Raw genomic sequence first — 56,395 nt, 5'->3', positions numbered from 1 at the left:
GCCGGCTTCCCGAACCTGTTCACCATCCAGGGGCCGGGCAGCCCGAGCGCGGCCACGAACTTCGTCGCGGCGCTCGAGCAGCATGTGGAGTGGATCGGTGATTGCATCGCATACCTGCGCGACAACGGAATCCGCACGATCGAGGCGTCCGGCACGGCGCAACAGGAATGGATCGACCACGCCACCGCGCTCGTCGCCCCGACGGTGCTGGTTCATCCGTCCTGCAACTCCTGGTACAACGGCGGCAACGTGCCCGGCAAGAAGCGGATGTACATGGGCTACACCGGCGGCATCCCCGAATATCGGCGCCGCTGCGACGAAATCGCCTCCGGTGGATATGCCGGTTTCAAGTTGGCGTAGCTGGTTTAAGGTGAGCGGCATGGCTGGATCTTCGCTGGCGAAACGTTCCTTGGACCTGGGCCGCGAACTGGGCATGGTGCTCCCGCGCACGGTGGCCGGCCTGAACGAATCCACCGGCTGGGATCCCTTTACCCCGCGGGGGGCACGCCAGTTCGGCGAGGTCATGCTGGACGAACTTGTCCTGAGTGGCTTTTCGCTACTGGGCGGAAAGCTGACCACCGACATCCGGCCGCTGAGCGCGTGCGAACCGGCGGCCGAAGAGTTGTCGACGCTGGGTATCGACGGCGCGCATGCCGCACCAAAACCCTTGCAGGTGAAGTCGATACGGCGGCACCGTATCGGTGGGCTGGCGTTCGAACGGATGACCTTCGAGCACGATCCACAGCTGCCCGCGACGCTGGCGGCCGAGGGCCTGGGTGGTCCGGCGCGGGCGGTGGTGCACCTGTGCCGCCACCGCGACCGGCCCCGGCCGTGGCTGGTCTGGGTACACGGAGCCGGTCAGGGTGGCACCGAGGATTTGGTGCTGTCGCGCATCGGTCGCATCCACCACACGCTGGGGTTCAACGTCGCGATGCCGGTGCAGCCCGGCCACGGGTGCCGGCGCCGCGAATGGCCGGCCTATCCGGACATGGATCCACTCGGCAATGTCGCGGGCATGATGCGGTCGGTGTCGGAGGTGCGCGCCGTGGTGCGGTGGGTGCAATCGCAAGCCAGTGCCGTTGTGGTGTCCGGTATTTCGATGGGAACCCCGGTCGCCGCACTGGTGTCGCACCTAGAGCGCGAGATCGACGCGGTGGCGTTGTACACCCCGATTCTGGGGCTCAACGCGATGATCGCCCGGCACCTGTCCCGCTGGGGATCGGCGCGCGACGGGTTCCGGGATCTGCTGGGATCTCCGGTGGTCGCGCAGCTGACATCGGTGATCGACCCGCTGGCGGTCGATCCGGCGCCGCCGCCGCAGCGTCGGCTCATCGTCGGGGCCTGGCACGACCGCATGGCGATGCGCGAGCCCACCGACGCGTTGCAGGAACGCTGGGGCGGCCAGTTGTATTGGTATGACGGCGGCCACGTGGGCCACATATTCTCCCGTCGCGTGCAAAAGGTGTCGGAGCGTTTCCTGCGCGAGGTGGTCTCGCAAAACGGGCCAGAAGCGGTGTCGCAGCGATGACGGCCGCCCGGACCGCACGCGAGGTCGTCGAACTCTACAACCTGGTGGTCTGGAACGAACGCAACATCGAACTGGCCGAAGAGTTGTTGGGCGACACCGTCATCCGGCACGAGGTCGGTGCGGCGCGAACGCTCACCCACGCCGAGGCCGTGGCCCGTGTGTCGGACATGTGGGAGCAGGTCGAGTCACTGCACTTCGACCTCAACATCGTCATCGCCAATGACGACGGCGAACACGTCGCCATCGTCTACGACTCGACCATCATCACCGAAGACGGCGGTGAAACCCACATCGCCAGTATCGAAGTGTTCCGGGTCGTTGCCGGCCGGATCACCGAAGTCTGGAATTGTGGCTACCACCAAGGAGTTTGGAATTGACTGAACGTGCACTCGACGAATTGGGCTACTACCTGCTGGCCGGGGCCGGAGGTGAGGGCCCGGCCACGTTGATGGACGAGGCCCGCCGCGGTGAGCAGCTGGGCTTCGGCACCGGGTTCATCTCCGAGCGCTGGAACGTCAAGGAAGCGTCGTCTCTGGTCGGTGCGGCCTGCGCGGTGACCAACCGGATGCAGATCGCTACCGCCGCAACCAATCACAACACGCGGCACCCGCTGATCACCGGATCCTGGGCGACCACGATGCACCGGCTCTCCCGCGGACGGTTCACGCTGGGCATCGGCCGCGGCATCGCCGCGATCTACGGCGCCTTCGGCATCCCCGCCGTCACGACCGCGCAGATGGAGGATTGGGCCCAGGTCATGCGCCGCCTCTTCCACGGCGAGCTGATCTTCAATCACGAAGGCCCGATGGGCAAGTACCCGATCCTGTTTCTCGACCCGGACTTCGACGAGGACATCCGGCTGGCGCTGGTTGCGTTCGGGCCCAACACCTTAGCGCTCGGCGGCCGCGCCTTCGACGACGTCATCCTGCACACCTACTTCACGCCGGAGACGTTGCAGCGCTGCGTCAAAACCGTCAAGACCGCGGCGGAGAAGTCGGGCCGCGACCCCGACAGCGTGCGAGTATGGTCGTGCTTCGCCACGGTGGGCGACCACCTTCCCGAGGAGCTGCGCCTGAAGAAGACCGTCGCACGGCTGGCCACCTACCTGCAGGGCTACGGCGACCTGATGGTGCGGTCCAATGACTGGGATCCGGCTGTACTGGAACGCTTCCGGGCGGACGCGGTGGTGACCTCGATCGCCGGCGGGATCGACCACAAGGCCACCGCCGAGCAGATCGAGCACATCGCGACGCTGATTCCCGATGAGTGGCTGGAACCCTCGGCCACCGGGTCGGCTCAGCAATGTGCGGATCGGATCCGCAAGGAATTCGAATACGGGGCCGACGCGCTGATCATGCACGGCGCGACGCCCGACGAACTCGAACCCGTGGTCACGGCCTACCGAGCGGGAGACTAGGGCAGGATCAGGGTCCGGCTCACGGGCTCGGCGGCGGCCTGCCGGGCCGACAGGCCCCGCAGCAGGGAAGCCAGCAGGGCGTCGCGGGTCTCGCGGGGATCGATGAGTTCGTCGAATCCCATGCTTTCCGCCGAGCGGAAGGACGCCTGCAACTCCGCGTCACGCAACTTCGCGGTGACGTCCTCGCCGGCGTGCGTCGCGCGGCCCAGCGCTGCCGCGCTCATGGCGCCCATCGTCGCGCCGGGGTAGGCGAAGGTCGCCGATTGGCTGTCGAAACCCAACAGCGACATGACCATCGAGCCGAACCCGTACGCCTTGCGCAGCGTCACATGCAGCTTCACCGTGGTGGCCGCGGTTTGGGCGGCGAACATCCGGGCGCCGGCGCGCAGCACTCCGCTGCGTTCGGATCGGCTGCCGGGCAGCATGCCGGGATTGTCGGCAAAGAAGATGAGCGGCAGGTGGAATGAGTCGGCCACCATGATGAAATGCGCTGCTTTGTCGGCGGCGTCGGCGTCGATGGAGCCGGCCAGCACGTTGGGCTGGTTCGCGACGACCGCGACCGGATGGCCGCCGAGATGGGCCAGCGCGCAGATGATCGCCTTGCCGTACTGCGGCTGGACTTCGAACCAGTCCGGCCGGTCGAAGACCGCATCGAGCACGGCGCGCATGTCGTAGACGCGGCGGTTGTCGCGCGACACGATCTCGAGCAGTTCCGGTGTCGGCCGTGGTTCGCTGTCTTCGTCGCGGGGCAGCGGGGTGGGGTACGACCATGCGCTGGGCGGGAAGTACGACAGGTAACGCCGAATATCGGCAATGACGGCTTCGTCGTCGTCGGCGACGTTGTGGATCACCCCGCTGGGCAGGGCGGTGACGGGTCCGCCGAGGTCTTCCTTCGAAATATCTTCTCCGGTTGACTCTTTCACGACCGGGGGCCCGGCAGTGAAGATCGCGCCCTGCTGGCTCATGATCCGGAAGTCGCACACCGGTGCCACCAGCGCGCCGTGGCCGGCCGAGGGCCCGAGCACCGCGGCGACCGTCGGCACCTTGCCCGAGCACTGCGCCTGGGCGAGCAGGTCGGTGGGGGCACGTCCGTAATGCCCACCGCCGGGACGGAAGCCGGCGCCTTCCAGCAGCATCACCAGCGGAGTCTTGTCGCGCAGCGCCAACTCGGCGATGCGATAGCGCTTCGAGTTGCCGCCGGGCCCGATGCTGCCGGCCATCGTGGTGAAGTCCTCGGCGCCCAGCATCACCGGTGAGCCGTTGATCTCACCCGAGCCCACGATCAGCGCGTCGGAGGCGACCTCGCCACCGACGAGCGTGCCGATTTCGCGGAACGTACCCGGATCGAGGAGGTGCTCGATGCGCGCACGGGCGTCGAGCTTGCCCTTGCCGCGGTGCTTGTCGAGCCGCTCCGGCCCGCCCATGCCCCGGGCGTGCTGGCGCCGACGGGCAAGGTCGGAGAGCGTGTCCTCCCAATCCGGGGGTTTTGTCATGCGTCAGTCCTACCTCTTACGGACGCGATCGCGCGCGCCTGGTCCGATGGTGACGACCCGCTGCGCTCGGCTACGCCGCGCTTGCGATCGTCCCTAGGTCTTGCAGGGTCACATACTGGATTGCTTACTGTAAAGTTACCCGCATGCCTGACGGCCCCCGCTTGAAGATCGACGGCGGCATCCCCAATCGACTCGATCGCGTGGTGGAAGCGGTTGGCAACCTGGAACAGCAGGGGTACGACGGGGGCTGGACCGCCGAAACCAGTCACGACCCGTTCCTGCCGCTGCTGTTGGCCGCCGAGCACACGTCGCGGCTCGAACTGGGCACCAACATCGCGGTGGCTTTCGCGCGCAACCCGATGACCGTCGCCAACGTCGCCTGGGACTTGCAGGCGTACTCGCAGGGCCGCTTCATCCTCGGTCTGGGCACCCAGATTCAGCCCCACATCGAGAAGCGATTCAGCATGCCGTGGAGTCATCCGGCCCGCCGGATGCGCGAATTCGTCTCCGCGTTGCACGCCATCTGGTCGGCCTGGAACGGCGAAGCCAAGCTGAGTTTCGAGGGCGACTTCTATACCCACAAGATCATGACGCCGATGTTCACCCCGGAGCAGCACCCGTACCCGGCGCCGAAGGTGTTCATCGCGGCGGTCGGTGAAGTGATGACCGAGTTGTGCGGCGAGGTCGCCGACGGCCATCTCGGCCACCCGATGGTTTCGAAGCGCTACCTCGACGAGGTGACGGTGCCGGCGCTGCTGCGTGGGGCGCAGCGCGCGGGCCGTGGTCGTTCGGATATCCAGGTCTGCGCCGAGGTGATGGTCGCGACCGGCGAAAACGACGCCGAATTGCGAGCGGCGATGACGGCCGCCCGCAAGCAGATCGCCTTCTACGGCTCCACGCCCGCGTATCGCAAGGTGCTGGAGGTGCACGGCTGGGGCGAGTTGCACGCCGAGCTGAATCGCCTGTCCAAGCAAGGCGAATGGGACGCGATGGGGTCGCTGATCGACGACGACATGCTTGCGGCCTTCGCGGTCGTCGGCACCGTCAAGGAGGTCGGCGCTGCCCTGCGTACCCGGTGTGAGGGAGTCGATCGCGTGCTGCCGATCTTCTATAACGCTTCCCAGTCCTGTATTACCGCCGCAATGAAGGAGTTTCGCCAGTGAGCACCACGACGATGGACGACGCCGGAAAGTCGTTGGCAAATCCGTTGGCGTACACCGACGAAAAGCGGTTGCACGCGGAGCTGGCCCACCTGCGCGCCACCGCGCCGGTGTCCTGGGTTGAGGTGCCGGACTACAAGCCGTTCTGGGCGATCACCAAACACGCCGACATCATGGACATCGAGCGCGAGAACATGAAGTTCACCAACTGGCCGCGCCCGGTCCTGACCACCACCGTGGGCGACGAGCTGCAGGCCAACGCCGGCGTGCGCACGCTGATTCACATGGACGATCCGCAGCACCGGGTGGTCCGCGCGATCGGCTCGGACTGGTTTAGGCCAAAGGCCATGCGCGCCATGAAGATGCGCGTCGACGAACTCGCCAAGATCTACGTCGACAAGATGCTGGCCGTCGGGCCCGAATGCGACTTCGTCCAGCAGGTCGCGGTGAACTACCCGCTCTACGTGATCATGTCCTTGCTCGGCATTCCGGAGGCCGACTTCGCTCGCATGCTCAAGCTCACCCAGGAGCTGTTCGGAAGCGAGGACAGCGAATTCAAGCGCGGCACCTCGAACGAGGATCAGATCCCCGCGCTGCTCGACATGTTCGGTTACTTCAACGATGTGACGGCGTCGCGCCGCGCGAACCCGACCGAGGACCTCGCGTCGGCGATCGCCAACGCCCGCGTCGACGGCGAACCGCTGTCCGACATCGACACCGTGTCCTACTACCTGATCGTGGCCACCGCGGGTCACGACACCACCAGCGCGACGATCTCCGGTGGCATGCAGGCACTGATCGAAAACCCGGACCAGCTCGATCGTTTGCGCGGCAATCCCGAGCTGATGCCGTTGGCCATCGAGGAGATGATCCGCTGGGTCACCCCGGTCAAGGAGTTCATGCGGACCGCCAACGAGGACACCACCGTGCGCGGGGTGCCGATCGCCGCGGGGGATTCGCTACTGCTGTCCTATGTGTCGGGCAACCGTGACGAGGACATCTTCGACGACCCGTTCCGCTTCGATATAGCGCGGGACCCCAACAAGCATCTGGCCTTCGGCTACGGCGTGCACTTCTGCATGGGCGCGGCGCTGGCCCGCATGGAAGTCAACAGCTTCTTCTCCGAGCTACTGCCGAGGCTGAAATCCATTGAGCTGAACGGTGATCCGGAGCTGGTCGCCACCACGTTCGTGGGCGGCCTCAAGCACCTGCCGGTGCGTTATACGCTGGCCTGAGTGAGGACTTAGCCCGCCACTCCTGCCAGATCGGCCGCCGCGACGTCCACACCCGAGAGGCCTTGGGCCCATTGCAGCAGCGCCGGCGCGTCGAGCTGGGGCTGAATTCCCGCGGTCCCCGCCAGGCCTGGGGAGGCTGCTAGCGGTGCCGCGGCGGCTCCCAGCCCGCCGGATGCGGCGGGGGCGGCAGCTGGTGTGGCTGTCACGATACCGACTGTCGCGCTCAAGTTAGTTATGGAGGCGCCGGCGGAGCCGACGGTGGCAGTGGCGCTGATGCCAAAGGATTGGATGCCAGTTCCCGTTCCTGCGCCGGCAGGGGCACCGATGAGGGTCGCGGTGCCGCTGACGGGAGTGACAACGACCGATGCTGTGCCGTAGGGGGTCAGGGTGATCGGGCTCGAGCCGGCAGTGATGGTGGTACCGGCAGGCAGCAATGTGGTGCCTTCGTAGGCGGAGTTGTACATAAGGGTAACGGTGCTGCCGGCATTGACGATAATGGAGTCGGCGCTCCAGAGGTAGGTGCCGACTGTCCCGCTGGTCAAAGAGCCGCTGTTCACTGCCACAACTCCGTTACTGATGTCGATAGTGCTGCCGGCCGGAGCGGTGACGGTGTCGCCGACGTTCACTGGCTGTGTGACGCCGATGGCCTGTTGGGCGTTGGCGCTAACTTGCTGCACTGCCGATTGCGCACGGCTGCCGGTGTTTTGGGCGGTGCTGCGGGCGACTGCGTTGGCCTGGTCCGCCTGCCCGTTCTGGTTGGTGGTTTGCTGCGGCTCGTCGAAGGACTCCAGCGTGCTGGCGACTTCGGAGTCGGCGGCGTAGGCGTACATAGCGGTGGCGTCCTGGACCCACATCTGCATGTACTGGGCTTCGGTGGCCGCGATCGCCGGGGTGTTCTGCCCGAAGAAGTTGGTCGCGACCAAGACCATCAGCTGCATCCGGTTGGCGGCGATCACCGGCGGGGGCACCGTCATCGCGTAGGCGACGTCGTAGGCAGCCGCGGCGGTGTAGGCCTGCGCTGCGGTCTGCGCCGCCTGGGCGGCGCTGGCTTGCAGCCACACCACCTGGTGCGTGCCCGCGGCCGCCATCCGCATCGAGGACGGCCCCAACCAGCGACCGGTCAATCCCGAGATCTCCGACGAGCACCCGGCAGCGGCGGATTCCAATTGCGCCGCAACCGCGTCCCAGCTCGCCGCGGCGGCCAGCATCGGCCCGGACCCCGGGCCGGCATACATGAGACCCGAATTGATCTCGGGCGGCAGCAATCCAAAATCCATGTCTTAAACCTTTTCTCGAGTCGACCCGGTAATCCTGGCCAAGAGTACAAACAAACCCTCCGAACTAAACCCGACCGCGCTGAACTCTTGATGACGCCGCTCTGAACTTCAATTCGTTGGGAAGTCAAGCGGGACAGTACTTTTCAAGATCATTTCGCGCGCTGCGTCAGGGGCGTTGCTATCGGAACGCGCATGACCTCGTCGTTATATTGACCGAACGGTAAATTCCTCGTACCGGCTCGTGAACAGTTGCGGTACAGGTGTCCCAGAACGGCCTCGAGCGAATGTCTGCGTCTACTGTCAGTGCAGCATTGGGATCGCGGAGGAGGAACACCATGTCGTTCGTGACGACGCAGCCGGAGGCGTTGGCCGCGGCAGCCGGAGCATTGCAGGGCATCGGGTCAGCGCTTAGCGCCCAAAACGCGGCCGCGGCAGCCCCGACCACCGGGGTGATCCCGGCGGCGGCCGACGAGGTCTCGGCGCTCGCCGCGGCCCGGTTCGCCGCACACGGGGAGTTCTACCAGGCGGTCAGCGCCCAGGCGGCCGAGATTCACGAGCAGTTCGTGAACACGCTGTCGACCAGCTCCGGCTCGTACGCGGCCACCGAGGCCGCCAACGCCGCCGCCACTGCCTGACCCGTAGCACCCGCGCTCTCAGCGGCCAACCCCGAGAAACTGTGGGCAGTAAGCACTCTCGGCGGCACTGATGAAAAAGCCGGCCTGAAAGACCGAGAGTCCCAGGTCGCCCATCACCGGGCCGAACGCCGGTGTCCTGGTCCATCGGGGCAAGCTGGTGGCCAGGTGGGCATTCGAGATGTCGTCGCAGGCGGTGTGCCCTTCGGTGACAAGCTGATTCGGATCGCCGGTAATCCCTTGGTCGGCTAGCACTTTCACGAAATTATCGTCATTGCTGTCGGCCCGTGCCACACCAGTGGGTATGAGCAGGACCGCCAGAACGCAGAATATGAGCGCAGTCAACTTCATGTTGGTGTCCACATCCACTATTTCCGAATGAGTTGAGGTCCGCGCGGTCTCGTACTTTTCACCGTACTCGCGCCGACTTCCACGGGCACCCAAAGCGCGGGTCTCCCAGTGACAACGCCGGTTGCCCGCTCCCGCGTCGTTGAGCAGATCGGTTACTTCCGGCTCGCTACACTCCGAGCGGAGGACTACGCAATGACGTATAGGACGATCCTCATCACCGGTGGCAGCGACGGCATCGGTGCTGCCGCGGCTCGGCGGTTGCGCCATAGCGGTGATGACATCGTGGTGGTGGGGCGCTCGGAAAGCAAGACGGCGGCGGTGGCGGCCGAGTTGGACGCCGACTATTTCGTGGCCGACTTCGGTGACCTGGCTCAGGTGCGAGCCCTGGCCGACAAGATTCGGGCCAACTATCCGCGCATCGACGTGCTACTCAACAATGCCGGCGGCATGGGCACCAAGATCCAGCTGACCGCCGACGGCTACGAACACACCTATCAGGTCAACTATCTGTCGCCGTTTCTGCTGACCACGCAGCTTATGCCGGTGCTGCTGGCCTCACGCGCCACGATCGTCAACACCACCAGCTCGTCGCACAAGCTGGTCCGCCGCGCCACCATCGACGACCTGGAGAACACCGCCCGGCGCCGGGCCAGCACCGCTTACGCGTTCTCGAAACTGGCCATCGTCTTGTTCACGAAGGAGTTGCACCGGCGCCATCAGGGCGGTGGATTGTCCGTTGCGACAGTTCATCCCGGCTACGTCAATTCCAACTTCGGCCGCGCCTCGGGGTCGCGGTTCCTGGTGTTCATGCAGCAGTACACGCCGCAGGCGCGGTTCACCGCGAGCGTCGACGAGGGGGCCGACCAGTTGGTGTGGCTCGCGTCGAGTGCTCCCGGCGTCGCGTGGGCGCCCGGTGAGTACTACGCGAAGCGTGCGGTCGCCAAAGCCAGCCGCTTGGCCAACGACCCCGCGCTTGCGCGCGAGCTGTGGGATCGCACGCTGGCCAGGCTCGGCTGAGGCTCCACCTTTCGATACCGACTAGTATCCAATCGATACTAGCGAGTATGCTGCTGGACATGTCGCCGGTGAAACCACATCGAACCCGCCCCACTCGTGGCGAGGTGCGCGACCGGATCCTGGACGCGGCCGCCAGGGTGTTCGCCGGTGAAGGGTTCGCCGGTGCCACCATCGATGCGGTCGGTCAGGCCGCGGGCTTTACGAAGGGTGCGGTCTACTCGAACTTCGAGTCCAAGGACGAACTGTTCCTGGCCCTACTCGATCGCGAATTCGAATTGCGGGGTGAGCAAATCGCGACAGTCCTAGACAGCAGTGGCGGTGACAACGTTTTGGCGGCAAGCGAATTGAGTCGTTCGGTGCTCGACTCGGTTCGCGACCATTCCGACTATTACGTCCTGTTGGTCGAGTACTGGCTGCGGGCACAGCGCGATCCGCAGCTTCGTGAGCGACTGATCGAACGCCGTCGTGCCGCCGCCGACCAAGCGCTACAGATCGTCAAATCGGCCGACACGGTGCCGTCGGATCGGCGGTTGGCCGACCTCGCCCAGCTCGTCATCACCCTCAATTTGGGTGTCGCGATGGAAGAGGTCTTGCGCCCCGGAAGCATAAACCCGGACCTGCTCACACAATTGATGGCCGCGCTGCTGGAATCCGGCGATTAGGGGAGGGGTCCACATGGATGCGACGGAAGACGTGAGTCCGCCGGTAATTGCCGCCACCGGATTAGGGGTGAACGGCGAGCACGGGCCCCTGTTCTCGGGTGTCGATCTTGCCCTCGCGCAGGGTTTTCACGCCATTCAGATGCCCGGCGGACCGGGGCAGACCACGTTGCTGTTGACCCTCGCCGGGCGCTTCAAGGCCACCCACGGCTCGCTGACCGTGCTCGGCGCGACGACACCGCACGCGATCCGTCGGCACTGCTCGATCGCGGCCTTCGACGACATCGATGACCTGGAGGAGTCGGTGACCGTGGAGACCGTGCTCGCCGAGCAACGGCGGTGGTTGGCGCCTTGGTACTCACTGGTGCCGCTGCGAGGCGGTCAGGCCGAGCTGGCAGAGGTGTTCGGCGAAACGGACCCGCCGCCCGGCGATGCCTACATCGTCGAATTGTCCGACCTGGAACTGTTTTTGCTGCGCATCACGTTGGCCCTGTTGTCGAAGCGACCGATCCTGGTGGTCGGCGACCTCGAGCAGGTTCGAGACAATGCCCGGCGCGCGATCGCGGTGGAGCGCCTCGGCGCGATCGCCGAGCAGCGCACGGTCGTCGTCGGTGTCACCAATCCGCTCGGCACGGACGCGCCCGACCACGAACTTCACGATCACCGCATCCTGACCGAAGGGGATTGACGATGCTGGCTGGACTCGCATTCGGCTCGGAGATAAAGCGTTTCGGTCGCAACCGGTTGACGCGTGTGGCCGTCGTGGTGCTGATGCTGCTGCCGCTGGTGTATGGCGCACTGTACCTCTGGGCCTTCTGGGATCCCTTCGGCCACACCAACAAAATGCCGGTGGCACTGGTCAATTCGGATCGTGGCGCCATGGTGTCGGGCGAGCAGTTCAACGCCGGCGCGGAGATCGCCAAGAGCCTGACCGCGGACGGCGGCCTGGACTGGCACGTCGTGGACTTGGCGGAAGCACGCAACGGGGTCGACCACGGCAAGTATTACTTCATGGTCGAATTGCCGCCCGACTTCAGCGCGGCGATCGCGTCGCCGGTGACCGGGCAGCCCAAGAAGGCCAACCTGATCGCCGTTTACAACGACGCCAACAACTACATCTCGACCAGCATCGGTCGCACCGCGATCAGCCAGGTGCTCAACGCCGTGTCCGACCGGATCTCGGGGCAGGCGGTCAATCACATGCTTTCGGTGGTGGTTTCGTCCGGAGCGGGGATCAAGCAGGCCGCCGACGGGGCGGCTCGGCTCGATGACGGCGCCGGACAACTGGTAGCGGGTCTCGACAGCGCCCGGGCCGGTTCGGCGAAGCTCGCCGCCGGAGCCCAGCAACTGTCCGACGGAATCAACCAGGCCACCGACCCGCTGATCGCGATCACCAAAGCGGTATCCCAGATCGGCGGTAATACGCAGCAACTGCAACAGGGTGCGAGCGCGCTACAACAGGCCAACGATCAGATCGGCGCCATTGCCACGGCACAGGATGGCGCCGCGAACTCGCTTCAGTTGGTCATCGATCAGCTCTCCGCGCGACAGGATCCGCTGGCGAATAACCTGCGCGGCATCCAGGATCAGCTGCGCGGTCATCAGTTCACGCCGCAGATCCGCCAGCAGCTCACCGACGCGCAGAACGCCGCGATCGCGATGACCACTTCGCTGCGCGCTCCCGGCAGCCCGCTGGGCTCAGCCCTCGATCAAGTCGGCAACAGGGGCCAGGAGCTGACGAACAAGCTCACCCAACTGCGCGACGGCGCCCAGCAGCTCGCCGCAGGTAACGTTGAATTGGCCGGCGGCATAGTGAAACTCGACGACGGAGCACACCAACTCAAGGCGGGATCGGCCGAATTGGCGACCAAACTCGCCGACGGTGCCAAGCAATTGCCCAACTGGACGACCCAGCAAAAGGATGCGGTCGCGGACACCATCGGCGGCCCGGTGCAACTCGAAGCCTCGCACGAGAACGCCGCGCCCAACTTCGGCACCGGCATGGCGCCGTTCTTCCTGACGCTGGCCCTGTTCTTCGGCGCGTTGGTGCTGTGGATGGTGCTGCGGCCCCTGCAGAGTCGCGCGATCGCCGCGGAGGTGCTCGCGCTGCGCGTGGTGCTGGCCAGCTATCTGCCGGCAGCCGCGATCGCGTTATTCCAGGCGGTCATTCTCTACTGCGTGGTCCGATTTGGTCTCGGTATGCACGCGGTGCACCCGGTGGCGATGCTGGGATTCATGATCCTGATCTCCGGCGCGTTCGTGGCCGCGACGCAGGCGATCAACGCGCTCGTCGGCCCGGCGGTGGGCCGCGTATTGATCATGGCCCTGCTCATGCTCCAGCTCGTCAGCGCCGGCGGCATGTACCCCGTGGAGACCACGTCACGGCCCTTCCAGATCTTGCATCGCTTCGACCCGATGACCTACGGCGTCAACGGGCTCCGACAGCTCATCCTCGGCGGCATCGACACCCGGCTGTGGCAGGCGATCGTGGTGCTGGTCGTGATAACGGCTGTCGCGCTGGCGATCTCATCGGTGTCGGCGCGACGAGACCGAACCTGGAATGTCGACAGGCTGATCCCGGCGATCAAGATGTAGAGGAGAGCCCATGTTAGGTGTGCACCACTCGGCGATCTGCACCTCCGATGTCGAACGGTCCCTTCGGTTCTGGCGCGACGGCCTGGGCCTGACCCAGGTGATGGACTACGAGTTCACCGGCGATTGGCCAGAACTGTTCGGCGCCAAGTCCGACCGGCTGCGGTCGATCTTTCTCGGCGATCCGCAGCAGCCGGGCAGCGGCAGCGTCGAACTAGTGCAGCTCGAAGGCGCCGACGCGGAACTGCCGGACTCCACCGCACTACGGCACGGTTTCATGTTGCTCTCGCTGCAGCGCGAGGTCGACGAGACGCTGGCCGCGCTGGCGGCGCTGGGTTTCACCGACGGCGTCCGTCGTATCGACGTGGTGGCCCCGGACGGCAAGACCGTCGCGATGGCGGTCATCACCGCACCCGACGGCGTGCTCGTCGAGCTGATCGGACGGGCGAAATGAGCACCGCGCTGGTGACCGGGGGCGCGTCCGGCATCGGGCATGACGTCGTAACGCGGTTGCGCGACGCGGGTCACGACGTCGTGGTGTGGGACCTATCGGGCGGCGACATCGATTGCGACATCAGCGATCCCGAGGCGGTATCGGTCGCGATGGAGGCAACCGTGCGGGAATATGGTGTGCCCACCCGGGTGGTCACCTGCGCCGCGGTCGGCGCGGCGGGCGTGCTGCTCAAGCAGTCACCCGCGCAGTGGGAGCGGGTGCTGGCGGTGAACCTGACCGGCACCTGGCTGACGATCCGCGCGGCGGCGCGGGCGATGATCGACGCCGGTCTGGGGGGCTCGATCGTCGCGGTGTCCAGCATCAGCGGTTCGATCGCCGATCGCGACATGGGCGCCTATTGCGTGTCGAAGGCCGGGGTCGACATGCTGGTCAAAGTCGCCGCGGTGGAGTGGGGGACGCACGGCATCCGGGTGAACGCCGTCGGGCCCGGAGTCACCCGAACGCCGATGCTGCCCAACCCCGAAGCGCTGCCCGGCTGGGTGGAAGGCCTGACCGAGCGGACGCCGCTCGGCGGCCTGGGGCAACCCGACGACGTGGCCGAGGCGATCGTGGGCGTGCTCGAATTGCCTTGGGTGACAGGACAGATCGTGCACGCTGACGGGGGTCTGGCGCTGCACAGCCCGATCGACTCCTACGGCCAGGTGCAGCGGTTGAAGAATCGCGGAAAGTGACGTCACTCGATCCCGAAGTCGATGATGCCCCGGACGATCTTGCCGCTGAGCAGGTCGTCGTAAGCCTCGTTGATGTCGTCGAGCCGGTAGCGCCGAGTGATCATCTCGTCGAGCTGTAGCTGGCCGGTCTGGTAGAGGCGGGCCAACCGGAAGACATCGGCCTTGGGGTTGCACGAACCGAACACGGTGCCGGCCAGCGTCTTGTTCGACAGGATGAAGTCCTGCAGCTCGATCTTGACCGAGCTGGTCAACTGCGAGGTCATGCCGGTCAGCACACAGGTCCCGCCCTTGCGGGTGAGCCGCACCGCGTCGCGGACATCGTCGGGGGTGATCAGCGACGGTGCGACCACGACGGCGTCGGCCATCACGCCGTAGGTCAGCTCGCGCACCAAATCCATTGCCTCGGCGGCGGTTGCGGCGGTGTGGGTGGCACCGAACTGGAGCGCCGACTTCTGCTTGAACTCCACCGGATCGACCGCGACGATCTGCGCGGCGCCACCGATGCGGGCCCCCTGAATCGCACCGGTACCGATGCCGCCGACGCCGACCACGACGACGCTGTCACCCGGTCGCATATTGGAGCGGTTGGCCACCGAGCCGAACCCGGTCGGTATCGCACACGAAAGCAGCGCGCTGGGCGCCAGCGGCAGGTGCGGCTCGATCTTCACCAGTGAATTCGTCGACACCACAGTGTGTTTGGAGAACGCGCCCACCTTCGCTAGATGTCCCAGTGGCTTGCCATCGGCGGTGTGGTGGCGGTAGGTGCCGTCGGTCGGCATGCCCGGTGTCAGCACGCTGGCACCCATGTCGCAGATGTACTCCATGCCGCTGGCGCACCAGCGACACTGCCCGCACACCGCGACGAACGACATCACGACATGATCACCCGGGACGAATTCCGTTACCCCGTCCCCGACTTCACGCACGACGCCCGAACCCTCATGGCCGCCGATCATCGGGAACATGGTGGGCAGCCCCAGCGAACGCAGCATTTCGTTGGGCGCCGACATGTCGCCCTTGAGGATGTGGTCGTCGGAGTGGCACATCCCGGCGGCGGCCATCTCGACCAGCACCTCGCCGGCGCGCGGTGCGTCCAACTCGAATTCCTCGACAGACCACGGCCCGCCGACGTCGTGCAGGATCGCCGCGCGGCTTTTCATGCGGCCGGGGTGAACGTGACGGGAAGTTTGTTCGGCGACCGGAAAATCAGGCCGACGATCCTGGACTCCTCGCCGGTGCCGTCGTCGGGAACGAACGCGAGGTTCTCGACCCGGTCGAGCAGGCTGTTCAGCATCACCCGGGTTTCCAGCCGGGCCAGATGCATACCGAGGCACATGTGGATGCCGCCGGCGAACGCGATGTGGGAGCTGCGCGGGCGGTGGATGTCGAAGCGATTGGCGTCGGGCCAACGGCTTTCGTCGCGGTTGGCCGAGCCCATGCACATGTCGACCTGGGCGCCGGCCGGGATTGTCTTGCCGCCGATTTCGACTTCCTCGGTGGTGGTGCGCATGACCATCGTCAGTGGTGTCTCGACGCGCAGGCCCTCTTCGATGGCGGCCGGGATCAGGGCCCGGTCCTGGCGGACCATCTCCAGTTGGTCGGGGTGGTTCAGCAGCAGATACAGCAGGTTGCCCGACGAGCGGTAGGTGGTTTCCAGCCCGGCGGGCAGCAGCAAGCGCAGGAACGCGATGATCGCGTCGTCGGTGAGCTTCTCGCCGTCGATCTCGGCGGCGACCAGGTCGCCGATGATGTCGTTGGTGCGTTTGCGGCGCCGCTGCTCGACCTGCTCGAGGAAGTAACCCTGCAACTCAGTGGCGGCATTGAGCCCCGCCACGATGTCGGTCGGAATCGAGATGAGGTCGAGCGACAGCCGCCGGAACATGTCGAGATCCTCGGGCGGAAGTCCGAGCAGCACCGAGATGATCCGGGTCGGGAACTCGAACGTCAGCGCCTGCACCAGGTCGGCGTGGCAGTCGTTCTTGATCTCGTCGATGAGCTGATCGCATACCGGGCCGATGACCGAGGGCTCCCAGCGTTCCAGCGCGGTGGCCCGAAACGCCTTGGCCACCAAGCTGCGGTGGTCGTGGTGTTCCTTGCCGCCCATCGCCAAGATGGTGTGGCCCATCACCAAACCGATCGTCTTGTCGTAGGCGGCCGACGTGAAGACCCGGTCGTCGCGGAATGCCTGAAATACGCCGTCATATCCGAACAGCACCCACTCGTCGCTCGGCCGCAGTTCTTCCGGCATCTGCGAGTGGTCACCGAGCGCGCCGTGCCAGACCGGATCGGTGCGCCTCATGTATTCGAAAAACGGATACGGGCTGGTTTCACCGGTGAAATCGAGTGTGACGGGCTGGCCGACGGGGTCGGTGCTTAGCGGCATAAGCGCTCCTCCTGGGCAACCGGAAAGGCGGGGATCTATCCGAGCGGATTTTCGCTATCATAATATAAATAGCAACGAAGCCCAACGGCTTGTGGTGGTTACCGTAACGAGCACAGTATTGATCTGCATAGGTCCTGGATAGGTCCTGGATAGGTCCCGGAGGCGGTGATTCTCGAGTGGCCCAGCGGCGTTTCGTGTGCTCCCTCGATGAGCTGCCGCCCGGCGGGATGAAACTCGTCGACGTCGGCAAGTTCGGGGTCGGCGTCTACAACGTGCACGGCGCGCTGTACGCGATCGTGAACTACTGCTCGCACGAAGGCGCCCCGCTGTGTCTGGGTTTGCTCGGGGGTACCACCGAAGCGGCGCCGGAGGAACCCGGCGGGATACGCCGGGTGCGTGACGGCCAGATCGTCCGATGCCCTTGGCACAATTGGGAATTCGACGTGACGACGGGTCAGAACCTCGCCGATCCGAAGCGTCGGATCCGGACGTACCACGTCGACGTCACCGACGGGGAGGTGTACCTGACCGCATGAGCACGCCCGTCATCGACACCAATGTGCAGCCGCACTTCCGCTACAACGCCGAGATTCGGCGCTACCTGTCCGACGCGCATCAGCTGCGGGCGATCCCCGACGTCGAGCAGCAGTGGTATCAGGCCCCGGGTGGCGACTATCGCCAGGATCTCTACGGCGAGCAGTACCCGGGCTCCGATCCCGAGACCGTCGGCCGCCATCTCTTCGAAGACACCGGAGTGGATTACGCCATCCTGAACCCGCTGACCCGCGGCAATATCGCCGATTACCTGCTCAACAGCCGAATCTGCGCCGCGGTCAACGACTGGCTGCTGGACCGATGGCTCGAGCCCGACACCACCCACCGATACGCGGACCGGTTTCGAGGCACCATCCGGGTCAACCCCGAGGACCCGCGCGGCGCGGTCGCCGAGATCGAACGCCTCGCCGATCACCCCAAACTGGTGCAGGTCGGCATTCCGATGCAGTCGCGCGAGCCCTACGGCAAGCCGATGTTCGAGCCGATCTGGGAGGCGGCGGCCGCCCACGGCCTACCCGTCGCGGTGCACATCAACGGCGGCAACGGCGTCGACCATGCGCCGACATTCGCCGGCCACGCCCACACCTACCCGGGGTACGCGGCGTTCATGCCGCTGAACTATTTCGTGCATCTGGCCACGCTGATCATCGAGGGCGTGTTCGGCCGGCTGCCCAATCTCAAATTCGTGTTCGCCGACGGCGGCTACGACATCCTCACCCCGCTGATGTGGCGGCTGGACACCTTCTGGCTGTCGATGCGCGACCAGACGCCCTGGGTCGACCGCTATCCCAGCGAATACCTGCCTGGCCATGTGCGGTTCTGCTCGTCGGCCTTCGACGGGCCGCTCGAGACGGCCCAGACGCCGCGCTGGATGGAGTTTTCCGGCAAGACCGACCTGCTGATGTACGGGTCGAGCTACCCGCACTGGTCGACCTCGTCGCCGGACGTGGCGGCCCAGGGGCTCGACGCCGAGCAGCGCGACAAGGTGTTGTGGCGAAACGCGCACGAGCTATACGGACTCAAGGAGCGTGTCTGATGACCACCATCGAACGAGTCGAGGACTCGACGGACCAGAACGACGAAATCGCGGTCAGCATCGTCGACACCGACGTGCATCCGCTGCCCGTCTCGACCGACGTGCTCAAGTCCTACGCGCCCGCCGAATGGGTGGACAAGATCTGGCCCACCGGAAATGCGGTCGGCCCGATGTCGTATTTCTACGACACCCCGGATTCCTTCAAGACGTCGTCGCTGCGGATGGACTCGTGGCCCCCTGGCGGCGGGGTCGCGGGCAGCGACCCGGACTACGCCGCCAAGCAACTGCTCATCGACGCCGGCGTGAGCATCGCGTCGCTGGAGCCGATGTGCGATGCGCAGCTGCCGCAGGCCGAACACGTGCTCAAGTCCACCTACAACGACTGGCTCGCCGACGTGTGGCTGGACAAGCACAACGCGCACGGCCGCTGGCGCGGCTCGATCAGTGTCAGCGCGCAGACGCCGGGGCAGGCGGCACGCGAGGTCGAGCGCTGGGCCGGGCATCCGTACATGGCCCAGGTGCTGATGACACCGCAGACCCGCGGAATCCCGTTCGGCAACCCGCATTTCGATCCGCTGTACGAGGCGGCATCGCGCAACGGGCTACCGATCTCCACGCATCTCATGGGTCAGACACCGTTCGAATTGATCCCGCTGTATCCCGTCGGCAATCCCGCGCACTGGCACGACTTCTTCGCGTCCTGGCCGTTGCTGTACGTATCGCACCTGATGAGCCTGGTTTTCGACGGCGCCTTCGATCGGCACCCCGACCTGCGGGTGGTGTTCATCGAGGGCGGCTTCACCTGGGCGATGCCGGTGATGTCACGGATGGACCGGATCTGGGAGGCCCGCCGCGCCGACTTGCCGCAGGTACGGCGGCGTCCGTCTGACTACGTGCGCGAGCATGTCCGCTTCACCACTCAGCCCCTGGAAGACGTCGACACCGTAGAGTTCCGCGAGTACCTGGACATGATGGACCTGGGAGACAATCTCATGTTCTCGACGGACTATCCGCACTGGAGCTATGACTCGCCGACGTACGCGATCAACAGGTTCCCTGCCGACCAGCGGGAACGGATCATGCGCGGGAACGCGACGGCTCTTTACGGGTTGCCGGCCACGGTCCAGGCACTCCCCGGCGAGGCGGCCACTCCGGGCAGCTGAGCCGCCCTCCGGGCCAGTCTCCGGTTACCCGCAGCTGCGGCGGTGTGACGGCTCGCGGCTGACCAGGTCTACCTTGACTATGGTTTCCGACAGGGCCTCCCGCCAGGCCCGCACCATAAGCCCGAAAGTTGAGAGGGTATGACGCAAACGGATCTGACCCGCCCGCAAGGCATTAACCGCCTCGACCCGGTGCTGCGCGACGCCGCCGGCGAGGTGGGCATCGTCGAATTCCGTACCGAGACACTGTCCGCCGAGCGAGAGCAGGCCAACCGGGCCGCCGCCGAGCGTGCCGCGGCAGTCGACACCGAGGGCGTGACCATCGACACCCGCCCGATCTCCGGCCCGGGCGCCCAGCAGCTGAACCTCCGCTTCTACCGGGGACCCATCGAGGGTGACTCGGGGGCGCCGTTGCTGGTCTACGCCCACGGCGGGGGCTTCGTGTCCGGCAACCTGGACACGGACCACGCGGCATGCGTGGAGCTGGCTCGCGAGGGCGGTTGTCTGGTGGTTTCGGTCGACTACCGGCTGGCTCCGGAGAATCCGGCCCCGGCGGCGATCGACGACGTCGAGGCGGGTTTGTACTACGCCATCCGAAACTGTGCCGAGCTGAACGTCGACACCGGCCGGCTGGCCGTGATGGGCCGGGATGCGGGTGCCGCCCTGGTCGCGAGCCTGGCGCAGCGGATGTTCGACGCCGAGGGGCCACAGATCCGGATGCAGATCCTGCACCAGCCGATGCTGGACAGCGATGCCACGCCGTCGCGGCGCGAGTTTCAGCGCACGCCGGGGCTCAACGGTCCGGCGGTGAGCCGGGCGTGGGGTCACTACCTGGGGCCGGCCAGCGCCAGCGGTCAACATGTTCCGGCGCACCGGGCGAACCTGGAGGGCCTGCCGCCCACGTTGATCAGCTGCTCGGAGATCGACCCGTGTCGCGACGAAGCCATCGACTACGCCAACCGGCTGCTGCATGCCTTCGTCCACACCGAATTGCATGTCATCGCCGCGACATTCAACGGCTTCGATTCGCTGGTGCCGGACTGGGTCGTCTCACAAGAGAACCGGGCATTGCACGCGCAGTCAGTGCGCCGCGTGTTCGCGATGTAACACCTCGATCGGGTAAGTGCGACCGAACTCCGGTACCGCTTACGGTATTGTCATTTGCTAATATCGAGAACGTGATTCTTGGCGGCGGCGACCGAATGGCGCGGAAGGGTCGGTCGGTGTCATGACGGCCGTGGACACGCCCGAAAAGGCGCTCTTCGTCTCGACAACCCAATCGTTTCTGCAGAAGGAAGCGCCGCTGTCGCGCGTGCGGGAGCTGCACGCCGCGGGGGTTTCCTTCGACCCGGCCTGGTGGCGGCGCGCCGCGGAGCTCGGCTGGACCGGCCTGCTGGTTCCGGAGGAGTTGGGCGGCGGCAGCGTCTCGGAGAGTGGCGTCGCGGATCTGGCCTCGGTCGCCGAGCTGCTCGGCAAGACCGTCGCACCCGGCCCGCTGTACCCGGTCAGTGTCGTGCTTACCGCGCTCGCCGAAAGTGCCGATGCGCAGTCACACGCGGCGGTCATCGAGGAGTTGATCTCCGGCGAAACCGTGGCCTCCTGGGCGGTCTCGGAACCCGGACGTGGCTGGCGGCCACTGGATCCGTCGGTGACAGCCACCCAGGCCGATGCCGGCTATCGCAGGTACCGTCTTGATGGCACCAAGGACCGCGTCGAGGCCGGTGCCCAGAGCGGCCTGCTGCTCGTGGTGGCGCGCTGCGGTGACGAGGTTCGTCAGTTCCTGGTCCCGACGGACGCGCCCGGGGTTCGGGTCGAGCCCCAGCAGTCGGTCGACTTGGTCAAGCAATACGCGCGAGTGCATTTCGACGGCGTGGTCGTGGACTCGTCCGCGGCCATCGGCAGCGCCGCCGAGTCCGCCGCGCTGATCGACCGCCAGAGCCAGATCGCTGTGGTTCTGCAGTGCGCCGAGGTGGTCGGCATTGTGCAAACGGTGTTCGACTTCACCGTCCAGTGGGCGCTGGACCGGCACACATTCGGCCGGCCGCTGGCGTCCTACCAAGCGCTCAAACACGGCTTCGCCGACATGAAGCTGTGGCTGGAAGCGTGCCGCGCCACCACGGCGGCGGCGGTTGCCGACGTCGCCGACCGCGCCCCCGACGCGGGCCTGTCGGCCAGCGTCGCGAAATCCTATGTTTCCGAGATGGCGGGGCGGATCGTCCAGGGTTGTGTGCAGATGCATGGCGGCATCGGTGTCACCTGGGAACACGACCTGCACCTCTACCTGAGGCGAGTTACGTTGTACCGCGCCATGTTCGGCACCCCGGAAGAACACAACTTGCGGGTGTATGACTCAGAGAAAGCCGGCCGTACCGCGAAATGACGCACGACCAGACGCCGACGGAATCCGTCGCAGAATTCGCCGCCCGCGCCCGAGTGTGGTTGGCGGACAATATGCCGCCCATCGACCCCGATTCGCCGCCGGCTGCGCCCCGGGACGACGGGGACGCCTGGAAACGTGCCCGGGAACTGCAAAAGCGGCTCTACGAGGGCGGATTCGCCGGCATCTGCTTCCCGCGCGAATACGGCGGCCTGGGTCTGGATTACACCTACCAGAAGGCGTTCGACGACGAATCCCTTTGCTACGAGCTGCCTTTGATCCTCAATATCCCGACGTTCACCATCTGCTGTGCCACCCTGCTCGACACCGGTACCGAAGAGCAGAAGAAGCAACACATCGCCGCAGCACTGCGCGGCGACGAGGTGCTGGTGCAGCTGCTGAGCGAACCCAGCGGCGGATCGGATCTGGCCGGCGTCATCACCCGGGCCGAACGGCGCGGTGACCGATGGGTGATCAACGGCGCCAAGACCTGGAGCACCAGCGCGTTCGCCGCCGACTACGGCCTGTGCCTGGCCCGCACCAACTGGGATGTGCCCAAGCATGAAGGTTTGACCATGTTCCTGGTGCCGATCGATCACCCAGGCATCACGTTGCGCCACATCACCATGCTCAGCGGCTCCACGGAGTTCTGCGAGGAGTTCTTCGACGGTGTGGACGTCGGCGACGACGCCGTGGTAGGAGAGGTCAACGGCGGCTGGGCGGTGGCCTCACGTCAGCTGTACCACGAGCGGCGGGCAGTCGGTCAGGGTTCGGAGTTCGCCAGCGGCAGCGGCAGCGAGGGCGGCAACGCCAATCCTATTGACTACGTTGCGCTTTTGGCCAAGACCGGTCAGGCCGACAACGAACGTCTGCGGGAGATGGCCGGCCGGGCGTTGGTGCATCGGGCGGTGGCCGAGCAGCTGATCGAACACGTGTCGCGCAACGTCCGCGACGGTGTGCTGCCTCCGGCGGCCGGCACGCTGATTCGGCTGTTCCACGCCGAGACCGTGCAGGTGGACGTCGACACCGCGGTGGCGGTCGCGGGAGCGGCCGGTGTGGTCGGGGAGGCCGGCGACGGCCTGGAGGCCGGACTGCGGTACCTGGTGCGGCAGAGCGTCGCCATCGGCGGCGGCACAACGGAGATGGCGCGCAACGTGATCGGGGAGCGGGTGCTGGGCTTCCCGCGTGAATACGCTGCCGACCGAGGAGTGCCGTTCAATCAGGTGCGACACGGCAAGGACTAGTCCTCGGCGAAGACGTTCTCGCTGTCACCGCTGCTGACGGGAATCTGGACCATCGACAATATGTGCTGGGCGGGGCTGCCGGGCGGGGCGATCAGCACGCAGGCGCCGCCCTGTCGCAACGCCCGATCCCGGGCGGCCGCGAGCGCGCTGACGCCCGCGGACCCCAGATGGGTGACGGCGCTGAGATCAATCGTCAAAGGCGCTATGCCCGAACGGCTTTCGACAGCAATCAGGCGGTCGAGCGTGGACGCGGTGGTCGAGTCGACGTCACCGCTGACGACGATGTGGCCGGGCTCGCGAACGGTCGAGACGAATTCATTGTCCACGGCCCGGCGGTAGGTTGCCCGACTGACGATCGTGTCGGTGACGAAGTTGGCCGGTCGCGACAGCCGGTGTGTCACGCTGGCCGTCGTCCCGTTGTCGCTGCGGGTGATGAGGGCCTGGGAAACCAACGCCTCTGCCATCGCGAGCCCGCGCCCGCGACCCTGTTCGCCTTCACGGTGATCCTTCCACTGTCCGCGGTCGATCACCGCGGCGTGCATGTTGCCATCGCCGGACAGCGATGCCTCGACAACGACGCCGTCGGAAACCTCGGTGCCGTAACCATGTTCGACCGCGTTCTCGACGAACTCGGAGATCGCGTGCACGACGTCGGAGATGTCGTCGGCGTCGGCGCCGACCTCGGAAAGCCAGCCGCGAAGCCGGGAGCGCACGGTCCGTGCGGCGTGGATCGTCGCGTCCAGCGTCATGTGCAGCGGAGCCGGGGGAGTGCGGCGCTGCGCGGCAAGCAGCGTCACGTCGTCGCTGTAACCGGTTGACCGGAGCAGCAATTCGAGCGTCTCCGAACAGATGCGATCGATGGTTCGCGTCGGCGCGTCGATGACGAACCCGCCGACACCGGCGGAGATGTTGGCGGCCAGGTCGGCGAATTCCGCGGTGCTGGCGCCCAATGGGCGCCCGGGCCGCTCGATCAGGCCGTCGGAATAGAACAGGATCGAATCGCCGATGTCGAGCATTTCGGTGCGAACCGGAAACCCGACGCGGCTGCCGAGCGGACCGGCGCCCGATGGTTCCACGTAGCGTGCGGTCGAGGCCGCGCTTACCACCAGCGGCGGTGGATGCCCCGCGGTGCAGTAGTGGAGTTCACCGGTGGCGTAGTCGAGCGAGCCCACGCACAGCGTGGCCGACTTCGACCCGGGCACCTGCTCGTGGAACCGGTCGACGGCCTCGAGCGCTTCGGTGATGCCGTAACCCTGCGATATCTGCATGCGCAGCGCGGTGCGCAACTGCGACATGACTGCCGCGGCTTCGACGCCGTGGCCGACCACGTCGCCGACGACGAGCACCAGCCGGTCCCCGAGGGGTATCGCGTCAAACCAGTCGCCGCCGGCCGCGGTGTCTTCGGTGGCGACGAGGTACTGCGCGGTGATGTCGGCGCCGGGAACCACGGGGACCGACGAGGCCAGCAGCGCCTGCTGCATGACGATGGCGGAATCACGGACGTTGCGATAGCGCTCGGAGAGTTCCTCGATGCGGGCCTCGGTGGCCAAGCGCGCCTGCACCCGATCCGTGACGTCGTCGAAGATGATCTGCACGCCCTCGATCGCTCCGCCCTCGCGGCGGCGAGCGGTGACCAGGAAGTCGAAGTAGCGCTCCTCGAGTCCGGTTCCTTCGAAATCGGCCTGCAGCCGCCACTCGGCCCCGGATTGCGGCTCGCCGGTCTCATAGACCCGGTCGAGCATTTGGAAGATTTGCTGGCTCTCCAGCTCGGGATAGATCTCCCGCGCCAGCATTCCTACCGGGTTGAGTGCCGGATTCAGGGCGCGGTAAGCGGCGTTGGCCGCGACAAAGCGGTGTTCCGGCCCTTGCAGGCCGATCAGCATCGCGGGGACCTTCTCGAAGATGCGACGCACGTCGTCAGCCGCACCGACAATCTTGTCCCAGTCCTTTTCGGCCACCATATGGCCGTCCCTCCTGAGCCTCCCGGCGGGCCTTTCTATGGGCCGAGAAATCCAACAACGCGCGGTTCTATTCGACACGCGTAAGTAATCAGATTAGCAATGGCTCGAGGGTGCTTCATGCATCAGTTTGCTAACGTCCGGTCACCCTGATGACCCGGCCTCAGCCCACCGACGTACCCAGCGCGGTGTCGATGGTCGGATGCAGGGGCAATTCGCTGCCGAGATTGCACGCCTGGATGACCCGGGCAACGCCGGGATCGCAGCTGACCACGCGTAGTGCGATGCCGCGAGCCCGGCAACACTCGGATTCAGCGGCCAGGACCGCGAACGCGCAGCAACCCATGAAATCAAGGCCGTTGATGTCGACGATAAAGGGGCCCGGCGCGGTGGCGACCGCGGCCGCCTCCGCGACCAGCCCCCGCCAGGTGTGCTCGTTGGAGGCGTCGACCTCGCCGCCCGCGCGGATGATCACGACCGCGCCGCTGCGCTGGGTTGCCGCCCGTAGCGTGCTGTGCGGATCGCCCAGCTCGGAAACCAGCCGGGGGCTCAGCGTCACTCTGGTCACTGACGACTCGACCGGAGCCAGATTCATCGTGCGCTCCTAACCCGGAGGGAAGTTTCTTTTCTATAGCAAGGTCGAAGGCCGCGTCTATAGTCCGGCTTTCGACCAGGACATACAAAAGTGCCCACCTCCGAGCGACAACGTAGGCGGGATGTCGCTCGGAGGCGGGCGAGGCTTGGTAACGGATCAGGCCGAGACGGGCTTCTTGGCCGGCTTGGAGACCTTCATCAGCCCCATCAGGTTGCCGCCCATGATCTTGGCGACGTCCTCCTCCGAGAAGTCGGTGAGCTCGTCGACGAAGGAGATCGGGTCCCTCAGGCCCTCGGGGTGCGGCCAGTCGGAGCCGAACAACACCCGGTCGGTGCCGACCATATTGACGATCTCGGTGAACCGGTCCTCCCAGAACGGGGTGATGTAGACGCAACGCTTGAACGCCTCGATCGGGTCCTCGCTGAACGACTGCGGCATCTTCTTGTAGACGCCCTTGAGGCCCTTGAACAGGTCCGGCACCCAGTCGGCGCCGTTCTCGATGGACAGGATCCGCAGCTCCGGGTTGCGCGACAGGGCGCCGTGGCAGACCAGCGCACCCATCGCGTCCAGGATCGGCCGGTGGCCCATCGCGAAGCTGCGGAAGGGGGTCGGCTTGAACGGCAGGAACTCATCGCCGGGCTCCCAGACGTTGGCGAACTCCGAGTAGCCGCTGTCGGACGCGTGCATCGAGACCGGGATCTCGGCCTTGATGCAGGCCTGCCAGAACGGGTCGAACTCCGGGAGGCCGAACGACCGGCTGCCCTTGAACCCGGGCACCGGCGCCGGGCGGACCAGGACCGTGCGGGCGCCGCGCTCCAGGCACCATTCGAGTTCTTCGAGCGCTCGTTCGACGATCGGCAGGGTGATGACCGGCGTAGCGAAGATGCGGTCTTGGTAGTTGAACGTCCACTGCTCGTGCATCCACTGGTTGAGCGCGTGGATGACGTCGTGGGTCATCTCCGGGTCGTCCTTCATGCGCTCCTCGACCAGGCTGGCGAGCGTCGGGAACATCAGCGCGTAGTCGATGCCCAGCTCGTCCATGACCTCCAGCCGCGCGCCCGGTTCGCGGAACGCGGGGATGGCCTTCATCGGCTCGCCGAGGATCTCGCGGTAGCTCTTGCCCTGCGCGCCGTTGCGGAAGTAGTCCTCCTGGGCGCCCGGCTTCGCGACCTTCTCGAAAGTCGGGTTGGGGATGTACTCACTGATGTGGCCGCGCACCACGATCTTCGTACGACCGCGAACCTGCACGTAGTCGATCACGTTCTTGCGGTTGTCCGGGAGGAACTTGGTCAGCGCCTCCTGCGGCTCGTACATGTGGTTATCGGCGTCGAATACGGGGAATGGAAGCTCGCGAGACGGCATAGCGATCTCCTTGAAGGCTGGATTCTCTTTGGGTGGTAATGACGTTACCACTGCCGTGCAATAACCTGTATCGGCGTTAGGTGTCCGCCCGGAGACCCTTGGGTGTCGCGCCGTTGATGATGGCGAAATTCACCGTCGCCGTCGCGGCCACCTCGTCGTCCCCGTCGCCGTAGATGTCGATTTGCATGACCATCGCCCGCCGGCCGGCGCGCAGCATCCGGGGCACCGCGAACGCGGCACCCTGCCGGATCGGACGCAGGTAGCGGACGAACAGATCCGCGGTTGTCATGGTGGTCCCCGGCTCCAGAAAATCCAGCCCGTACTGGCCGCCCGCGACGTCGACGAGGGTGGCGATCAGGCCGCCCTGCAACGCCCCAGAAGTGTTGACCACGTTCGGACTTACCGGCATTGTCATCGCGAATTCGCCGTTGCGGGAGCCAGCGCGCAAGCCGATCTGGGCGAACAGCTCGGCCAGCGAGGGCGTGCCGGTTTCGTCGTCCACGTCGCGAATGCCCAGCGCGCGACTGAGGAAGTCGTACAGCTGGCCGGCGTCGATCGGGGTCCCGTTCAATTCGGTGCCCAGCCAATGCAACCGCTGCGCCCCGACCATCGTCTGCATGACGATGGCCGCCGACGCCGCGACATCGAGCCCCGGGTTGAACACCCCCTCGGTGATTCCCTGCCCGACGATGTCGCGAATCAGTTGATGCAATGGGGACAGCACGCGGGCATATTCGCGGGGGCGCGTCTCGGCCAAATGCTGGTTATAGAGACCCAGCGCCCGGTTCAGGCTGTCCTGCGTGGTGGATTCCGGTTGCTGGCTGATGCGGTCGAGCAGCAGCTTCAGCGCGGATGTGCTGTCCAGCCCGTTGATCTCGGCGCGCCAGCTCTGCACAGATTGCGAAATTGTCCTGTCGAAAAGCGCCAGCAGCAGTTCGTCCTTGCTGCTGAAGTGCTGGTAGAAGGCCCGCAGCGAGGTCTTGGAGCGGGCGACGATCTCCTGCACGGTGAAGTCGGTGCGCCCCGTCTCGCGCAGGATCTCCACGGCCGTCTTGATGAAGCGGTCGCCGCGCGTCACCTCGGGTTCATCGCTGGGGGCGGTCATGTGCGCTAGGTCCCCTTCCGTCGCGCATGCGTGCGCGTCGAGAATGAGGTTACCGCGCGGGCCCGCGGGTCGTGGAGTGTCGGCCGCCCGGTGCGCCCGGCCGCCCGGGATCGGGCAGAAACCTATTCGGGGGTTTCGGTCTCGACGTCGATGGTCTCGACCTCGGCTGCGCCGTCGGTTTCGGCCTCTGGGGACCGCTTCTTCAGTTTGCTGGCGAGCAGCGCGACACCGCCGGCCGCGAGCAGCAGCGGCCATTCGACGACGGCGATCAGGCCGACGGCCGCGGCGACGACGGCGGTCCGGGGGCGGATGTGGCCCTCCCGCATTCCGGTGCGGATGTCCCTCGTCGTAACAACGACGCCCTCGGCGACCGCGGTCCCGATCTGGCTAACTGTTGAAACCGTTTGGTCGGCAACCGAGTTCGCCGATTTAGTGGCTCGTTCGATGAGCGTCACTGTGCCCTCCCAAGATTCGAGTTGTCGTGTGCGTGGCCAATAATTTGTCGTCCGTTTGCTTTTCAGAAGCTCTAAGTGGCGCTCTTAGATCCTCTCAGTCCTTACGGTGTAGCACGCACGTACTACTTCGACGAGTCTGCTGCGTGAATCTGCAATGTCAAAGCTAACTATCGCGAGAGGGTGTAAAGCGCAATATGGTCATCGAGCCGATCGTCTCGGGGCTTCGAATGGTGGTCGCAGGCGGCGCAGCCGCGGCAGCTGAGTTGTTGGGCGGGGACCGTCCCCGCCGCCGCTGGTCCGGCAATGGCCGGGGGTGGATTGAGCTGCGTATGCCCGAGGCGACCCGCTCGTCCGAGTACGAGACCGTCCTGGAAAGGACGATCGGCAGCACCCTCGGTGTCGCACGCACCCAGGTGAACTGGCCGCTCTCGCGCCTGATCGTCGACATCGACGAAAATGGGCCTACCGTAGACGATTTGGCGCTGATGGTGGAGGCGATCGAGCGGGCCTTCACCGCCAAAGCCGATCGAAGCAGGCCGGCTGACGAGTTCGGTTCGCAGACCCCGGACCGGTTGCCGGTGATCGACATCCCCGGGGATGGCGCCGAAGTCGTCAACCGGATGAGCCTGCTGGGAGCCAAGGCCATCTCGCTCGGTGTGACCACGTTCTTGCAGGTGACGCGGATGCCGAGACTGCCGCGGGCCTTCGCGGCCGCGACAACTTTCGCCGAGGCGCAGCCCGACGTCCGCCGGGTGTTCGAGCGGGCCCTCGGGCGCGGGCGCGCCGACGCACTGCTCGCGTTGGGCACCGCCGTCACCCAGTCGCTCGGGCACACCCCGTCGGTGATCGCCGCCGACATGTGCCTTCGGAGCCTGCGCCTCATCGAGGCGCTGTCAGCCGTGGAAGCCTGGAACGAGCACGAACCCAACCTCGCGCTCAGCGCGCAGTGCGAACCGCACCCGGAAACGTCGCGGCCCCGCCCGGTGCCGGACACCGCGTCGGAGAACTACGCCCGCGCAGCTACCGCGGCCGGCCTTGCCGGCGCCATCGCCCTGACCGTCAGCGGCGGTGCGATGCTGGCGAGCGAGGCGGTCATCGTTGCCGCGCCGCGGGCACTGAACTACGCGCGCGAGTCTTTCGCCACCACGTTCTGCGCCGGCTTGAACCGCTACCACCACACCCTGGTGATGCGACCCGACGCGATCCGCCGCCTGGACGGAATCGACGTCCTGATCGTCGAGCCCGCGGTACTGATCGGCGAAACCCTGCGCGTCGCCGAGATCAGCGGCGTCGACGGCGAACTGCGCACCAAGGTATGGCAGTGCGCCCAAACGGATGTCAACGACGGCCTGCTCGGCCCGGGTGTCCACACCGGCTGCTCGCTGTCGCCCGCGCATCACCTGCCCGAGCTGGAGGACCTCGAGGTCGTGGTGGCGCGCAACGCCGACCCGTACGCCGAACCGCTGATGGCCGCGGCGCGTGCGGCCGATCTCAAGCTCATCTCGGTGGATCAGGCCGATGCCGGCCACCTGCGCGGGACATTCGACGAACTGCTGCCGTTCGACGACGCCGGCGTGGACCTCACCATCTTCGGAGCGGTCCGCCAATTGCAGGCCGACGGAAAGATCGTCGCCGTGATCGGGCGTGGCCTTCGGCTTGCTTTCGCGGCCGCGGACCTCGCGCTGGGGGTTTGGCCTGGCGGGCGGGCGGCGCCCGCGTGGACGGCCGACGTCCTGATCCCGAATCTGAAGGTCGCCTGCCGCATCATCGACGCCATCCCCGCGGCCAAATCGGCCGCACGTCGCGGCGTCGAGTTAGCCGCTGCCGGAACGCTTCTCGGCTCGCTGACGCTGCTGCCCGGAGTTCGGGCAGCAGGCGTGCGCCCCAGCATCGCGGCTGCCGCCATCGCGCTCATCCCGGGATACGTGATCGGGCGGGGTGTGGCGATGCAGCCGGATCCGGCCGCTGCCTCCGACACCGAATGGCATGCCCTGGATGCCGACCAGGCGCAGGAACAGATTCGGGCGCTGTGGCCCGAGCTCGCCGACTCCACCGGTCCCATTGCACCGGCAGCACAGCTGCCGAAGACCCGGATGCAGGCGCTGGCCGCCAAATTCGCGGACAGCGGCAAGGATGTCGTGGACGCGATGTGGCACGAGATGCAGGATCCGCTCACGCCGATCCTTGCCACCGGCGCCATGGCGAGCGCGCTCGTCGGTTCGCCGATGGACGGTGTGCTGGTCGGGATCGTGCTCGTCGGTAGCGCCGCGATTGCCGCGGCGCAGCGACTCAGCTCGGATCGTCAGCTGAACAGACTGCTCAGCGCCCAGACGCCGCCCGCGCGCGTCCTGACCGGCCCCGACCAGTTCGAGCTCATTGCCACCGAGCATCTGACGCCGGGAAGGATCATCGAGGTCCGGTCCGGCGAGTTGGTCCCCGCCGACGCCCGCGTGCTGAGCGCGGTTGCCGTGGAGGTGGACGAATCGTCGCTGACCGGTGAGTCGTTGCCGGTGACCAAGAACCCCGCGCCGACACCGGGCCGACCGCTGGCCGAACGCGCCTGCATGATCTACGAGGGCTCGACCGTGCTCAGTGGAGTGTGCCGCGCGGTGGTCATCGCCGTCGGCGACTCGACCGCCGCGGGCCGGGCGATGGCGTTGGCTCCGCGCCGCCGCGACGAGGTGGGGCTGCACGCGCAGTTGGCCGCGGTGACCGCGAAAGTTCTGCCGTGGACCCTCACCGGTGGTGTGGGCGTGATCGCCACCGCATTGCTGCGGGGATCGGGCATCAAAGAGGCCGTCACCAGCGGTGTGTACTGCGCGGTCGCCGCGGTGCCGGAAGGCCTTCCGTTGGTGGCGACGCTGGCTCAGCGCGAGGCGGCCAGGCGATTGACCGAGCGCAATGTTCTGGTCCGCGCGCCGCGGTCGGTCGAGACGCTCGGTCGTGTCGAGGTGGTCTGCTTCGACAAGACCGGAACGCTCAGCGAAAACCGGTTGGTGGTGACGAATATCTCCGCACAGCCAGGTTTCGACGAGGACGTGATTCTCGAGCGCGCGGCGCTGGCGACCCCGGTGGCGCTGACCGAGCACGCTCCGCTGCAGGCGACGGATGCCGCGGTGGTCAACCGGGCCGGAAGCCAGCCGAAGCGCGACCGCGAGTTGCCGTTCCGCGCCGGCCGGGCCTACGCGGCGGGTCTGGACGGCGACACCCTGGCGGTCAAGGGCGGTCCGGAAATCGTCCTCTCCGCGTGCGTCGAGGGTCAAGACGACGACCTTCGCGAGGAGCTACTGGCACACGTGCACGGGATGGCGACCCAAGGCCTTCGGGTGATCGCGGTCGCCGACAAGACACTCACCGACGATGAGCTCGAGATCGCGCAGGACAAGGGCTTGGAACCGTTGTGCCGCAACGGCCTTCGCCTGCTGGGCTTCCTCGGGATCACCGACACCCCCCGGCCCGACGCGCGGGAGCTCCTGCTCGGGCTGGCCAAACGGGACATCGGCGTGCGCGTGATCACCGGTGACCACCCGGCCACCGCCCGCGCCATCGCCCGCGAGATCGGGCTCGACGTGCCCGAGGACTGCATCATCACCGGAGCGCGCTGGGAGCGGTTGTCGATCGCCGAACGGGCCGAGGTCGTCAAGACCAACGTGATCTATGCGCGTATGTCGCCCGAGCAGAAGGTCCAGATCGTCCAGCAGATCAGCAATTCCGGCGTGGTGACCGCGATGGTGGGCGACGGCGCCAACGACGCCGCGGCCATCCGTGCCGCCGCGGTGGGCGTGGGCGTGTCCTCGCACGGCAGCGACCCGGCACGCGGCGCCGCGGACGTGGTGCTGACCGAGGGCCGCGTCGGCAGCCTTCTCGAGGCGATCGAGGAAGGGCACCGGCTGTGGCAGCAAGCGCAGGCCGCGGTTGGAATGTTGTTGGGCGGCAACGCCGGTGAAGTGGCTTTCAACATGTACGGGACGATGGTCCGCGGCATGGCGCCGCTGACGGCACGGCAGATCCTGCTGGTGAACATCCTGACCGACGTGTTCCCCACGACGGCCGTCGCGGTGAGCGCGGTGCGCAACATGCGGCCGCCGTCGGAGCGTGGGATCAACATGGACGATCTGATGGAGACCGTCGCTATCCGCGGGGCCGCCACCACGATTGGAGCAAGCACCTCGTGGAGTCTGGCCACCTTTACCCGCGCCGCCCCGCAGCGTGCGGCGACGGTCGGTCTGGTCGGCCTGGTCACCACGCAGCTCGGGCAGACGTTGCTGGATTCGCGCGATCCGCTCGTGGTCAGCACTGTCGTCGGCACATTCGTGGCGATGGGCGCCCTGATCACGACCCCTGGCCTCAGCCAGCTTGTCGGTTGCGTGCCGCTGGGTCCGCTGGGGTGGATCGAAGGTGTGGCCCCGGCCGTGGCGCTGACCGTGCTTACCGCTGCCAAGCCCGACCTGTTGATCCGGATGGCGGCGATGATCGGCAAACGCGTCTCAAAGTACGGCGGGGAGGCTGACAACGTCTTGAACAACATGGTGGGCTCGCTCACGACGTGGGCCCAGGAGCTGCCGGGTATGGACAGTGGCAATGGCGCCAAGGGTGAGCGCGCACCACAACTGGAACTCACACCAGCCGGTTAACCGACTACACAACAGAGAGAGACAGACATGACCACGCTGGACGAAGAACAAAACGGCTCGGCTGCAACGGATTCCGACTCGGACAAGCTCCATGACGAGCTGCACGACGAGTTGCACGAAGAGCTCCACGACGAGCTGCACGATGAGCTCCATGACGAGTTGCACGAAGAGCTTCATGAAGAGTTGCAGGAAGAGCTGCGTTTCGGACCGAGCTTCGCGCAGCGGTGGGCGGCCTACGCCGAGGCGCACCCGAATTCCAAGCGCGCCCGTACCCTGCGCACCCTGCGGGAGTTGGAGTCACGGGCGATCGATTTGCCGGTCATCGGGAAGTTCCACCGGCCCGACAAGCACGATGTCGTCTACGTCGCCGGACTGACCGCGCTGCTGGTGTTCGGGGCGGTCGAGCTGCCGATCGCACTCGTCGTGCTGGGCGGCCACGTACTGGTCAAGCAGCACTCCAGCCGTTCGCTGGCGGCGGTCGGTGAAGTCATGGAAGACGTCTTCGGCCACCACATCTAGAAGGGTGGTGGCTCGCCGTCCGGCGGACTTGCGGGACCGGCGCGTTGAGCCACGCGGACGTCGCGGTTTCGTCCCGTTTTACTAGAACTGATCGGCGGTATCCTGAAGGGGTTGAAACATTCCGTCGATTTTTGGGATGTCCCTGGGAGGTGCCCTACTCAGGCTGATGATGGCAGGGCTGCTGCACGAACTGTTCGGACCGTTCATTTTCTTGGTTGAGTTCGTTTTGGCGGAGTTGGTTCATCAGGTGTCTAGCGTCGCGGAGAAGGGAGTGGATATGGCCGGAAAAGCCTTATCGAAGATCAAGCGCTCCATCGTCGAGTCCTGGGCAGACGGGCGCCTCCTCTCGTATAGGGATACCTGCTGAGGAGCCTGCGAAATCAGGCGAAACGAGAGGGCAACAAGAGGGCCGGGTCTAACCATCCGGCCCTCTTGTTGCTTTACGGGCGGCGTTCGAGGCAATCCGTGAGATGCCAATCCGGCACCAGGCACTAGGCATAAGGCGCAACGTGGGGTGACACCCGCGTCTGCTTAGAAGGGCGGAGGTTCGCCGTCGGGTGGATGGCCCTGTGCGGCGAGTTGTGTTGCGGCCGAGCTGCTCCGCCGCGCTTCACGTGCTGTACGGTTTCGCCGTCGCTCGGTGGTGATGTAGTCGAGGCGATGCCTCGCACGGGTGCGCCTCCGCCGAGGCATCATGGAAGCCCGATCGGTGCAGTGATAGGGCTGCACGGGCGATTCGATCTCACCCGTGGATGCACACAAGTCCGGAAACAGGAATGCGCTTCCTGGAGTGGTCACGTGGGTACGCCCGGATGGCGATGTCCAGATCACCGTGCCGTCGGGAAGCTGTCGGTCACGCCATCCCCAGAACGTCTTGATCAAATGATGAAGGCGGCAAAGGCATTTCAGATTCGATGCGTGTGTGCGGCCCCCTTGAGAAAAGGGGACGGTGTGGTCGAGATCGGCTCGGGTGGCGGGGCGATCGCACCCCGGAAATCGACAGGTCAAGTCACGGCACCGCACGAAATCGGCCAGCGCCCTGGACGGGACGTATCCGCGTTCGGCCGGCGCGTCGCCGGGATGCACCAGCGGCCGCAGCCGCGCCGAGTCGGCCAGCTCAGCGATTAGCTCGGCGGGGATGAGCACATCGGTACCGATGATCACGCCCGGTTCGGGTGCGGTGCCGTTGACGGTGGACTGGCTGGCGACCACGTGGATGACCACCGGGCTCGGCACCGGTGTCGTGCCTGCGCGGCACGTCGACTGACCGCAACGGCACGTCAATCTGTCCGCGCCGGCGGCTAATGCGCCCAACGCATCGGCGCGGCGCTGCTCGACAGTCCGCGGATCTGCCTCACATACGCTGCCCGCCAACGCATCTAGTCGCGTGTCCACCACGTGGGCATCGGGGGTGAGCAACCTGCCGAAAACTTCGCTCAGTCCGTCCCCGCTGTCTCGAAGTGAAAATTCGCGACCGGCCTGCTGCTTCCGGGTACGTCGGATCGCGTCGCGATCCGCGCGGGCCACGACGCGATCGACCGCGGCGCCCAATCTGCCGCGGGTCATCGCCGGCCACTGTCGCACCTTCACAGCGAGTGTGGCGTCGACCCCGGCCATGACATCCGGGTCGGTAATCAAGTCCGTGCGGTACACAATCGTCTGAAACGTCGAGTAACTGACATCGCCGGCGATCAGCGCGGCGCCTATGCGCGGCAGCCGATTTCGCATGGCGCGCGCGTAGTTCAGATAGCTCGATGCGAGCGCCTGGCTGATATTCAGCGCCGCGGCGACCTCCGCCGAAATGGCCTCCCATGTGTCACCGACCCAGGACTCTCGCTCCCCGCACTCGCGCAGCCGCAGCACGTCGAGTTCCCCGATCGCCGCCAGCCGAGCACCGGCCGCCCGGTTCTCCGCACGCGACGCCGCGCACATCCGATCGATGACCGCTGCAGGAGGACCTCCGCAGAACTCGAACATGTGTTCGATTATACGAAGGGGGTGTGACAAGTTCTCTGTGCCGGGCCCGGTACCCGCCGCGGGCGGCGATCATCGGGGGCCACTTCGCCCCCTTCAGTTGGGAAGTCAGCCGAATATTGCGTCAGACCAGCGCACGCCGCTCGCTTCTGCCCAGAGACGCAGAGCGCGCATGTGCAGCCTGAGTGCCATTAGAAGCGCGTCCCGGATGAGCTCAGGATTCGCCGACGTCTTAACCCGCGTATAACCATCCGCCCCGGTCTCGCCAGGGCCGTGCAGTGAGCCCGCCCATGCTCGAGACACCGACGGGTGCGACATGCCGCTTATGAACACCCAGATGCTCGCGTAGTACCGACTGATCCAGTGGCACTCGACCGGCGCGTGTTCACCGTCAGACAGGTGACTCTCATAGGCGGATTCGCTGATAATCGACTCGTAGCCGCCCGGCACTCCTTGCTCAAATTCGGTCTTGTCAATGCCCAAAGCCGCTGCCGCATTGCAGAGCTGCTTCCACCGGATACGCCGCTCACGTTCGGCTTTCCGCAGGATTTTGTTCATGTCCGACCGCCGCTCTCGCGTGTAGTCGTCATGCAGTACCGTCGCGCTCTTGACGTACCTGCGGTCGTAGTCCATCTCAGCCTTCTCAAGCTGCAACAACCTCTGAAAGCGATCACGGCGCTCACTGGTGCCCAGCACCCAAGCGGTCTGGCCGCTGGATTCGATCACTCCACGCAATAGCGGATAAGTGGAAAACCTCGGAATTTCTAAGGCATTTGGCCGCGGACGCATGATTCGGTACAGCCCTTTGAAGAAGTCGGCCGACCCGGCGAGGTAGTTGTGGCACAACATGGGCAAATTGAGCAAACCGGGCACGGCATCTCCGTCCTTAGCCATCCGGCTGCCTTCCCTGATCCGAACTGGAGCTGAACCGATGACCGTCGGGACGGTGCGGAGCAACTGGATCAACGAATCGTGCGGATCACCGAGCGTGGAAGTGGTCAGCTGATCCGCAGCTTTAACGGGGTCGAGGTCCTCGGGCCACGGCGACCACTCGCCTTCGAAGATGATCGAATCGTCGCTCATCGCTATGTCTCGCTCTCGCCATCGCAGAGCAGGCGGTATCGCGCTGTCGCATGCTCGACAACGTCGATCGTGTAGAACGCGGCGTCGAGGAGCTGTTCCGGGTTCCCGCGCTGATGGACCGTGATGGCCCCGGTCTCAGGATGCGGCTCGGTCCCTGGGACCTGGACCTGATTGGCGAGCGTTGCCCAGGGCAGGCCGTGGGCGTAACCGCTGAGAAAGCGCCAAGCGCCCAACACGTGAGTGCCCGCCTCCTTGACCACGGCTGTGTCCGTTGGAAGATCCTTCCGGTACTCCCGAACTGTTCGGGGCTCGTCGTCGATGAGGATGTGGTTGGCCTGCTTGACGATCCACGTCCGACGTTTGTTCAGCTCGTCTAACACCGCAGGGGCTGCGTTCACGAGGTCCTCGGGCGCCTCGGGATTCCGACTCTCTGTCCGCACGAAGCCTGCCCACATGTCGTAATCCTTGAACGAGAATTGCAGGGCGCGGAGACGGCGTTGAGTCGGCTCCAGCGACAGCAACCACAATGCGTACGACGACGCTGTGATGGCCGTGCGGATCAGCGTTGATTCAGCGAAAGAGTGCAGCTCGCCGAGTGCGTGGAACGTCTCGGCGACGAGCTTCAAATGGTCGAGGGCACTTCCGAGTGGCTGTTTGGTGCATAGGGAGAATGGCCGGTAGATCGGGGCCAGGAACGCGTCCTCGTCCCCGACGGGCGAGTCGCGCTGGACGCCGATTGCTTCTAGGTTCCGCGAGTCGTTAGCGATGCGGGTTGCGAGGTTCTCGAAGCCCTGCTCGACCGTTAACTCACGCTGCACTATCACGATTGCTCCTCGTCCTGCTGTCGATGACCGACCCGGCGTTTGACCCATCGCCGTGTCATCGCCCACCTGTCGCGGATTCGGAAGATGGGCCCCTTCGGTAGTCCGTAGATCTTGAACCCACGTCTCACCAGAGCCTCTGTGGTCTTGGCGAACTCGTCTTGAATCTGCCGACCGTCGTGCTTCACGATGACCAGCTCGGCGATCAATGCGTTGGAGTCCTGGCCATGGGGGTCGTTGAGAAGCTCTTGGAATCGGTGGATTTGATTCTCGGCCTCGACCGACCGCCTGATGACCTCAAAGTCGTTGCAGGCCATGTGCGTCGCTTTCAATGCGCGGTCCGTGGCGTAGTTGGCTGTCGCCATGGGCTCTGATACGGACACGGCCCAGTGAAGTAGGACCTGTCCGCTCCCGCCAGTTTCCAGGTACACAGCAACGTGAGCGAGAAAGGCCAATGGCGTTTAACCATGCGTTGGACTGAAAGTTGATGTCGAGGATGGCGTTTTGCCTGAGCTGAAGGGTTCGTTCTCGGCTCTGGGAGTTGGCGACCCAAAGGGTGATACTCACGGCCAAAAACGCGGCGATGGTGGCCCATGGCCAGTGCTTAATGGGCGTGATCAGATGCTGCAGTAGTTCCACCATGGTGGTCATTCAACCGGCCGGCTGGGGGATTCCGCGCGTATTTGCCGCTTTACCGATAGCCTCCCGACGTGCGGAATGACAAAACCGACTTGTCATGCGACTTTCGCCGAAATGGCTGGTAACGGCCAGAAGGTAGGGATCGTCACCGGCTCAGTTGGCTCCGGCGCCGTGACGCGCGTGAGACCGGATCTGCCACCATCTCGACCGAGGTCCGGTCTGGATCCGACGAACTTCGATCTGAAAATCCGCTTGCGGTGAATGCGTGCCCAGCGCAAAGTAGCCATCGATTTTGGAAAAGCTCCGAGAGGGTCGGGCTAGGAGCACAAGTTCGATTTCGCCGAGCTCTCCCGAAATTGCGCGGACGTCGAGACCTCAGCCGCCGCGGGCCTTGATCATCGCCGAGCGATTGACCTTGGTCGCCGCGGTCCGGGGGATAGCGTCGACGAATTCGACCGTCTTGGGCGCCTTGTAGGGTGCCAGCCGGTTCTTGGCGTACTCGATCACGTGTTGTTCGGTGACCTCCACGCCGTCGGCGGCCTGCACGACCGCGTGCACGCGTCGGCCCCACCGCTCGTCGGCGAGTCCGATGACCACGACATCGGCGATGCCGGGGTGCCCCGCGAGCGCCGATTCGACTTCGGCGGGAAAGACATTCGCACCGCCGCTGACGATCATGTCGACGCGGCGGTCGACGATGTAGAGGAAGCCGTCCTCGTCGAGGTGGCCGATGTCGCCGGCGGACCGGAACCCGTCGTCGGTCGACGGCAGCGGCGGCGCCCCGCCGAGGTAGCGGTAGCCCGCGCTCATCACCGAGCGCAGGTAGACCTCACCGTGTTCGCCGGGGCCCAGCGGGTTCTTGTCGGCATCCAGAATCCGGATCTCGGTGTCGCGGAAGCCGCGACCCACACTGCCGGGATGCGCCAGCCATTCGTCGCCGCGCAATGCGGTGAGACCGAGATTCTCGGTCATGCCGTAGGCCGTCACGATCTGCTCGGGGCTGAGCAGTTCGAACCAGGTGTGCAGCAACGACGGCGGCATCACCGCGGCGCCCTGCAGGATGAACACGACGCTGGACAGGTCGCGTTGCGCGATGTCGGGCAGGGCCGCGATGCGTGCCAGCATCGTCGGCGTGGCCGTGAAGTTGGTGATCCGGTAGCGCTCGATCGCGTCGACAAACACTGCCGCATCGAACTTTTCGAGGATCACCAGATGGTCGCCGCTGAGCAGCATCAGGAACGTCGCGAAGCCGTTGGTGTGATACATCGGTGCGGGCACCAGGATCGTCTGCGGCTTGTCCACCGGCGTCCAGTTGGACAGAAACGGTTCGCCTTGCTGCGGTATCCACAGCGACGGAGCCAGGCTGAGGATCACCTTGGGTACGCCCGTCGACCCGCTGCTACAGATTCCGTTGGCATGCGGGGAAACGGCCTCGGGCAGCGGGCCGGCCGGTTCCGCGGCGGCCCTGGCCTCCAGCTCCCACCGGCTTGTCTCGTCGACGACGACGGCGGGATCGATCACCGCGCGCACCCGGTCCCGTTCCCATTCGGGCAGATCCCAGTGCATGGGAATCGGGACCGCGCCGATTTTCCAACACCCCAGCGTGGCCAGCACCAGGTGCTGTGAATTTGGAATCGCAAGCGCGACAAGCGAACCCGTCTCAGCCCCGCTGGCGGCCAGTGCCCGTCCCCACTGGTTGGCGCGGGCATCGAGCTCGCGAAAGGTCAGCGTCTGGGCGGTGCCGTCCAGCGCGACAATCGTCACTGCCGGCTTGTCGCCCAGCTCCTCGGCGAGCTCGGCCAGTTTGGTTCCGAACGGGACCCCGTCTTCGAACGGGTTCGGCGTCGCCGAGGCTTCGGCGGGCTGGGTGCTCACGCTGATACCGGCTCCGTGAACAGGGTTTCCAGAGAGCCGTCGCGGACGTCGGAGATCAGGCGCAGCCCGAGTGCCTCGGCGCCCAGCGGAAGACGGATCAGCGGCTGGGTGTGCCGGTCGAGCACGCTGACATCGGACTCGTCGCAGAACCCCAGGGCGCCGAGCAGCTGATGGGAGGTGCGCAGCACTTGCCGCGCGGTGTCGGTGGCCTTGAACCGCAACACCAGCGCGTCGGCCGAATGCACCTGCACCGGCAGTGATTCGGGGCGGCAAATGGTGTATTTCGCCAGCTCGTGCAGTCCGCGTACCGCGACGGAGGCATCCGCGACGGCGAACCGGACGGCCTGGAAATCCGCCAGCGGCTTGCCGAACTGGATGCGTGCTTGCACATGGTCAGTGACGATCTGCAGCGAGCGCTGCATCGCACCCAGAATCCGCCATGATCCCAGCACGAGATGAAGATTAACGTCGGCGGCCGGAACTGTCCCGTCGGGTGCGCTGATTGAGGCCGGCACCAGGAACGGCCCCAATTTGGCGTTGGTCCGCGACGCGATCCGCAGCCGGTAGCGATTGCCGTCCAGGTCCGCGGCGATCCAGTCGCCGGGCAGGTCGCCGTGGTCGATGCGCGGCGCCTCGGGATTGACCAGTGCCAGCCGGGCACCGTCGATCGCCAGCAGCTCCTCGACGAGGGGATAGGGCAGCGCGTGCGCACCGGCGGTTTGACAGAGCACCGCCGCGGCCAGCACTTCGTCGGGACCGGACCGAACGTCGAGTTCGAACGCGCCGAGCTCGCTCAGCGCCATGCGCGCCGCGTCCCGGACGCTCTCGTCTCGCTCGGCCCGCAGGGCGGCCGCTGGCCCGCCCAGCCGATCGAAACGTTTGGCTGCGACCGCCGCGAAGTCGCTAATATCTTGTGGCAGTGTGGTTTTCACCGGTGTTCTCCCAGGGCGTCTCGTGCCACCAGCATCCGTTGCACCTCGATGGTGCCCGATGCGACGGTGGCCGCTTGTGCATAGCGCCAATGGTCTTCAATCGCCCCGTGCAGTGCCGACGAGGCCCCGCTGTCCAGCGCGACCGGTCCCAGCACGTCGAACAGCAACTCGGCGACCTGTTGATCGCAGGTCGTGGTCGCGATGCGGGCGGCGCTGGCCGCCGCCCCCGCCGACGGATCGTCCTGCAGCGACACCGCGCGGTAGGCCAGCAGCCTGGCCACTCGCAAGTCGACAAGTGCCCGGACCCACCGGGCCCGAAGCGTTTCGGGCAACCGGTCCCAGTCCTCGCCGAGCTCGCTTTGCATGCGGTGCAGCAGCGACTCGCAGCGTGCGTAGCGTGCGATTCCGACCCGCTCGAACGCGAGCGCCTCGCGCATCACCCGCCAGCCGTCACCGACCTCACCGAGCACATCGCTGGGGTACGCGGGTACGCCGTCGAGGAACATCTCGTTGAGGTGATGCGGGCCGAGCATCGATGGGATCGGCCGTACCGTGAAGCCGGGCCGATCCATCGGGATCAGAAAGAGAGTGAGCCGCTTGTGCTTTGGCGCGTCGGGGTCGGTGCACGTCGCCAGTACGCACCACGACGCCATCTGGGCGTACGACGTCCACACCTTCTGGCCGGTGATGCGCCACCCCTCGCCGTCGGGCACGGCCCGGGTACGCAACGAGACGAGGTCGGATCCGGCCTCCGGCTCGGAAAAGCCTTGGCACCAAATCACATCGCCGGAGGCGATGGCCGCCAGGTGTTTGGCTTTCTGCTCTTGGGTGCCGTAGCGCATCAGTGCCGGACCGACCCAGTTGATGCCCATGTATTGCGGACCGCGCGGCTCGTGCTGAGCCCACATCTCTTCGCGTAACACGGTCTGCTGCCAGACCGAACCACCGCCGCCGCCATGCTCTTTCGGCCAGGCCAGCGCCAGCAGCCCCTCGACGGCGAGCAGCTTGCAGAACGTCTCGGTGGTGGCGAGGTCCTCGGGATCTTCCGTGCAGGCCCCGAGGAAGTCGGGTGGCACGTGATGAGCGATCAACTCCCGCAGCCGGTGTCGCAGTTCGACGGCGTCGTCGCCGAGGTCGTAATCCATCGTTATCCCTTCGGCAGCCCGAGTAGTCGCTCGGCGATGATGTTGCGCTGCACCTCCGAGGTTCCGCCGTAGATGGTGGCGGCGAGCGCGTCCTGGCGTTCGAACAGCAGATCAGGGTCGCCGGCCGAGCCCGGTCCTTCGGCGGCGGCGGCGAGTTCCCAAACCCGTTGCAAGGTAACCGATCCGAGTAGTTTCATGATGTCGGCTTCCGGGCTGTTGCGGCCTGCCAGCTCGTTGCCCAGCGCACGGTATCCGGTGGCCCGCAACGCTTCGGCATCGGCAAGCAGCGACCCGAGTTCGGCGCACAGGCCCTGGTCGTCGGCGCCGGCCTTGCGCACCGCGTCGAGTCCGCGCTTGATTTCGACCCAGTTCATGATCCAGATCATCTGGCGCTCGTGGTGCAGCGACGACAGCGCGACGTTCCAGCCGCCGTTGACCGGGCCCAGCAGGTTCTCCACCGGGATCTCGACGTCGTCGAGGAAGACTTCGCAGAACGTCTCATCGGAGATCGACGACATCCGGATGGGTTCGATGCGCACACCGGGGGAGTGCAGGTCGAGGATCAGGCACGAGATGCCACGGTGCTTGGGCGCATCCGGATCGGTGCGGGCATACAGCGTGCACCACCGTGATTCGTGGGCCTGGGTGGTCCAGATCTTGTGGCCGTTGACCCGGAAGACGTCTGCGTCCCGATCGGCGCGGGTGCGCAGTCCGGCGAAATCCGATCCGGCTTCCGGTTCGGACATGCCCAGCGCCCACCATTCGTCGCCGCGCAGCAGGGGCACCAGCAGGCGCTCGATCTGGGCGGGTGTGCCGAACTGGCGAATGCCGGGTGCGGCGACGCCTGGCCCTTGAATGTTGGGCAGTTTGGGCGCCGACCGCAGCGCGCCCTCGATGCGTATCTCCATCGCGTCGCGCAGGCCCAGCGATCGTCCGCCATGCTCGCGCGGCCAGGTCGGCTGGATCCACCCGGCCTCGAACGCGGCCCGTTGGTGGTCGCGGCGCAGCGGGATATCCCAGCGATACCGGCGGTAGTTCTCGTAGTAGTCGTCGGGCAGGAACGCGGCTAACCAGTCGACGTACTCGGCGACGACCTCGGATGGAGTCGTCACGCCGCGCCTCCGGCGACGAAGCGGCAGCCCACCTGGTGGTAGAGCGCGCGACTGTCTCCCAGCTGCGCCGCACCCTGCCAGGCATGCCGGACATAGAGGTGGGCGTCGTGCTCCCAGGTCTGTCCGAGTGCGCCGTGCACCTGGACGGCGGTGCGGGCACAGTTGGCCGCGGCATCACCGGCCGCCGCCTTGGCCAGTGCCGCGGCCGTCCAGGCGTCCGCGGGTGCGGTGTTCGCCGCGGCGAGGCGGGCGGCGGCGGCGTAGGTGAGGCTGCGGGCGCGCTCGACGCCGACATAGTTGTCGGCCAGCGCGTGCTTGATGCCCTGAAACGCCCCGATCGGCGTGCCGAACTGACGGCGTGACTTCGCGTGCTCGACGGACAGGTGCAAGGCGGCGCCGGCGGTCCCGACCAGATCGGCCGCGACGGCCACCATCGGTGCGGTCAGCGCCGACTCGAGGTCGACGGGCGCCGAGGCCACGGGTTCGGCGTCGATCTCGACGTCGGCGACCGGGTGCGCGGGGTCGGTGGATTCGCCCGCGGTGATCGTCATGCCCTCCCCGGCGCGCACCACCACGGCGACATGGCCGTCGAGGGATTTGGCCAGCGTGACGAACAGCTCTGCCCGGGCCGCGTCGGGGACCGCGACCGCCCGGCCGCGCACCCGTCCGCCGCGCAGTGTCATCGGTGGTCCGGGCAGCCGAGATCCCTTGGCGTGCACCGCCAGGGTGGCGACGACGCCGCCGGCGATGTCGGTGAGGAACTTGTCCAGACCACAGGCCCGCAAGACGCCGGCGGCCAAACCGACGCTGCTGAGCAACGGAATTGGGGTCAACGCGGCACCGCACTCCTCGAGCACCAGTGCCTGCTCGACGGGTCCGAAGTCACCGCCTGCGGGTGCGGCGAGTTCGGTCCAGCCCAAGTCGACTACGGTCTTCCACAGAGCGCGCCAGCGCTCCGGGTCCGTCAGGGCCTGCCGGGCGGCATCGGGAGGACATTCGGTACGCAAAACGTCGCGCACGGTGTCGCGCAGCGACAGCTGATCCGAAGTCAGTCCGACATCCATAAGACCCCTAACATAATAAAGATAGTAAACTAGCCGCGCTGTTGCAATCGGCACGAGCATAGGTGGCGCATGGTCGAGTGGTATCTGTTCCTGCCGCAGGTGCGGTTGTCGGTGGGCGACATCACGCAACGGGCGCGCGCCGCTGAAGCCAGTGGCTTCGACGGAATGGCGTTCATCGACCACCTCGAGGCTCCCGGGTTGCCGAGCGAAAGCATTTGGGAGGCAATGGCCGTCGCTACCTGGGTGGCGGCCAATACCGAGCGGCTGCGGGTCGGACATCTGGTGCTGTGCGACGCCTTTCGGCATCCCGCCGTGCTCGCCAAGCAAGCCGTCACCCTGTCGGACGCATCGGGCGGCCGCTTCGACCTGGGCCTCGGTTCGGGATCCTGGCCTTCCGAGTTCACCAGATTCGATGTCGGTCAGCAGGATCCGGTGGCCCGCGTTGCGCAGCTTGGCCGTCACTTGGTCCTGATCAGGCAGTACTGGGGCGACGGTGCCGACGACGGCGTGGCTCAGTTACCCAAGCGCAGCCATCCGATACCGCTGGTTCTGGGTGGCAGCGGGCCTCGCATGATGGAACTTGTTCGCAATCATGCGGATTGGTGGAACCTGCAGGCCGACCACATCGACCGGTTGGCCAAGTTGGCCCCGTCGGCGGGAAGCGCCCGGATCTCGGTGCAGCAGATGATCGGGTTCGCCCACTCCGGTGCCGATCCCGAGACCGTGCGCGAGGTCAGCACCCGGCGCTTCGGCGTGCTCGGGGCGGGTCTGGTGTGCGGCGACGCCGACGATCTGATCCGGCATTTCGCGGGCCTGGCCGCCCAGGGCGTCGAGCGCTTCTATGTGTGGTTCGCGGATTTCGCGAAGCCGGACTCGCTGCACCAGTTCGGCGAAACGGTGATCAAGCCGTTCCCTGACGGCGGCGGCGGGCTTCGTTAGGAACGACCGGCGGCCGGGCGTACGGACCGCGCTGCACCGCGGAAAGCCGGATCTCCGGCAGATCCACCGACGGGTCCACGGTGTCCAGCCAGGCGACCGCCTCGGCGACATCGGAGATCTGAATCGCGAACATCTCGAAGGGAACGTCCTGCAGCATCTCGGTTTCCACCGGGCCCGGTGTCACGATGTGCACGGCGATGCCGTCGCGGTCGACTTCGAGCGCCAGGGCGCGGGCGAACGCGTTCATGCCGGCTTTCGACGCGGAGTAGGCGGTGCGGGCCATCATCGGCTCGTGCGCGGCCGACGACGAGATGAAGACGAAGCGGGACCCGGGGCGCATCCGCGCCAGCACCGCGGCGGTCACCACGAAACACGAATCCAGGTTGGCCGAGATGATGGCCTGCCACTGCTGGAAGGTCTGCTTGCGCGCATACGTTCCACCGAGCGTGCCGGCGGCGTGAACGACCAGGTCGATCGTCTCCAAACTGCTTATCGCAGTGCTAAATCCGTCCGGATCGGATGCGTCGGCCACGATGTGACGGGCCCCGATCTCCTCGGCCGCCGCGCGTAACGGGCCCTCGCGCCGGGCCACCAGGACCACGTCGTAACCGAGTTCGGCAAGCTTGCGCCCGCAGCCCTTTCCGATCCCGCCGCTGCCGCCGGTGACCAACGCGGTTCGCATAGGGGGACTTAGGACTGCCGGAGATCGCGCGGGCGCGACCCCGAACGAGAAAGAGACTGCGGCGACAGGGCGTAGATCCGTTGGCTGGGCCGACCGGCCAGCACATAGGTCTGCGTATCGGCGAGGTGACGTCCCGCGATGCGCCGAGCCCGGTCGACGTCGCCTTCGGCAATCGTCTCGGCGAGCTTGACGTGTGTATTGAGAACCGCACGCCGCTGGGTCAGCGAGGGGTAGGTGCCGCGCGCCGCGCTCTCGTCTGCCCATTGACGCTCGTGGCTGCTCCACAGCGTCTCCAGGCTGCCGACGACCGCGATGATGGTGTGATTTCCGCAGCCCTGCACGATGAGATCGTGGAACTGACGGCCGATTTCGGTGAACAGTCGCCCGTCGTCGAGGTGCTCGGCCATGGAATCGTTGACCTGCTTGAGTTCTGGCACCAGGGTGTCCGCCCGGTCCGGACGCTGAGCCGCCAGCGCGGCGCACGCGGGCTCCAGCTCCTGCAACGCCATGCCCAGGTCGGCGACCTGAACGGACTCGCTCTGCAGCAACAGCCCGAGCATGTAGGCCGCGCTGGTCTTGGCCGGCGCATGCACGACGGCGCCGCCGCGGTTACCGCGGCGCACCGACACCAGACCCTCGGTCTCCAGGATGCGCAGCGCTTCGCGCAGCGAGACCAGGCTGACGTTGAACTGTTCGACCAGTACTTCCTGGCGCGGCAGGAGATCGCCGTCGGCCAGCTCGCCGTCGATGATTTGCCGGCGCAGTTCGTCGGCTACGATTTCGGCGATCCTCGGCGCCGACAACCGGCGACGGGCATCGGGCCCAATTCCCAGGGTGGTCATCCATTCCTCGCAGGAGCAGCGTCAGAGCGGCGAACCCGCACTCAGCTGGCTTAGCTATTTTAGCAGTAATGATATAAATAGCATCTCTGGTCGCGTGTCGATCGGAAGGGCGGATGCAATTGAGCCAGGGGTCTGACGACCGTCCGACACCGCTGCGCGAGCTGCGGGTGGTCGAGATCAGCGACCGGATAGCTGGCAGCTACTGCGGCAAGTTGCTGGTCGATGCCGGTGCATCGGTGCGCAAAATCGAACCGCCGCAAGGCGATTGGCTGCGGCGTTATACGGCGTCGGGCTCGCCGGTGCCCGCCGACCGGCCGTCGCCGTTCTACAGTTATCTCAACGCCGGCAAGCAGAGCATGACGTTTGCGCCCGGCTCGCAGCGATTGCGTGCCGAATTGGCCGCGGCCGACGTGATCATCCTCACCGCCGGCCCGTCGCGTGCCGCAGCGCTGGGTATCGATCCGCGCCGGCTGCTCGCGGATGCGCCGCAAGCGGTCGTCGTCACGATCTCCGACTTCGGCTGGACCGGACCATATGCCGACCGGCCCGCCAGCGAGTTCACCCTGCAGGCCTGGGCCGGCTCGCCCGGTTTCCGCGGCGATCCGGCCGGGCCCCCGATCTCGATCGGCGGCGACCTGGGGGAGTACATGGGCGGTGTGTTCGCCGCGTTCGGTGCGCTGGCCGTGCGTCGTCGCGTCGAGCACGGCGGTCCCGGTGAGCATCTCGATCTCTCGATGCTCGAGGCGATGACGTTGATGCAGAGCAGCGAATGGCTGCATTCGCAGTTGCTGCGGGTGCCCCCGATCAGCCGCACCACCGAAGTCCCGTCGATCGAACCGGCCAAGGACGGCTACGTCGGGATCACCATGGTGACCGGTCAGCAATGGCTCGACTTCCTGGCGATGGTGGAATGCCCGCAGCTGGAAGAGATTGAGCAGCTGCGTTTTCAGATCGGCCGGTGGGGCTATCGCGACCTGATCCGCGAGCAGATCGGCCCGTGGCTGGCCGAACGCACCGTCGCGGAGATCGTCGAGCTCGGCCAGCTGTTCCGGCTGCCGATCGCGGCACTGGGCAACGGCGCCACGATCCGCGACACGGAGTACGCGACCGAACGCGGGGTATTCCAACCCAATCCCGCCGGCTTTCATCAGCCCCGCCCGCCGTGGCTGATGTCGGCGTGCGCGGCGGCTCCGGTGGGCGAGACCGCCCCTTTGGGCGCCGACAACGACGAGCCACCTTGGCGCACAAGCAAACAGGAGCGCGCGCTGGCGCGCGGCGCTAGGCCATTGGAGGGTGTGCGGATCCTGGACCTGACCGCGTTCTGGGCCGGGCCGGCGGCAACCCACCTGCTGGCGGCGTTCGGGGCCGAGGTGATCAAGGTCGAGTCGATCCAGCGTCCCGACGGCATTCGGTACTCCGGCGGGATGCGCAAAGACGTGGACGACTGGTGGGAGTACGGCTGGGTGTTCCACGCGATGAACACCAACAAGCGTTCGGTCACATTGGATTTGGGCTCCGAAGAGGGACGGCTTCTGTTCAAGAAACTGGCGGCCGGCGCCGACGTCGTGATCGAGAACTTCTCACCGCGCGTGATGGACCAGTTCGGACTGACCGCCGACGTGCTGCTCGAAGTCAATCCCAAACTCGTCGTCGCCCGGATGCCCGCGTTCGGTCTGGACGGCCCGTGGCGCGACCGGGTCGGATTCGCCCCCACGATGGAGCAGCTCGCCGGGCTGGCCTGGGTGACCGGCCTGCCGGATGCCCCGCCGGTGACGCCGCGCGGCGCCTGCGATCCGCTGGCCGGGGTGCACGCCGCCTTCGCCGTACTGGCCGCGCTGAACTTCACCGAACGCACCGGAACGGGTCAGCAGCTGGAGCTGCCGATGCTCGAGACGGTGCTCAACGCCGCCGCGATCCAGGCGATCGAGTACGAGGTATACGGAAAGACGCTGAGCCGCAACGGCAATCGTGGTTTCGGGGGGCTGATCCAAAACCTCTACCGGTGTACCGGAGACGACGATTGGATCGCGGTCACCGTGCGCGACGACCAGCAGTGGGCCGCGCTCGTCGCTGTGATGGGGCAACCGGCCTGGTGTGACGAATCTCTGGACACCGCCGCCGGACGACGCGAGCGCGCCGACGACATCGACGACCGACTGCGGCAGTGGTTTGCCGGGCAGCCCCTGGGGCCGACGGTGGAGTGGCTGGCGAGCGCGGGTGTGCCTGCGGCGCCGGTGATCTCGCCGTCGCTGGTGACCGAGAACCCCCAACTGCGCGACCGGGGCTTTTTCGAAGAGTTGCAGCATTCGAGCATCGGGTCAGCGGAGTATCCGTGCCCGCCGTTCGCGTCGCTTGCCGGGCAGGATCGGTGGCTGCTTCGCCCACCGCCGACCCTCGGCGAGCACAATGCAGAAGTACTGCGCGATCGGTGCGGGCTGACCGACGAGGAACTGGCGAACCTCGCTGCCGGCGGGGTGATCGGAACCCGCCCGAAGGGCCTATAAGGAGGAAACTGATGCGCGTGACCGTCGACGAGACCCTGTGTGAGGCGAACGGATTCTGTGAATCGCTCGCCGGGGACATCTTCGAACTGGGCGACGAGGACGTGGTGCAGATCGCGGACGGTCCGGTGCCGCCGGATCGCGAGATCGACGTGCGCGCCGCCGTGGAGCAATGCCCCAAGGCCGCTTTGCGCTTGCAGGAGGACTGACTCAGCGCTGGGTCAGCGAGATCGGCATCTCGTCGAAGATCGACATATTGGTGGTCAGGTTCGGATACGACACGGTGGCCGGCCCGATTTCGATGCGATCGCAGCGCAGCAGCAGTTCGTCGAGCACGGCCCGAAGTTCGGCGCGCGCCAGCATCGCGCCCAGGCAGTGGTGGGGCCCGCCGCCGCCGAACGCGACATGCGGGTTGGGTTGCCGCCCGATGTCGAAGGTGAACGGCGACTCGAAGACCTCCTCGTCGCGATTGGCAGAACGCAGCATCGACACCACCCGGTCGCCCGCGGGGATGTGCTGACCGTCCATCTCCACGTCGACCTTCGCGGTGCGGGTCCAATACGCCACCGGGGAGGCCCAGCGCAGCACCTCCTCGACGGCGCCGGGCCGCACCGCTTCGTCCGCGCGATAGCGTTCGATCTGCTCGGGGTCGGCGACGAACGCCTGCAGCCCCATGGCCAGCGCGTTCTTGGTGGTGTCACTGCCGGCGAACGCGAGCACGAAGAAGAAGAACTCCAGCTCGTTTTCGGGCAGACGGAATTCCTCGCCGTCGTCGCCGGTGATCACCGCGGTCGCCAGCGTGCTCCAGATGTCGTCGGTCGGGTTGCCGCGCTTGTCCGCGGTGAGGTCCATCGCGTATGCGAAGACCGATCCGAAGAGCTCGAGCTCTACCTGCCCACTCGGGCCTGCCTCGGGTGCGAGCGCCTTCAGGATGCGGTCGAAGATGTCGAAGATCCGCGGCCGGTCTTCGTCCGGGATGCCGATGATGTCGCCGATCACCGTCATCGGCAACGCGTCGGCTACATCTTCGATCCAGTCCCCACCGCCCTTGGCGAGCAGCGCGTCGATCATCTGCGCCGCTCGCGCCCGGATGCCGGCCTCCAGCTTGGCGATCGCGCGTGGATTGAAGGCGTTGGAGATGAGTTTGCGGCGCTTGTTCAGGTCCGGCGGGTCCAGCGTGATGATCGTCGGGGACGACGAGAACAGGGCGACCGGCTGGATGAGCGGGCCGTCGGCGGCGGTGAACGATTCGGTGTCGCGGTGCAGGCGGACCGCATGCCGGTGCTTGGTCGCGACCCAGAATTGGCGCTTGACCGTGTCGGCGACACCGGGTGTCAGTTCGTGCCGGAAAAGGGGTCTGGCGTGCCGTAAATCGGCGAACAACTCGTCGGGAAAACCGTTACGCCACAGGGCGAAATCGGATAGGTCCACTGCAGCAGCAGTCATGCGCAACCCCGCTCGCTCTCCTAACGTGCGGCACCCTGCCTGGTGCCGCGTTGACGTTCAATGCTTAAGATAGTAAAAATAGACTCTAGTCGTCGAAGCGCGGTGAGGTAAGAGCGGCCCGGCCGCGTGGGAAACGGAGTTCTCGTGACGCATACGATTTCGGAGCAAGACCCGTCGGAACGCGAGTTCGGACAGTCCGGCATTGCGCTGTCCACCTATCGATTCCCGACCGGGTGGTTCATCGTCGCCTTCGCCAGCGACGTCAAGCCTGGTGACGTCAAGCGTCTGCACTACTTCGGTGAGGAGCTGGTGCTGTTCCGCACCGCCTCCGGCAAGGTCAATGTGCTGGACGCCTACTGTCAGCACCTCGGCGCCAACATGGGCGTCGGCGGCACCGTCGACAACGAGAACATCGTCTGCCCCTGGCACGGCTGGCAATGGCGCGGCGACGGCAGCAACGCGCTGATTCCATACAGCAAGATCGGCTGTAAGAACAACGTGCGCATCCGCACCTATCCGACCATGGAGTGGTACGGCTTCATCCTGGTCTGGCACGAGCGTCACGGCAGGGCGCCGTACTGGCAGCCGCCGGCGCTGCCCGAATTGGAGACCGGCGAGTACTACCCCCTGCACCCGCACAGCCGGATGCTCAATCGGGTCAAGGTGCACGCGCAGATGATCATCGAGAACGCGGCCGACCCGTATCACGTGCAGTACGTGCACAAGGCCGCCAACCCGGCCAACACCGCCTCGTTCGAGGTGGCGGGCTATCACCTGCACGCCACCGTCAACGCTCACTTCGGTGGGGGCCGGGCCAAGACGTGGCTGACCCCCAACGGGCCGGTCGACGCCAAGATCATCTACGACAACTATTCGTTGGGACTGGGGCTCGTCCGCTTCCCGAGTGACCTGGTGGCCACCATCGAGGTCACCGGGCAGACGCCGGTCGATGAAGACTACACCGACTACTTCTACACGCAGGCTTCCGTCCGCGAACCCGGCGACACGGGTGACAAGCCCACCGGCCGGGCCGCGAAATTCCTTGCGCTGCAACAAGAAGTCATCAAACAGGACTTCTTCACCTGGGAGAACATGAAGTACCTGGAGAAGCCGAACCTGGCTCCCGAGGAGGCACGCGACTACGCGGCACTGCGGCGCTGGGCGCACCGCTTCTACCCGGACGCCGAGCCGTCGCCTGACGACTTCGGGTACACCGCCGGCGGCGAGCCCGACCCGGCGGCCGCGAAAGCCTAAGTGATGCATTCGGTTCGGAGTAAGCCCCTGGGGCCCTCCGATTTCGGCGCGCAGCGGTTCAGCGTTGCGGACGTGTTGGATCGGCGGGCCGAGCAGTACCCGGATCGAGTGATGATGTCGATCGCCGGGACCGAGGTGACGTTCGAGCAGATGCGGCAGCGCGCGTGCGCGGCGGCGAACATGCTCAGCGAATTGGGAGTGGGCCGCGGTGACGGGGTGGCGTTGTTCACCGGAACCTGCCCCGAATGGGTGTATTTCTGGTTGGGCGCGGCCCGCATCGGCGCGGTGAGTGCGGCGGTCAACGCCGCGAACAAGGGAGACTTTCTGCTGCACACCCTGCAGTTGGCGCGGCCCAAGGTGATTCTCACCGACGCCGAGCGCCGTGCCCGCGTCGATGAGGTTGCCGACCGGCTGGACACGGTGACCAACGTTGTGGTGCAGGATGATTCGCTTCAGGAGGCTGTGGACGCCGGAGCTGTCCGCTGCGCGGACAACCCGGCACGGGAGGGGGACGTGGGGGCGTTGTTCTACACGTCGGGCACCACCGGACCGTCGAAAGCCGTTGCCACGAGCTGGCATTACCTGTTCTCGGTGGCTGCGACCGTTGCGGCGGCCTGGGAGTTGCGAGCGGGGGAGGCGTTGTGGACGGCGATGCCGTTGTTTCACTTGAGCGCGGCTCCCAGCGTGCTGGCCCCGATGCTGGTGGGCGCGACGACCGTGTTGGCGCAGTCGTTCCATCCTGCTCAGGTGTGGGATGACATCCGCGCCCATGACGCGGTCGGCTTTGCCGGAGCCGGCGCGATGGTGTCGATGCTGTACAACCAGCCCGCGGAGCCCAGCGATGCGGAGTTGCCACTGCGGTTCATCTCCGCCGCGCCGATCGACGCCGGCTGCTACCGCGACATCGAAAAGCGTTACGGCTGCCGCATTGTGACGATGTACGGGATGACCGAGGCCTTCCCGATCGCGGTCAAGGGCGTGGCCGACGAGGGTGTGCCGGGGACATCGGGGCGGCCCAATCCCAACTTCGACGTGCGCATTGTCGACGGCGACGGGAACCCGCTGCCCGCCGGGGTCGTCGGCGAGATCGCCTGCCGGCCCCGGCACCCGCACGTGATGAGCGAGGGCTACCTAGGCCGGGACGCTCGGGTGGATCCGCACCCGGAATGGTTTCGCACCGGTGATCTCGGCCGGCTCGACGCCGATCAGAACCTGACGTATGTGGACCGGATCAAGGATTCGCTGCGCAGGCGCGGCGAGAACATCTCCTCGGTCGAAGTGGAGCGCGTCGTGATGGGCCACCCCGCGGTCGCCGAGGCGGCAGCGATCGGGGTGCCCAGCGAATTAGGCGAGGACGACATCCTGGTCGTGGTCGCGCTGCGGCCGGACGCGGTGCTGGATTGTGCCGAGTTGCTCGACTTCTGCGCCGACCGGATGCCCTACTTCTGCGTGCCCCGGTACGTCGAGGAGGTCAACGAACTCCCGAAGAACGTTATCGGGCGCGTGCGTAAAGATTTATTGCGAGCCAAAGGTTTGACTTCGGGGGTCTGGGATCGGGAAGAATACGGATATATTGTTAAGCGGTAAGTAAAGTCCATGTTACGTGGTGCGTTTCTTTTTCCTTCGGGGAGAGGCTGGCGAGTAGAAATGACATTGTCCTACCAGCAGGAACAGTTCTTGCACGCCGCGACCGGCCGCGATGCGATCTTGAATTTGAACGCCCGGCACAATCGCGCATACTCCGACGGTGACCGCGATAGCTGGATCGCGACGTTTCGTCATTCCGGTGCCAGCTTCGTCCGCGACGGCGAACTGTTCGCCGACCTGCGTCTGGCCTTCGACGGGGGCGAAGGACAACGGTTGGTGACCATCGATCACGAGATCGCGGTCGACGGTGTCCACGCGATGCAGCGTTGTGTCGCGGTGCTGTTCTCGGCCGCTTTCGGCGATACCACGCTGCGCGCCACCGGGACATACCGGGATGAGCTGATCTACGAGCGCGGCGGCTGGTATTACACCTCGCGCAATCTCTCCTGGGATCTGGTGCCGAGCCGGCACCCGCTTGTCATGTAAGCGGCACCGATACGTGGATTCGGATCTCAGCTACCAATTGGCCTTCGGCACATACGAAGACGCGCTGCGGATGGTTGGCGCGGCAAGCGAACCGCGGACCGCGGTGAATCCGGTCAGCGGTGCCCGTATTCAGTTGTATGCCTCGATGATTCACGACGGCAACCGGTCGTACTGGGATCCGGAATTCGCCCGGCAGCAGTGGGGCGGCCTGCTGGCCCCGCCGGGTCTGTTGATGGGATGGCTGATACCCCCGCCATGGGAGCCCGGCGGCCGGCGCCCGGCCGCGTCGCTGATCTTGCGAGTGCCGTTGCCGGGCACCACGTTCATCAATGCCGCCAACGACGTCGAGTTCACCGAACCCATTGTCGAGGGTGACGTGCTCACCAGTATCGAAGAACTGGTGTCGGTATCACCGGAGAAGCAGACCCGGCTGGGTACCGGCCATTTCATCGAGACGTTGGAGACCTATCGCCGGCAGGACGGAACGGTCGTTGCCCGATCGCGAAATACGTTGTTCCGCTTCACCCCGGCGAACCCGGCATGACCGATCTGGACTGGAACGAGATCACGGTTCCCGCGGAGTTGCCGGAGGTGGTCGACGAGATCAGCTACCAGCGGGTGGTGGAGAACGCCGGCGCGACGTGGGACTATTTTCCCGGCCACTTCGATCACGAATATGCCCAACGGCAAGGCAATCCAACGATTTACCTCAACACCATGCATCTCGCCGGGTTCGCCGACCGCGTCGCGACCGATTGGGCCGGGCCGAGCAGCCGGGTCGTGCGCCGCTCGCTGCGGCTGGCCGGTTCGATCTACGCGGGTGACACGATGATCGGGCGGGGCCGGGCGGTGGCCAAGCGGCTGGACACTTCGGTGGACCCACCGCGCCGGCTGGTCGACATCACGATCGATGTGACCAACCAACACGGCGTCCTGTGCTGCCCGGTCGAGCTCACGTTGCAGATGCCCCAATGCGGTTGATTATCAACCGGTTAACGGCGGCAGTTGCCCTTTGCACACCAGCGTCTGAAGCTCGACGTACTCGTGCAGGCCCTCTGGGCCGAATTCGCGTCCGATTCCCGACTGCTTGAAACCGCCGAACGGGGCGCCGATATCGAGGGTGTACATGTTGATGCCGTACGTGCCGGTGCGCACACCGGCGGCGACCTCGAGGCCGTGCGCGATGTCGGACGTCCACACCGAACCGGCCAATCCGTAGTCGGTCTCATTGGCGATCCGGATGGCGTCGGCCTCGTCGCGGTAGCGCAGCACCGTCAGGACCGGGCCGAAGATCTCCTCGCGGGCGATGCGCATGTCATTGGTGGCATCGGCGAATAGCGTTGGCTGCACATACCATCCGCGATCGGACGGGCTGGCTTCGCCGCCCAGTACGATGCGTGCGCCCTCGCTTTGCCCCGACTTGATGTAATCCTGGACCCGGCGTTGTTGACGTTGGGCGACCAGCGGGCCGATATCGGTGGCCTCGTCGGCCGGGTCGCCGACCGTCAGCGACGACATCATGCCGGCCAGGGCGTCGACGACGTCGTCGTGACGTTTGTCGCTGACCAGGATGCGGGTTTGGGCGACGCAGGCCTGCCCGTTGTTCATCAGGCCGGCCGACTTCAGCCCGGCGACGGTCTTGTCGATGTCCGCGTCGTCGAGGATGATGGCCGCGGACTTACCGCCCAGCTCGAGACTCACGCGCTTGAGCTGCTCGCCGCACAAGGCTGCGATGCGGCGCCCGACCGCGCTGGAACCGGTGAACGCGATCTTGTCCACGCCGGGGTGGCGCACCAGCGCCTCGCCGATGTCGGGTCCGCCGGGCAGCACCGACACCACACCTTCGGGCAGGTCCAGCTGCTCGATCATTTCGGCCAACCACAAAGCGTCCAGGGGTGTTTCGGGTGCGGGCTTGATGATGACCGTGCATCCCGCGATCAAGGCCGGGATCAACTTGGGCATGATCAGGAATTGCGGCACGTTCCACGGCACGATCGCGCCGACCACCCCGACCGGAGCCCTGCGCAGGTGCACCTCGCCGAGAACGCCCTGGCGCCGTTCCGTCCAGGGGAAGTCGCGGGCGG

Annotated in this window: 51 protein-coding genes and 2 pseudogenes (2 of these 53 running past the window's edge); 29 read left to right on the top strand and 24 right to left on the bottom strand. The window is 66.1% G+C overall.

The annotated features are described in order from the left end of the window. The 4 genes in view from AC5Y5O_RS15735 to AC5Y5O_RS15720 are tightly spaced (at most 19 nt apart) and all read left to right on the top strand, a layout consistent with a single transcriptional unit that may run on beyond the window. Positions 1-360 carry the end of a flavin-containing monooxygenase gene (locus tag AC5Y5O_RS15735; RefSeq protein ID WP_096289480.1) on the top strand. It extends 1,251 nt beyond the left edge of the window, so the window shows 360 of its 1,611 coding nt (coding positions 1,252-1,611); its start codon lies off the left edge, out of view; it ends in the stop codon at positions 358-360. Between the two features lie 19 nt (positions 361-379). Next, a complete protein-coding gene (locus AC5Y5O_RS15730) occupies positions 380-1,528 on the top strand; it encodes an alpha/beta hydrolase family protein (RefSeq protein ID WP_096289479.1) in 1,149 nt (382 codons plus the stop codon). Next, positions 1,525-1,905 carry a nuclear transport factor 2 family protein gene (locus AC5Y5O_RS15725; protein ID WP_096289478.1) on the top strand — a complete coding sequence of 127 codons (381 nt, stop codon included), beginning with the start codon at positions 1,525-1,527 and terminating at the stop codon, positions 1,903-1,905. Before AC5Y5O_RS15730 ends, AC5Y5O_RS15725 begins: the two co-directional genes overlap by 4 nt. Beyond that, positions 1,902-2,945: a TIGR03857 family LLM class F420-dependent oxidoreductase gene (locus AC5Y5O_RS15720; RefSeq protein WP_500025689.1), complete on the top strand. Its 1,044-nt coding sequence runs from the start codon at positions 1,902-1,904 to the stop codon at positions 2,943-2,945. The genes AC5Y5O_RS15725 and AC5Y5O_RS15720 overlap by 4 nt, the downstream gene beginning before the upstream one ends. Here the strand turns inward: AC5Y5O_RS15720 and AC5Y5O_RS15715 are convergent. Then, positions 2,942-4,438: an acyl-CoA carboxylase subunit beta gene (locus AC5Y5O_RS15715; RefSeq protein ID WP_096289476.1), complete on the bottom strand. Its 1,497-nt coding sequence runs from the start codon at positions 4,436-4,438 to the stop codon at positions 2,942-2,944. The genes AC5Y5O_RS15720 and AC5Y5O_RS15715 overlap by 4 nt on opposite strands. A gap of 143 nt (positions 4,439-4,581) precedes the next feature. Here AC5Y5O_RS15715 and AC5Y5O_RS15710 point away from each other — a divergent pair, with 143 nt between their 5' ends. Both AC5Y5O_RS15710 and AC5Y5O_RS15705 read left to right on the top strand, forming a co-directional pair. Next, the gene (locus AC5Y5O_RS15710) at positions 4,582-5,601 is read left to right on the top strand and encodes an LLM class F420-dependent oxidoreductase (RefSeq protein ID WP_096289475.1); all 1,020 of its coding nucleotides are present in this window, start codon (positions 4,582-4,584) and stop codon (positions 5,599-5,601) included. 11 nt (positions 5,602-5,612) lie between these two features. Next, complete coding sequence (locus tag AC5Y5O_RS15705; protein WP_096291283.1) at positions 5,613-6,833, top strand: cytochrome P450; 1,221 nt, start codon at positions 5,613-5,615, stop codon at positions 6,831-6,833. A gap of 8 nt (positions 6,834-6,841) precedes the next feature. Here the strand turns inward: AC5Y5O_RS15705 and AC5Y5O_RS15700 are convergent, their stop codons facing one another. Further along, positions 6,842-8,110, bottom strand: a complete 1,269-nt coding sequence (locus AC5Y5O_RS15700) for a PPE family protein (protein ID WP_096289474.1) — start codon at positions 8,108-8,110, stop codon at positions 6,842-6,844. Positions 8,111-8,445: 335 nt separating this feature from the next. Between AC5Y5O_RS15700 and AC5Y5O_RS15695 the strand changes: the two genes are divergently transcribed. Continuing rightward, on the top strand, positions 8,446-8,745 hold the full coding sequence (locus tag AC5Y5O_RS15695) for a PE family protein (RefSeq protein ID WP_096289473.1): 300 nt from the start codon (positions 8,446-8,448) through the stop codon (positions 8,743-8,745). 18 nt (positions 8,746-8,763) lie between these two features. On the opposite strand, the gene AC5Y5O_RS15690 is transcribed toward AC5Y5O_RS15695, so the two are convergent. After that, a complete protein-coding gene (locus tag AC5Y5O_RS15690) occupies positions 8,764-9,105 on the bottom strand; it encodes a DUF732 domain-containing protein (protein WP_500025688.1) in 342 nt (113 codons plus the stop codon). Between the two features lie 180 nt (positions 9,106-9,285). Between AC5Y5O_RS15690 and AC5Y5O_RS15685 the strand changes: the two genes are divergently transcribed. Genes AC5Y5O_RS15685 through AC5Y5O_RS15660 form a run of 6 tightly spaced genes read left to right on the top strand, consistent with a single transcriptional unit; the run spans position 9,286 to position 14,546 of the window. Then, entirely contained in the window at positions 9,286-10,110 is an 825-nt protein-coding gene (locus tag AC5Y5O_RS15685; RefSeq protein WP_096289472.1) for an SDR family NAD(P)-dependent oxidoreductase, read from the top strand. Positions 10,111-10,157: 47 nt separating this feature from the next. Next, positions 10,158-10,772, top strand: coding sequence for a TetR/AcrR family transcriptional regulator (locus tag AC5Y5O_RS15680; protein WP_096289471.1), 615 nt, complete (start codon positions 10,158-10,160; stop codon positions 10,770-10,772). A gap of 13 nt (positions 10,773-10,785) precedes the next feature. Next, entirely contained in the window at positions 10,786-11,457 is a 672-nt protein-coding gene (locus tag AC5Y5O_RS15675; RefSeq protein ID WP_096289470.1) for an ATP-binding cassette domain-containing protein, read from the top strand. 2 nt (positions 11,458-11,459) lie between these two features. Then, positions 11,460-13,364 (top strand): YhgE/Pip family protein, encoded by a 1,905-nt coding sequence (locus AC5Y5O_RS15670; RefSeq protein WP_096289469.1) that lies wholly within the window; start codon positions 11,460-11,462, stop codon positions 13,362-13,364. Between the two features lie 10 nt (positions 13,365-13,374). Then, entirely contained in the window at positions 13,375-13,815 is a 441-nt protein-coding gene (locus AC5Y5O_RS15665; protein WP_096289468.1) for a VOC family protein, read from the top strand. Continuing rightward, positions 13,812-14,546, top strand: coding sequence for an SDR family NAD(P)-dependent oxidoreductase (locus tag AC5Y5O_RS15660; RefSeq protein ID WP_096289467.1), 735 nt, complete (start codon positions 13,812-13,814; stop codon positions 14,544-14,546). The genes AC5Y5O_RS15665 and AC5Y5O_RS15660 overlap by 4 nt, the downstream gene beginning before the upstream one ends. Positions 14,547-14,548: 2 nt before the next feature. Here AC5Y5O_RS15660 and AC5Y5O_RS15655 read toward each other — a convergent pair whose 3' ends face one another. Together AC5Y5O_RS15655 and AC5Y5O_RS15650 are read right to left on the bottom strand one after the other, a co-directional pair. Continuing rightward, positions 14,549-15,706: a Zn-dependent alcohol dehydrogenase gene (locus AC5Y5O_RS15655; RefSeq protein ID WP_096289466.1), complete on the bottom strand. Its 1,158-nt coding sequence runs from the start codon at positions 15,704-15,706 to the stop codon at positions 14,549-14,551. Then, on the bottom strand, positions 15,703-16,929 hold the full coding sequence (locus tag AC5Y5O_RS15650) for a cytochrome P450 (protein WP_096289465.1): 1,227 nt from the start codon (positions 16,927-16,929) through the stop codon (positions 15,703-15,705). The genes AC5Y5O_RS15655 and AC5Y5O_RS15650 overlap by 4 nt, the downstream gene beginning before the upstream one ends. Before the next feature lie 176 nt (positions 16,930-17,105). Here AC5Y5O_RS15650 and AC5Y5O_RS15645 point away from each other — a divergent pair, with 176 nt between their 5' ends. From AC5Y5O_RS15645 to AC5Y5O_RS15620, 6 genes are all read left to right on the top strand, one after another. Next, the gene (locus AC5Y5O_RS15645; RefSeq protein ID WP_096289464.1) at positions 17,106-17,465 is read left to right on the top strand and encodes a Rieske (2Fe-2S) protein; all 360 of its coding nucleotides are present in this window, start codon (positions 17,106-17,108) and stop codon (positions 17,463-17,465) included. Further along, positions 17,462-18,520 carry an amidohydrolase family protein gene (locus AC5Y5O_RS15640; RefSeq protein WP_096289463.1) on the top strand — a complete coding sequence of 353 codons (1,059 nt, stop codon included), beginning with the start codon at positions 17,462-17,464 and terminating at the stop codon, positions 18,518-18,520. Before AC5Y5O_RS15645 ends, AC5Y5O_RS15640 begins: the two co-directional genes overlap by 4 nt. Further along, a complete protein-coding gene (locus tag AC5Y5O_RS15635) occupies positions 18,520-19,683 on the top strand; it encodes an amidohydrolase family protein (RefSeq protein ID WP_500025687.1) in 1,164 nt (387 codons plus the stop codon). The genes AC5Y5O_RS15640 and AC5Y5O_RS15635 overlap by 1 nt, the downstream gene beginning before the upstream one ends. Positions 19,684-19,821: 138 nt before the next feature. After that, a complete protein-coding gene (locus AC5Y5O_RS15630; RefSeq protein ID WP_096289461.1) occupies positions 19,822-20,787 on the top strand; it encodes an alpha/beta hydrolase in 966 nt (321 codons plus the stop codon). A gap of 121 nt (positions 20,788-20,908) precedes the next feature. Further along, positions 20,909-22,060 (top strand): acyl-CoA dehydrogenase family protein, encoded by a 1,152-nt coding sequence (locus AC5Y5O_RS15625; RefSeq protein ID WP_096289460.1) that lies wholly within the window; start codon positions 20,909-20,911, stop codon positions 22,058-22,060. Beyond that, positions 22,057-23,301 carry an acyl-CoA dehydrogenase family protein gene (locus AC5Y5O_RS15620; protein WP_096289459.1) on the top strand — a complete coding sequence of 415 codons (1,245 nt, stop codon included), beginning with the start codon at positions 22,057-22,059 and terminating at the stop codon, positions 23,299-23,301. The genes AC5Y5O_RS15625 and AC5Y5O_RS15620 overlap by 4 nt, the downstream gene beginning before the upstream one ends. Here AC5Y5O_RS15620 and AC5Y5O_RS15615 read toward each other — a convergent pair. From AC5Y5O_RS15615 to AC5Y5O_RS15595, 5 genes are all read right to left on the bottom strand, one after another. Next, positions 23,298-25,262: a SpoIIE family protein phosphatase gene (locus tag AC5Y5O_RS15615; protein WP_096289458.1), complete on the bottom strand. Its 1,965-nt coding sequence runs from the start codon at positions 25,260-25,262 to the stop codon at positions 23,298-23,300. The genes AC5Y5O_RS15620 and AC5Y5O_RS15615 overlap by 4 nt on opposite strands. Before the next feature lie 160 nt (positions 25,263-25,422). After that, positions 25,423-25,854, bottom strand: coding sequence for an anti-sigma factor antagonist (locus tag AC5Y5O_RS15610; protein ID WP_500025686.1), 432 nt, complete (start codon positions 25,852-25,854; stop codon positions 25,423-25,425). A 156-nt stretch (positions 25,855-26,010) separates the two neighbouring features. Then, a complete protein-coding gene (locus AC5Y5O_RS15605; RefSeq protein ID WP_500025685.1) occupies positions 26,011-27,216 on the bottom strand; it encodes an amidohydrolase family protein in 1,206 nt (401 codons plus the stop codon). A 76-nt stretch (positions 27,217-27,292) separates the two neighbouring features. Further along, positions 27,293-28,321 carry a hotdog fold thioesterase gene (locus AC5Y5O_RS15600; RefSeq protein ID WP_500025684.1) on the bottom strand — a complete coding sequence of 343 codons (1,029 nt, stop codon included), beginning with the start codon at positions 28,319-28,321 and terminating at the stop codon, positions 27,293-27,295. A gap of 122 nt (positions 28,322-28,443) precedes the next feature. Further along, the gene (locus tag AC5Y5O_RS15595; protein ID WP_500025683.1) at positions 28,444-28,776 is read right to left on the bottom strand and encodes a hypothetical protein; all 333 of its coding nucleotides are present in this window, start codon (positions 28,774-28,776) and stop codon (positions 28,444-28,446) included. Between the two features lie 194 nt (positions 28,777-28,970). Here AC5Y5O_RS15595 and AC5Y5O_RS15590 point away from each other — a divergent pair, with 194 nt between their 5' ends. Then, entirely contained in the window at positions 28,971-33,410 is a 4,440-nt protein-coding gene (locus AC5Y5O_RS15590; RefSeq protein WP_500025682.1) for a cation-translocating P-type ATPase, read from the top strand. A 27-nt stretch (positions 33,411-33,437) separates the two neighbouring features. Beyond that, on the top strand, positions 33,438-33,929 hold the full coding sequence (locus tag AC5Y5O_RS15585; RefSeq protein ID WP_096289452.1) for a hypothetical protein: 492 nt from the start codon (positions 33,438-33,440) through the stop codon (positions 33,927-33,929). 531 nt (positions 33,930-34,460) lie between these two features. Here the strand turns inward: AC5Y5O_RS15585 and AC5Y5O_RS15580 are convergent. The 10 genes and pseudogenes from AC5Y5O_RS15580 to AC5Y5O_RS15535 form a co-directional block, all read right to left on the bottom strand. Then, positions 34,461-35,906 (bottom strand): HNH endonuclease signature motif containing protein, encoded by a 1,446-nt coding sequence (locus AC5Y5O_RS15580; protein WP_500025681.1) that lies wholly within the window; start codon positions 35,904-35,906, stop codon positions 34,461-34,463. 105 nt (positions 35,907-36,011) lie between these two features. After that, complete coding sequence (locus AC5Y5O_RS15575) at positions 36,012-36,986, bottom strand: hypothetical protein (RefSeq protein WP_500025680.1); 975 nt, start codon at positions 36,984-36,986, stop codon at positions 36,012-36,014. A 2-nt stretch (positions 36,987-36,988) separates the two neighbouring features. After that, a complete protein-coding gene (locus AC5Y5O_RS15570; RefSeq protein ID WP_500025679.1) occupies positions 36,989-37,810 on the bottom strand; it encodes a hypothetical protein in 822 nt (273 codons plus the stop codon). Next, entirely contained in the window at positions 37,807-38,172 is a 366-nt protein-coding gene (locus AC5Y5O_RS15565; protein WP_500025678.1) for a hypothetical protein, read from the bottom strand. The genes AC5Y5O_RS15570 and AC5Y5O_RS15565 overlap by 4 nt, the downstream gene beginning before the upstream one ends. A 649-nt stretch (positions 38,173-38,821) precedes the next feature. Further along, positions 38,822-40,321: a class I adenylate-forming enzyme family protein gene (locus tag AC5Y5O_RS15560; RefSeq protein ID WP_096289450.1), complete on the bottom strand. Its 1,500-nt coding sequence runs from the start codon at positions 40,319-40,321 to the stop codon at positions 38,822-38,824. After that, complete coding sequence (locus tag AC5Y5O_RS15555) at positions 40,318-41,253, bottom strand: acyl-CoA dehydrogenase family protein (RefSeq protein WP_500025677.1); 936 nt, start codon at positions 41,251-41,253, stop codon at positions 40,318-40,320. Before AC5Y5O_RS15555 ends, AC5Y5O_RS15560 begins: the two co-directional genes overlap by 4 nt. Then, complete coding sequence (locus tag AC5Y5O_RS15550; protein WP_096289448.1) at positions 41,250-42,398, bottom strand: acyl-CoA dehydrogenase family protein; 1,149 nt, start codon at positions 42,396-42,398, stop codon at positions 41,250-41,252. Before AC5Y5O_RS15550 ends, AC5Y5O_RS15555 begins: the two co-directional genes overlap by 4 nt. A 2-nt stretch (positions 42,399-42,400) precedes the next feature. Beyond that, a pseudogene (locus tag AC5Y5O_RS15545) lies at positions 42,401-42,820 on the bottom strand (acyl-CoA dehydrogenase family protein); the annotation flags it as partial. Between the two features lie 57 nt (positions 42,821-42,877). Continuing rightward, positions 42,878-43,510: pseudogene (locus AC5Y5O_RS15540) on the bottom strand (acyl-CoA dehydrogenase family protein); the annotation flags it as partial. After that, a complete protein-coding gene (locus tag AC5Y5O_RS15535; protein ID WP_096289446.1) occupies positions 43,507-44,574 on the bottom strand; it encodes an acyl-CoA dehydrogenase family protein in 1,068 nt (355 codons plus the stop codon). The gene AC5Y5O_RS15535 and the pseudogene AC5Y5O_RS15540, both read right to left, overlap by 4 nt. Positions 44,575-44,643: 69 nt before the next feature. On the opposite strand from AC5Y5O_RS15535, the gene AC5Y5O_RS15530 reads away from it, so the two are divergent. Beyond that, a complete protein-coding gene (locus tag AC5Y5O_RS15530; protein ID WP_096289445.1) occupies positions 44,644-45,513 on the top strand; it encodes an LLM class flavin-dependent oxidoreductase in 870 nt (289 codons plus the stop codon). Here the strand turns inward: AC5Y5O_RS15530 and AC5Y5O_RS15525 are convergent. Together AC5Y5O_RS15525 and AC5Y5O_RS15520 are read right to left on the bottom strand one after the other, a co-directional pair. Then, entirely contained in the window at positions 45,476-46,195 is a 720-nt protein-coding gene (locus AC5Y5O_RS15525) for an SDR family oxidoreductase (RefSeq protein ID WP_096289444.1), read from the bottom strand. The two genes, AC5Y5O_RS15530 and AC5Y5O_RS15525, sit on opposite strands and share 38 nt — an antisense overlap. Positions 46,196-46,203: 8 nt before the next feature. Then, positions 46,204-47,037 carry a FadR/GntR family transcriptional regulator gene (locus tag AC5Y5O_RS15520; RefSeq protein ID WP_096289443.1) on the bottom strand — a complete coding sequence of 278 codons (834 nt, stop codon included), beginning with the start codon at positions 47,035-47,037 and terminating at the stop codon, positions 46,204-46,206. 113 nt (positions 47,038-47,150) lie between these two features. Here AC5Y5O_RS15520 and AC5Y5O_RS15515 point away from each other — a divergent pair, with 113 nt between their 5' ends. Beyond that, positions 47,151-49,541: a CaiB/BaiF CoA-transferase family protein gene (locus tag AC5Y5O_RS15515; RefSeq protein WP_500025676.1), complete on the top strand. Its 2,391-nt coding sequence runs from the start codon at positions 47,151-47,153 to the stop codon at positions 49,539-49,541. Between the two features lie 11 nt (positions 49,542-49,552). Then, entirely contained in the window at positions 49,553-49,747 is a 195-nt protein-coding gene (locus AC5Y5O_RS15510) for a ferredoxin (RefSeq protein WP_096289441.1), read from the top strand. Position 49,748: 1 nt separating this feature from the next. Here the strand turns inward: AC5Y5O_RS15510 and AC5Y5O_RS15505 are convergent, their stop codons facing one another. Further along, the gene (locus AC5Y5O_RS15505) at positions 49,749-50,984 is read right to left on the bottom strand and encodes a cytochrome P450 (protein WP_096289440.1); all 1,236 of its coding nucleotides are present in this window, start codon (positions 50,982-50,984) and stop codon (positions 49,749-49,751) included. Positions 50,985-51,128: 144 nt separating this feature from the next. Between AC5Y5O_RS15505 and AC5Y5O_RS15500 the strand changes: the two genes are divergently transcribed. The 5 genes from AC5Y5O_RS15500 (at position 51,129) to AC5Y5O_RS15480 (ending at position 55,292) form a co-directional block, all read left to right on the top strand. Beyond that, the gene (locus AC5Y5O_RS15500; RefSeq protein WP_096291281.1) at positions 51,129-52,238 is read left to right on the top strand and encodes a Rieske 2Fe-2S domain-containing protein; all 1,110 of its coding nucleotides are present in this window, start codon (positions 51,129-51,131) and stop codon (positions 52,236-52,238) included. 3 nt (positions 52,239-52,241) lie between these two features. Then, positions 52,242-53,825 (top strand): AMP-binding protein, encoded by a 1,584-nt coding sequence (locus AC5Y5O_RS15495; protein ID WP_096291280.1) that lies wholly within the window; start codon positions 52,242-52,244, stop codon positions 53,823-53,825. Between the two features lie 60 nt (positions 53,826-53,885). After that, complete coding sequence (locus AC5Y5O_RS15490) at positions 53,886-54,311, top strand: nuclear transport factor 2 family protein (RefSeq protein WP_096289439.1); 426 nt, start codon at positions 53,886-53,888, stop codon at positions 54,309-54,311. Positions 54,312-54,381: 70 nt separating this feature from the next. Next, positions 54,382-54,855, top strand: coding sequence for an FAS1-like dehydratase domain-containing protein (locus tag AC5Y5O_RS15485; RefSeq protein WP_096291279.1), 474 nt, complete (start codon positions 54,382-54,384; stop codon positions 54,853-54,855). Then, positions 54,852-55,292, top strand: a complete 441-nt coding sequence (locus AC5Y5O_RS15480; protein WP_096289438.1) for a MaoC family dehydratase — start codon at positions 54,852-54,854, stop codon at positions 55,290-55,292. The genes AC5Y5O_RS15485 and AC5Y5O_RS15480 overlap by 4 nt, the downstream gene beginning before the upstream one ends. 3 nt (positions 55,293-55,295) lie before the next feature. Here the strand turns inward: AC5Y5O_RS15480 and AC5Y5O_RS15475 are convergent, their stop codons facing one another. Beyond that, on the bottom strand, positions 55,296-56,395 hold the 3' portion of the coding sequence (locus AC5Y5O_RS15475) for an aldehyde dehydrogenase (protein WP_096289437.1). Its footprint extends 373 nt past the window's final position; only the last 1,100 of its 1,473 coding nucleotides appear in the window; the start codon falls outside the window, past its right edge; its stop codon occupies positions 55,296-55,298.

It is taken from the genome of Mycobacterium sp. NGS40 (genome assembly GCF_059812735.1).
Note: the sequence above shows the minus strand (reverse complement) of the source record. Positions and strands in the feature narration are given on the sequence as shown.

Excerpts from the sequence above, each read along its gene's own strand:
- AC5Y5O_RS15490 (WP_096289439.1), top strand. The coding sequence starts at position 53,886 with ATGACATTGTCCTACCAGCAGGAACAGTTCTTGCACGCCGCGACCGGC.
- AC5Y5O_RS15705 (WP_096291283.1), top strand. The coding sequence starts at position 5,613 with ATGGACGACGCCGGAAAGTCGTTGGCAAATCCGTTGGCGTACACCGAC.
- AC5Y5O_RS15610 (WP_500025686.1), bottom strand. The coding sequence starts at position 25,854 with ATGAATCTGGCTCCGGTCGAGTCGTCAGTGACCAGAGTGACGCTGAGC.
- AC5Y5O_RS15730 (WP_096289479.1), top strand. The coding sequence starts at position 380 with ATGGCTGGATCTTCGCTGGCGAAACGTTCCTTGGACCTGGGCCGCGAA.
- AC5Y5O_RS15635 (WP_500025687.1), top strand. The coding sequence starts at position 18,520 with ATGACCACCATCGAACGAGTCGAGGACTCGACGGACCAGAACGACGAA.
- AC5Y5O_RS15685 (WP_096289472.1), top strand. The coding sequence starts at position 9,286 with ATGACGTATAGGACGATCCTCATCACCGGTGGCAGCGACGGCATCGGT.
- AC5Y5O_RS15585 (WP_096289452.1), top strand. The coding sequence starts at position 33,438 with ATGACCACGCTGGACGAAGAACAAAACGGCTCGGCTGCAACGGATTCC.
- AC5Y5O_RS15550 (WP_096289448.1), bottom strand. The coding sequence starts at position 42,398 with ATGGATTACGACCTCGGCGACGACGCCGTCGAACTGCGACACCGGCTG.
- AC5Y5O_RS15605 (WP_500025685.1), bottom strand. The coding sequence starts at position 27,216 with ATGCCGTCTCGCGAGCTTCCATTCCCCGTATTCGACGCCGATAACCAC.
- AC5Y5O_RS15630 (WP_096289461.1), top strand. The coding sequence starts at position 19,822 with ATGACGCAAACGGATCTGACCCGCCCGCAAGGCATTAACCGCCTCGAC.
- AC5Y5O_RS15620 (WP_096289459.1), top strand. The coding sequence starts at position 22,057 with ATGACGCACGACCAGACGCCGACGGAATCCGTCGCAGAATTCGCCGCC.
- AC5Y5O_RS15680 (WP_096289471.1), top strand. The coding sequence starts at position 10,158 with ATGCTGCTGGACATGTCGCCGGTGAAACCACATCGAACCCGCCCCACT.
- AC5Y5O_RS15600 (WP_500025684.1), bottom strand. The coding sequence starts at position 28,321 with ATGACCGCCCCCAGCGATGAACCCGAGGTGACGCGCGGCGACCGCTTC.
- AC5Y5O_RS15580 (WP_500025681.1), bottom strand. The coding sequence starts at position 35,906 with ATGTTCGAGTTCTGCGGAGGTCCTCCTGCAGCGGTCATCGATCGGATG.
- AC5Y5O_RS15520 (WP_096289443.1), bottom strand. The coding sequence starts at position 47,037 with ATGACCACCCTGGGAATTGGGCCCGATGCCCGTCGCCGGTTGTCGGCG.
- AC5Y5O_RS15665 (WP_096289468.1), top strand. The coding sequence starts at position 13,375 with ATGTTAGGTGTGCACCACTCGGCGATCTGCACCTCCGATGTCGAACGG.
- AC5Y5O_RS15710 (WP_096289475.1), top strand. The coding sequence starts at position 4,582 with ATGCCTGACGGCCCCCGCTTGAAGATCGACGGCGGCATCCCCAATCGA.
- AC5Y5O_RS15505 (WP_096289440.1), bottom strand. The coding sequence starts at position 50,984 with ATGACTGCTGCTGCAGTGGACCTATCCGATTTCGCCCTGTGGCGTAAC.
- AC5Y5O_RS15655 (WP_096289466.1), bottom strand. The coding sequence starts at position 15,706 with ATGAAAAGCCGCGCGGCGATCCTGCACGACGTCGGCGGGCCGTGGTCT.
- AC5Y5O_RS15590 (WP_500025682.1), top strand. The coding sequence starts at position 28,971 with ATGGTCATCGAGCCGATCGTCTCGGGGCTTCGAATGGTGGTCGCAGGC.
- AC5Y5O_RS15725 (WP_096289478.1), top strand. The coding sequence starts at position 1,525 with ATGACGGCCGCCCGGACCGCACGCGAGGTCGTCGAACTCTACAACCTG.
- AC5Y5O_RS15530 (WP_096289445.1), top strand. The coding sequence starts at position 44,644 with ATGGTCGAGTGGTATCTGTTCCTGCCGCAGGTGCGGTTGTCGGTGGGC.
- AC5Y5O_RS15715 (WP_096289476.1), bottom strand. The coding sequence starts at position 4,438 with ATGACAAAACCCCCGGATTGGGAGGACACGCTCTCCGACCTTGCCCGT.
- AC5Y5O_RS15525 (WP_096289444.1), bottom strand. The coding sequence starts at position 46,195 with ATGCGAACCGCGTTGGTCACCGGCGGCAGCGGCGGGATCGGAAAGGGC.
- AC5Y5O_RS15660 (WP_096289467.1), top strand. The coding sequence starts at position 13,812 with ATGAGCACCGCGCTGGTGACCGGGGGCGCGTCCGGCATCGGGCATGAC.
- AC5Y5O_RS15670 (WP_096289469.1), top strand. The coding sequence starts at position 11,460 with ATGCTGGCTGGACTCGCATTCGGCTCGGAGATAAAGCGTTTCGGTCGC.
- AC5Y5O_RS15495 (WP_096291280.1), top strand. The coding sequence starts at position 52,242 with ATGCATTCGGTTCGGAGTAAGCCCCTGGGGCCCTCCGATTTCGGCGCG.
- AC5Y5O_RS15565 (WP_500025678.1), bottom strand. The coding sequence starts at position 38,172 with ATGGCGACAGCCAACTACGCCACGGACCGCGCATTGAAAGCGACGCAC.
- AC5Y5O_RS15695 (WP_096289473.1), top strand. The coding sequence starts at position 8,446 with ATGTCGTTCGTGACGACGCAGCCGGAGGCGTTGGCCGCGGCAGCCGGA.
- AC5Y5O_RS15675 (WP_096289470.1), top strand. The coding sequence starts at position 10,786 with ATGGATGCGACGGAAGACGTGAGTCCGCCGGTAATTGCCGCCACCGGA.
- AC5Y5O_RS15640 (WP_096289463.1), top strand. The coding sequence starts at position 17,462 with ATGAGCACGCCCGTCATCGACACCAATGTGCAGCCGCACTTCCGCTAC.
- AC5Y5O_RS15625 (WP_096289460.1), top strand. The coding sequence starts at position 20,909 with ATGACGGCCGTGGACACGCCCGAAAAGGCGCTCTTCGTCTCGACAACC.
- AC5Y5O_RS15650 (WP_096289465.1), bottom strand. The coding sequence starts at position 16,929 with ATGCCGCTAAGCACCGACCCCGTCGGCCAGCCCGTCACACTCGATTTC.
- AC5Y5O_RS15615 (WP_096289458.1), bottom strand. The coding sequence starts at position 25,262 with ATGGTGGCCGAAAAGGACTGGGACAAGATTGTCGGTGCGGCTGACGAC.
- AC5Y5O_RS15485 (WP_096291279.1), top strand. The coding sequence starts at position 54,382 with ATGGTTGGCGCGGCAAGCGAACCGCGGACCGCGGTGAATCCGGTCAGC.
- AC5Y5O_RS15700 (WP_096289474.1), bottom strand. The coding sequence starts at position 8,110 with ATGGATTTTGGATTGCTGCCGCCCGAGATCAATTCGGGTCTCATGTAT.
- AC5Y5O_RS15515 (WP_500025676.1), top strand. The coding sequence starts at position 47,151 with ATGCAATTGAGCCAGGGGTCTGACGACCGTCCGACACCGCTGCGCGAG.
- AC5Y5O_RS15575 (WP_500025680.1), bottom strand. The coding sequence starts at position 36,986 with ATGAGCGACGATTCGATCATCTTCGAAGGCGAGTGGTCGCCGTGGCCC.
- AC5Y5O_RS15510 (WP_096289441.1), top strand. The coding sequence starts at position 49,553 with ATGCGCGTGACCGTCGACGAGACCCTGTGTGAGGCGAACGGATTCTGT.
- AC5Y5O_RS15480 (WP_096289438.1), top strand. The coding sequence starts at position 54,852 with ATGACCGATCTGGACTGGAACGAGATCACGGTTCCCGCGGAGTTGCCG.
- AC5Y5O_RS15535 (WP_096289446.1), bottom strand. The coding sequence starts at position 44,574 with ATGGATGTCGGACTGACTTCGGATCAGCTGTCGCTGCGCGACACCGTG.